General features: G+C 70.6%; 55 protein-coding genes, 3 tRNA genes and 1 pseudogene (2 of these 59 only partly in view). 23 read left to right on the top strand and 36 right to left on the bottom strand.

The window, feature by feature from the left end:
• Positions 1-716, top strand: the 3' portion of a protein-coding gene (gene asd / locus ACYVJJ_RS12325) for an archaetidylserine decarboxylase (protein WP_460833965.1). Its footprint begins 130 nt before the window's first position; 716 of the gene's 846 nt are visible here — the last part of the coding sequence; its start codon lies off the left edge, out of view; its stop codon occupies positions 714-716.
• Positions 717-827: 111 nt separating this feature from the next.
• On the opposite strand, the gene ACYVJJ_RS12330 is transcribed toward asd, so the two are convergent.
• Positions 828-2,372: a transglycosylase SLT domain-containing protein gene (locus ACYVJJ_RS12330; RefSeq protein WP_460833967.1), complete on the bottom strand. Its 1,545-nt coding sequence runs from the start codon at positions 2,370-2,372 to the stop codon at positions 828-830.
• A gap of 134 nt (positions 2,373-2,506) precedes the next feature.
• On the opposite strand from ACYVJJ_RS12330, the gene ACYVJJ_RS12335 reads away from it, so the two are divergent.
• Genes ACYVJJ_RS12335 through greB form a run of 3 tightly spaced genes read left to right on the top strand, consistent with a single transcriptional unit; the run spans position 2,507 to position 4,951 of the window.
• Positions 2,507-3,979, top strand: coding sequence for a helicase HerA-like domain-containing protein (locus ACYVJJ_RS12335; protein ID WP_460833968.1), 1,473 nt, complete (start codon positions 2,507-2,509; stop codon positions 3,977-3,979).
• Between the two features lie 18 nt (positions 3,980-3,997).
• Entirely contained in the window at positions 3,998-4,447 is a 450-nt protein-coding gene (locus ACYVJJ_RS12340; RefSeq protein WP_460833970.1) for a hypothetical protein, read from the top strand.
• Positions 4,448-4,450: 3 nt separating this feature from the next.
• Positions 4,451-4,951: a transcription elongation factor GreB gene (gene greB / locus ACYVJJ_RS12345; RefSeq protein WP_460833972.1), complete on the top strand. Its 501-nt coding sequence runs from the start codon at positions 4,451-4,453 to the stop codon at positions 4,949-4,951.
• On the opposite strand, the gene rimO is transcribed toward greB, so the two are convergent.
• The gene (gene rimO / locus ACYVJJ_RS12350) at positions 4,942-6,336 is read right to left on the bottom strand and encodes a 30S ribosomal protein S12 methylthiotransferase RimO (RefSeq protein WP_460833974.1); all 1,395 of its coding nucleotides are present in this window, start codon (positions 6,334-6,336) and stop codon (positions 4,942-4,944) included. The two genes, greB and rimO, sit on opposite strands and share 10 nt — an antisense overlap.
• A 148-nt stretch (positions 6,337-6,484) precedes the next feature.
• Here rimO and ACYVJJ_RS12355 point away from each other — a divergent pair, with 148 nt between their 5' ends.
• Both ACYVJJ_RS12355 and ACYVJJ_RS12360 read left to right on the top strand, forming a co-directional pair.
• Positions 6,485-7,147 (top strand): dienelactone hydrolase family protein, encoded by a 663-nt coding sequence (locus tag ACYVJJ_RS12355; protein WP_460833975.1) that lies wholly within the window; start codon positions 6,485-6,487, stop codon positions 7,145-7,147.
• On the top strand, positions 7,144-7,581 hold the full coding sequence (locus ACYVJJ_RS12360; protein ID WP_460833977.1) for an HIT domain-containing protein: 438 nt from the start codon (positions 7,144-7,146) through the stop codon (positions 7,579-7,581). Before ACYVJJ_RS12355 ends, ACYVJJ_RS12360 begins: the two co-directional genes overlap by 4 nt.
• Before the next feature lie 32 nt (positions 7,582-7,613).
• On the opposite strand, the gene ACYVJJ_RS12365 is transcribed toward ACYVJJ_RS12360, so the two are convergent.
• The 4 genes from ACYVJJ_RS12365 to apbC form a co-directional block, all read right to left on the bottom strand.
• On the bottom strand, positions 7,614-8,144 hold the full coding sequence (locus ACYVJJ_RS12365) for an RDD family protein (RefSeq protein ID WP_460833978.1): 531 nt from the start codon (positions 8,142-8,144) through the stop codon (positions 7,614-7,616).
• 14 nt (positions 8,145-8,158) lie between these two features.
• Positions 8,159-8,728 (bottom strand): dCTP deaminase, encoded by a 570-nt coding sequence (gene dcd / locus ACYVJJ_RS12370; protein WP_460833979.1) that lies wholly within the window; start codon positions 8,726-8,728, stop codon positions 8,159-8,161.
• Between the two features lie 103 nt (positions 8,729-8,831).
• Positions 8,832-10,205, bottom strand: coding sequence for a S8 family peptidase (locus ACYVJJ_RS12375; protein WP_460833981.1), 1,374 nt, complete (start codon positions 10,203-10,205; stop codon positions 8,832-8,834).
• A gap of 96 nt (positions 10,206-10,301) precedes the next feature.
• Positions 10,302-11,381, bottom strand: a complete 1,080-nt coding sequence (gene apbC / locus ACYVJJ_RS12380) for an iron-sulfur cluster carrier protein ApbC (protein ID WP_460833982.1) — start codon at positions 11,379-11,381, stop codon at positions 10,302-10,304.
• A 198-nt stretch (positions 11,382-11,579) separates the two neighbouring features.
• Between apbC and ACYVJJ_RS12385 the strand changes: the two genes are divergently transcribed.
• The 3 genes from ACYVJJ_RS12385 to rnfB all read left to right on the top strand — a co-directional run bounded on the left by ACYVJJ_RS12385 (position 11,580) and on the right by rnfB (position 14,708).
• Complete coding sequence (locus ACYVJJ_RS12385) at positions 11,580-11,999, top strand: DUF2147 domain-containing protein (protein ID WP_460833984.1); 420 nt, start codon at positions 11,580-11,582, stop codon at positions 11,997-11,999.
• A 113-nt stretch (positions 12,000-12,112) separates the two neighbouring features.
• Positions 12,113-14,185: a methionine--tRNA ligase gene (metG, locus tag ACYVJJ_RS12390; protein ID WP_460833985.1), complete on the top strand. Its 2,073-nt coding sequence runs from the start codon at positions 12,113-12,115 to the stop codon at positions 14,183-14,185.
• 106 nt (positions 14,186-14,291) lie between these two features.
• Positions 14,292-14,708 (top strand): Rnf electron transport complex subunit RnfB, encoded by a 417-nt coding sequence (gene rnfB, locus ACYVJJ_RS12395; RefSeq protein WP_460834680.1) that lies wholly within the window; start codon positions 14,292-14,294, stop codon positions 14,706-14,708.
• Positions 14,709-14,779: 71 nt separating this feature from the next.
• Here the strand turns inward: rnfB and ACYVJJ_RS12400 are convergent, their stop codons facing one another.
• The 6 genes from ACYVJJ_RS12400 to ACYVJJ_RS12425 form a co-directional block, all read right to left on the bottom strand.
• Entirely contained in the window at positions 14,780-15,721 is a 942-nt protein-coding gene (locus ACYVJJ_RS12400; protein WP_460833987.1) for a TraB/GumN family protein, read from the bottom strand.
• Positions 15,722-15,728: 7 nt separating this feature from the next.
• On the bottom strand, positions 15,729-16,664 hold the full coding sequence (locus ACYVJJ_RS12405; protein WP_460833989.1) for a DUF1684 domain-containing protein: 936 nt from the start codon (positions 16,662-16,664) through the stop codon (positions 15,729-15,731).
• Positions 16,643-18,448: a DNA mismatch repair endonuclease MutL gene (gene mutL / locus ACYVJJ_RS12410; RefSeq protein WP_460833991.1), complete on the bottom strand. Its 1,806-nt coding sequence runs from the start codon at positions 18,446-18,448 to the stop codon at positions 16,643-16,645. The genes ACYVJJ_RS12405 and mutL overlap by 22 nt, the downstream gene beginning before the upstream one ends.
• A 49-nt stretch (positions 18,449-18,497) precedes the next feature.
• Positions 18,498-20,078, bottom strand: a complete 1,581-nt coding sequence (locus tag ACYVJJ_RS12415) for an N-acetylmuramoyl-L-alanine amidase (RefSeq protein WP_460833992.1) — start codon at positions 20,076-20,078, stop codon at positions 18,498-18,500.
• 76 nt (positions 20,079-20,154) lie between these two features.
• A complete protein-coding gene (gene tsaE, locus ACYVJJ_RS12420) occupies positions 20,155-20,631 on the bottom strand; it encodes a tRNA (adenosine(37)-N6)-threonylcarbamoyltransferase complex ATPase subunit type 1 TsaE (protein WP_460833994.1) in 477 nt (158 codons plus the stop codon).
• The gene (locus tag ACYVJJ_RS12425; protein WP_460833996.1) at positions 20,628-22,073 is read right to left on the bottom strand and encodes an NAD(P)H-hydrate dehydratase; all 1,446 of its coding nucleotides are present in this window, start codon (positions 22,071-22,073) and stop codon (positions 20,628-20,630) included. The genes tsaE and ACYVJJ_RS12425 overlap by 4 nt, the downstream gene beginning before the upstream one ends.
• A gap of 22 nt (positions 22,074-22,095) precedes the next feature.
• Between ACYVJJ_RS12425 and queG the strand changes: the two genes are divergently transcribed.
• On the top strand, positions 22,096-23,181 hold the full coding sequence (gene queG / locus ACYVJJ_RS12430; RefSeq protein WP_460833997.1) for a tRNA epoxyqueuosine(34) reductase QueG: 1,086 nt from the start codon (positions 22,096-22,098) through the stop codon (positions 23,179-23,181).
• 7 nt (positions 23,182-23,188) lie between these two features.
• Positions 23,189-23,659 carry a TfoX/Sxy family protein gene (locus tag ACYVJJ_RS12435; RefSeq protein WP_460833999.1) on the top strand — a complete coding sequence of 157 codons (471 nt, stop codon included), beginning with the start codon at positions 23,189-23,191 and terminating at the stop codon, positions 23,657-23,659.
• A 48-nt stretch (positions 23,660-23,707) separates the two neighbouring features.
• Here the strand turns inward: ACYVJJ_RS12435 and pgi are convergent, their stop codons facing one another.
• From pgi to pcnB, 6 genes are all read right to left on the bottom strand, one after another.
• On the bottom strand, positions 23,708-25,222 hold the full coding sequence (gene pgi, locus ACYVJJ_RS12440) for a glucose-6-phosphate isomerase (protein ID WP_460834001.1): 1,515 nt from the start codon (positions 25,220-25,222) through the stop codon (positions 23,708-23,710).
• A 4-nt stretch (positions 25,223-25,226) separates the two neighbouring features.
• The gene (gene panD, locus ACYVJJ_RS12445) at positions 25,227-25,607 is read right to left on the bottom strand and encodes an aspartate 1-decarboxylase (RefSeq protein ID WP_460834002.1); all 381 of its coding nucleotides are present in this window, start codon (positions 25,605-25,607) and stop codon (positions 25,227-25,229) included.
• An 80-nt stretch (positions 25,608-25,687) separates the two neighbouring features.
• On the bottom strand, positions 25,688-26,542 hold the full coding sequence (panC, locus tag ACYVJJ_RS12450; protein ID WP_460834004.1) for a pantoate--beta-alanine ligase: 855 nt from the start codon (positions 26,540-26,542) through the stop codon (positions 25,688-25,690).
• A 7-nt stretch (positions 26,543-26,549) separates the two neighbouring features.
• Positions 26,550-27,374 carry a 3-methyl-2-oxobutanoate hydroxymethyltransferase gene (gene panB / locus ACYVJJ_RS12455; protein WP_460834006.1) on the bottom strand — a complete coding sequence of 275 codons (825 nt, stop codon included), beginning with the start codon at positions 27,372-27,374 and terminating at the stop codon, positions 26,550-26,552.
• A gap of 4 nt (positions 27,375-27,378) precedes the next feature.
• Positions 27,379-27,873, bottom strand: coding sequence for a 2-amino-4-hydroxy-6-hydroxymethyldihydropteridine diphosphokinase (gene folK, locus ACYVJJ_RS12460; RefSeq protein WP_460834008.1), 495 nt, complete (start codon positions 27,871-27,873; stop codon positions 27,379-27,381).
• Entirely contained in the window at positions 27,873-29,186 is a 1,314-nt protein-coding gene (gene pcnB, locus ACYVJJ_RS12465) for a polynucleotide adenylyltransferase PcnB (protein ID WP_460834010.1), read from the bottom strand. Before pcnB ends, folK begins: the two co-directional genes overlap by 1 nt.
• A gap of 103 nt (positions 29,187-29,289) precedes the next feature.
• On the opposite strand from pcnB, the gene ACYVJJ_RS12470 reads away from it, so the two are divergent.
• A tRNA-Glu gene (locus ACYVJJ_RS12470) sits at positions 29,290-29,365 on the top strand.
• Positions 29,366-29,481: 116 nt separating this feature from the next.
• Complete coding sequence (gene fdxA, locus ACYVJJ_RS12475; RefSeq protein ID WP_460834012.1) at positions 29,482-29,805, top strand: ferredoxin FdxA; 324 nt, start codon at positions 29,482-29,484, stop codon at positions 29,803-29,805.
• Positions 29,806-29,872: 67 nt separating this feature from the next.
• On the opposite strand, the gene ACYVJJ_RS12480 is transcribed toward fdxA, so the two are convergent.
• Positions 29,873-30,364, bottom strand: a complete 492-nt coding sequence (locus ACYVJJ_RS12480; protein ID WP_460834014.1) for a hypothetical protein — start codon at positions 30,362-30,364, stop codon at positions 29,873-29,875.
• A gap of 13 nt (positions 30,365-30,377) precedes the next feature.
• On the bottom strand, positions 30,378-31,280 hold the full coding sequence (gene dapA, locus ACYVJJ_RS12485; protein WP_460834016.1) for a 4-hydroxy-tetrahydrodipicolinate synthase: 903 nt from the start codon (positions 31,278-31,280) through the stop codon (positions 30,378-30,380).
• Positions 31,281-31,442: 162 nt separating this feature from the next.
• Between dapA and ACYVJJ_RS12490 the strand changes: the two genes are divergently transcribed.
• The 5 genes from ACYVJJ_RS12490 to ACYVJJ_RS12510 all read left to right on the top strand — a co-directional run bounded on the left by ACYVJJ_RS12490 (position 31,443) and on the right by ACYVJJ_RS12510 (position 35,614).
• Positions 31,443-32,003 carry a glycine cleavage system transcriptional repressor gene (locus ACYVJJ_RS12490; RefSeq protein WP_460834017.1) on the top strand — a complete coding sequence of 187 codons (561 nt, stop codon included), beginning with the start codon at positions 31,443-31,445 and terminating at the stop codon, positions 32,001-32,003.
• A 13-nt stretch (positions 32,004-32,016) separates the two neighbouring features.
• Positions 32,017-32,484, top strand: a complete 468-nt coding sequence (locus ACYVJJ_RS12495) for a peroxiredoxin (RefSeq protein ID WP_460834019.1) — start codon at positions 32,017-32,019, stop codon at positions 32,482-32,484.
• Between the two features lie 79 nt (positions 32,485-32,563).
• Entirely contained in the window at positions 32,564-33,961 is a 1,398-nt protein-coding gene (locus ACYVJJ_RS12500; protein ID WP_460834681.1) for a PhoH family protein, read from the top strand.
• 4 nt (positions 33,962-33,965) lie between these two features.
• Positions 33,966-34,760, top strand: coding sequence for a bifunctional hydroxymethylpyrimidine kinase/phosphomethylpyrimidine kinase (gene thiD, locus ACYVJJ_RS12505; protein ID WP_460834020.1), 795 nt, complete (start codon positions 33,966-33,968; stop codon positions 34,758-34,760).
• Positions 34,757-35,614, top strand: a complete 858-nt coding sequence (locus ACYVJJ_RS12510) for an alpha/beta hydrolase family protein (protein WP_460834022.1) — start codon at positions 34,757-34,759, stop codon at positions 35,612-35,614. Before thiD ends, ACYVJJ_RS12510 begins: the two co-directional genes overlap by 4 nt.
• A gap of 141 nt (positions 35,615-35,755) precedes the next feature.
• On the opposite strand, the gene ACYVJJ_RS12515 is transcribed toward ACYVJJ_RS12510, so the two are convergent.
• From ACYVJJ_RS12515 to ACYVJJ_RS12550, 8 genes are all read right to left on the bottom strand, one after another.
• Positions 35,756-35,832, bottom strand: a tRNA-Arg gene (locus ACYVJJ_RS12515).
• Positions 35,833-35,937: 105 nt separating this feature from the next.
• Positions 35,938-36,030 (bottom strand) — tRNA-Ser (locus ACYVJJ_RS12520).
• 51 nt (positions 36,031-36,081) lie between these two features.
• On the bottom strand, positions 36,082-36,285 hold the full coding sequence (gene csrA / locus ACYVJJ_RS12525; RefSeq protein WP_460834024.1) for a carbon storage regulator CsrA: 204 nt from the start codon (positions 36,283-36,285) through the stop codon (positions 36,082-36,084).
• Between the two features lie 120 nt (positions 36,286-36,405).
• Positions 36,406-39,069, bottom strand: a complete 2,664-nt coding sequence (gene alaS / locus ACYVJJ_RS12530; protein WP_460834025.1) for an alanine--tRNA ligase — start codon at positions 39,067-39,069, stop codon at positions 36,406-36,408.
• 116 nt (positions 39,070-39,185) lie between these two features.
• Positions 39,186-39,623: a regulatory protein RecX gene (locus ACYVJJ_RS12535; RefSeq protein WP_460834683.1), complete on the bottom strand. Its 438-nt coding sequence runs from the start codon at positions 39,621-39,623 to the stop codon at positions 39,186-39,188.
• A 438-nt stretch (positions 39,624-40,061) separates the two neighbouring features.
• A complete protein-coding gene (recA, locus tag ACYVJJ_RS12540) occupies positions 40,062-41,090 on the bottom strand; it encodes a recombinase RecA (protein WP_460834027.1) in 1,029 nt (342 codons plus the stop codon).
• Positions 41,091-41,250: 160 nt separating this feature from the next.
• Positions 41,251-41,874, bottom strand: a complete 624-nt coding sequence (gene lexA, locus ACYVJJ_RS12545) for a transcriptional repressor LexA (RefSeq protein WP_460834029.1) — start codon at positions 41,872-41,874, stop codon at positions 41,251-41,253.
• 46 nt (positions 41,875-41,920) lie between these two features.
• Positions 41,921-42,418 (bottom strand): CinA family protein, encoded by a 498-nt coding sequence (locus ACYVJJ_RS12550; RefSeq protein ID WP_460834031.1) that lies wholly within the window; start codon positions 42,416-42,418, stop codon positions 41,921-41,923.
• Positions 42,419-42,553: 135 nt separating this feature from the next.
• On the opposite strand from ACYVJJ_RS12550, the gene mutS reads away from it, so the two are divergent.
• From mutS to ACYVJJ_RS12565, 3 genes are all read left to right on the top strand, one after another.
• A complete protein-coding gene (gene mutS / locus ACYVJJ_RS12555) occupies positions 42,554-45,106 on the top strand; it encodes a DNA mismatch repair protein MutS (protein ID WP_460834684.1) in 2,553 nt (850 codons plus the stop codon).
• Positions 45,107-45,279: 173 nt separating this feature from the next.
• Positions 45,280-45,456 (top strand): DUF3606 domain-containing protein, encoded by a 177-nt coding sequence (locus tag ACYVJJ_RS12560; RefSeq protein ID WP_460834033.1) that lies wholly within the window; start codon positions 45,280-45,282, stop codon positions 45,454-45,456.
• A 58-nt stretch (positions 45,457-45,514) separates the two neighbouring features.
• Positions 45,515-46,156 (top strand): DUF937 domain-containing protein, encoded by a 642-nt coding sequence (locus tag ACYVJJ_RS12565; protein ID WP_460834034.1) that lies wholly within the window; start codon positions 45,515-45,517, stop codon positions 46,154-46,156.
• A gap of 3 nt (positions 46,157-46,159) precedes the next feature.
• Here the strand turns inward: ACYVJJ_RS12565 and ACYVJJ_RS12570 are convergent, their stop codons facing one another.
• The 6 genes and pseudogenes from ACYVJJ_RS12570 to ffh form a co-directional block, all read right to left on the bottom strand.
• On the bottom strand, positions 46,160-46,558 hold the full coding sequence (locus ACYVJJ_RS12570) for an RNA-binding S4 domain-containing protein (protein WP_460834036.1): 399 nt from the start codon (positions 46,556-46,558) through the stop codon (positions 46,160-46,162).
• A 589-nt stretch (positions 46,559-47,147) separates the two neighbouring features.
• A complete protein-coding gene (gene rplS, locus ACYVJJ_RS12575) occupies positions 47,148-47,558 on the bottom strand; it encodes a 50S ribosomal protein L19 (protein WP_460834038.1) in 411 nt (136 codons plus the stop codon).
• A 231-nt stretch (positions 47,559-47,789) separates the two neighbouring features.
• Positions 47,790-48,524 (bottom strand): annotated as a pseudogene (gene trmD / locus ACYVJJ_RS12580) (tRNA (guanosine(37)-N1)-methyltransferase TrmD); the annotation flags it as partial.
• A 113-nt stretch (positions 48,525-48,637) separates the two neighbouring features.
• On the bottom strand, positions 48,638-49,192 hold the full coding sequence (gene rimM, locus ACYVJJ_RS12585) for a ribosome maturation factor RimM (RefSeq protein WP_460834040.1): 555 nt from the start codon (positions 49,190-49,192) through the stop codon (positions 48,638-48,640).
• Positions 49,192-49,449 (bottom strand): 30S ribosomal protein S16, encoded by a 258-nt coding sequence (gene rpsP, locus ACYVJJ_RS12590; RefSeq protein ID WP_460834042.1) that lies wholly within the window; start codon positions 49,447-49,449, stop codon positions 49,192-49,194. The genes rimM and rpsP overlap by 1 nt, the downstream gene beginning before the upstream one ends.
• 198 nt (positions 49,450-49,647) lie before the next feature.
• Positions 49,648-51,015, bottom strand: coding sequence for a signal recognition particle protein (gene ffh / locus ACYVJJ_RS12595; protein ID WP_460834044.1), 1,368 nt, complete (start codon positions 51,013-51,015; stop codon positions 49,648-49,650).
• Between the two features lie 86 nt (positions 51,016-51,101).
• Here ffh and ACYVJJ_RS12600 point away from each other — a divergent pair, with 86 nt between their 5' ends.
• Positions 51,102-51,887 (top strand): cytochrome C assembly family protein, encoded by a 786-nt coding sequence (locus ACYVJJ_RS12600; protein WP_460834045.1) that lies wholly within the window; start codon positions 51,102-51,104, stop codon positions 51,885-51,887.
• Positions 51,888-51,978: 91 nt separating this feature from the next.
• Here ACYVJJ_RS12600 and radA read toward each other — a convergent pair whose 3' ends face one another.
• Positions 51,979-53,391, bottom strand: coding sequence for a DNA repair protein RadA (gene radA / locus ACYVJJ_RS12605; RefSeq protein ID WP_460834047.1), 1,413 nt, complete (start codon positions 53,389-53,391; stop codon positions 51,979-51,981).
• Between the two features lie 203 nt (positions 53,392-53,594).
• On the opposite strand from radA, the gene ACYVJJ_RS12610 reads away from it, so the two are divergent.
• Complete coding sequence (locus tag ACYVJJ_RS12610; protein WP_460834048.1) at positions 53,595-53,798, top strand: hypothetical protein; 204 nt, start codon at positions 53,595-53,597, stop codon at positions 53,796-53,798.
• Positions 53,799-53,822: 24 nt separating this feature from the next.
• Here the strand turns inward: ACYVJJ_RS12610 and ACYVJJ_RS12615 are convergent, their stop codons facing one another.
• A protein-coding gene (locus tag ACYVJJ_RS12615; protein ID WP_460834050.1) for an aldose epimerase family protein crosses the window boundary here: on the bottom strand, positions 53,823-54,210 show its end. It continues 581 nt past the right edge of the window; only the last 388 of its 969 coding nucleotides appear in the window; its start codon lies off the right edge, out of view; the stop codon is at positions 53,823-53,825.

Genomic DNA, 54,210 nt, shown 5'->3' on the forward strand with positions numbered 1-54,210 from the left:
GCGTCGACCTGCAGGAGGCCGCGCAGGCCGACCCGCGGTCGTATCCCACGTTCAATGCGTTCTTCACCCGATCGCTGAAGCCCGGCGCGCGCCAGGCGCATGCGGATGCGAACGCCCTGCTGATGCCGGCCGACGGACGCATCAGCCAGTGCGGGCCGATCCGCGCCGGCGAGATCTTCCAGGCGAAGGGCCGATCGTTCACGGCGGCAGAGCTGCTCGCCAGCGAGGCCGATGCCGCGCCCTACCGCGATGGCGTGTTCGCGACGGTCTACCTCTCGCCGCGCGACTACCACCGCGTGCACATGCCCTGGACCGGCACCCTCCGGCGCACGGTCCACGTGCCCGGGCGCCTCTTCAGCGTCGGGCCCAATGCGGTGAGGCTCGTGCCGCGCCTGTTCGCGCGCAACGAGCGGCTGGTCTGCCATTTCGACACCGACTTCGGGCCGATGGCCGTGGTCATGGTCGGCGCGCTGCTGGTGTCCGGCGTGGAGACGGTCTGGAGCGGCGTCGAGATCCCGCAGTACGGCGACCGCGTCAACGAGAAGACCTACGAACCGGGGATCACGCTCGAGCGCTTCGCCGAGATGGCGCGCTTCAACTACGGCTCGACGGTCATCGTGCTGCTCCCCGCGGGCGTCGCCGAGCTCGACCCGGCGCTCACCGCGGAGTCCGCCGTACGACTCGGCGAGCGGTTGGCGACGTTGCGGCGGGCCTGATCCGTCGCAACGCGAAGGTCATCCGACCGGTCGCGTCGCCACGGCCGTCCTCGTCGCCCTGCGGCCGCCGACACTCCAGCGGCGCCTCTGGCGCGGATCGCGCCGAGCGCGTCAGCCGCGGCAGCCTTCCAGCCGGAGCGCCTGCCCCGGACGGATGCGGTAGCCCGGGCCATCGATCGCATTCGCGCGCGCGAGCGCATCGATCCCGCATTCGAACTTGCGCGAGATCGAGAACAGCGTCTCGCCACTCTGCACGCGGTACTCGCGTGACGGCGTCCGTGACGAGACGGGCACGCCGCTGCCGGATGTCGTGTCGCTGCCCGTCGGCTCCTCGCTAGCGGCCGGCGGCGCCATCGGCACCTGCGCCGGGACCGGCGCCGTGCCGCGCACGATCGCGCGGTCCGGCTGGCTCGCCACCAGCGTGCGTGCGAGGTCGGCGCGCGCGCCATTCGTGCACCAGCGCCCGTACAGGCCGACGATCTTCGTGGTCGCCGCGAGGCTCGTGCCGGCCGGCAGGTACGTCGAGGCCTCGTAGCGCGGATTGAGGTTGCGCAGCGTGCGCATGTAGCCCTCGCGCGTGCCCTGGTTGCCGAGGCAGATCGTCAGCTCGTAGATCGAGCTCGGCTTCTCCAGGCGCAGCGAGGCGGGCTTCGCATCCACCTTCGGGAACGTCAGGCCGTACTCCTCGGGGTGCAGGTAGAGCCACGCGGCCGCGATCACCATCGGCACGTAGTCGCGCGTCTCCGCCGGGAACTCGTTGTAGACGGATTCGTCCCAGAAGCTGCGGCCGCCGTTCTCGCGATGCACGCGCCGCGCTCGGCCTTCGCCGCCGTTGTAGCCGGCGAGTGCGAGCTCGATGTTGCGGTTGAGCTCGCCCATGCGCTCGTTGAGGTACTCGGCGCTCGCCATCGCGGCGGCGCGCGGGTCGTAGCGCGTGTCGAAGCCCGAGCCGTCGTTGCCGAGGCCGAAGCGGCGGCCCGTATCGGGCATGAACTGCAGCGGGCCCGCGGCCCCGGCGCGCGAGGTCGCATGGACCTTGCCGTTCGACTCCTTCGCCATGATGCCGAACAGCAGCGCCTCGGGCAGGCCCGCCCGCTCGAACTGCGGTGCCATCAGGTGGCGCATGTACTGGTAGTTCTCGTGGCTCGCGATGAGCGAGCCGCGCATGTCGGTGAGCCAGCGACGGATCGCATGCTGCACGGCCGGATTGAACTCGACCATGCGGTCGAAGCGATGCTCCTCCGAAAGCAGGGCCGCCGCGCGCGCGGCCTCCGGCACCGCGGCGGTAAGCGTGCCATGCGCATGGACCGGCTCGCCGGCGACCTCGATCTCACCGCCCGCATCCACGCCCCGCTTGAGCAGGCGCTTGTAAGTCGCGAGCATCGAATTGACCGGGCAGTCGCGCAGCTTCATGCAGGCGTTGACGGCGTCCTCCATGTCCTCGAGCGCGGCATCGCCCTCGCGCTGCGCCGCCGGATCGCCGTTGCCTGCGGCGACCATCGCGTTCGAATAGCGCGTCTCGGCCGCCTGCATGCGCGATGCGAGCGCATCGACGGCCGCGGCCTCGCGCTTCGATGCGGCGACGGCCGTCGTGCACGTGCCCAGCAGCAGCATGATCGCGAGCGGCAGCCGGCGGCGGTCGAAGACATCGGTCATGTGAAGGCGCCCGGAGCGTGATGGGGACGTGAGCGTAGCCCCCGCCTCCGAGATGTCGCAAGGACGCGCACCGCGTTTCGAGCCTGCCAACGCCGCATGGTTAGAATCCGGTCATCTCCATGACGCATCGCCTGATGACCGCATCGATCCTGCTCGGCAAGACACCGTCGCCCGCGAGCCGACCGAGCGAGCTGCCGGCGCGCTCCGGTAATCGCCATGGCCTCGTCGCCGGCGCGACGGGAACCGGCAAGACGGTCAGCCTGATGACGCTCGCCGAAGGCTTTTCGAAGCTCGGCGTGCCGGTGTTCATGGCGGACGTGAAGGGCGATGTCTCCGGCCTCGCGATGCCCGGTACGCACTCCGAGCGGCTGCAGGCGCGCCTCGACGCGCTCGGTATCACCGACCATGTACCCGCCGCCAACCCCGTCGTGTTCTGGGACCTCTTCGGCGTGAACGGCCATCCGGTGCGCGCCACGGTGTCCGAGGTGGGCCCGCTGCTGCTTTCGCGCATGCTGCAGCTCAACGAGACGCAGGCCGGCGTGCTCGACATCGCCTTCCGCCTGGCCGACGACGACGGGCTTCTGCTGCTCGACCTCGAGGACCTGCGCGCGCTGCTCGCGCACGTCGCGGAGAACCGGAAGGAGATCTCGACGCGCTACGGGCTGGTGAGCGCGCCGTCGATCGCCGCGATCCAGCGCGCGCTGCTGCGGCTCGAATCGGACGGCGGCCGGCATTTCTTCGGCGAGCCCGCACTCGACCTGGCCGACCTGATGCGCGTCACGCCCGACGGCCGCGGCGTGATCGGCGTGCTCGCCGCTGACAGCCTGATCCTCAAGCCGCGCCTGTACTCGACGTTCCTGCTCTGGCTGCTGTCCGAATTGTTCGAACAGCTGCCGGAAGTCGGGGACGTCGACCGTCCGAAGCTCGTCTTCGTCTTCGACGAGGCGCACCTGCTGTTCGACGATGCCCCACCGCTGCTGCTGCAGCGCGTGGAGCAGGTCGTACGGCTGATCCGCTCCAAGGGCGTCGGCGTCTATTTCTGTTCGCAGTTCCCCGATGACGTGCCGGGCGAGATCCTCGGCCAGCTCGGCAACCGCATCCAGCACGCGCTGCGCGCATTCACGCCGCGCGACCAGAAGGCGGTGCGCGTCGCGGCCGAGACGTTCGTGCCGAATCCCGCGATCGATGTCGAGGCGACACTGACGCGCCTCGCGATCGGCGAGGCACTCGTGTCCACGCTCACCACCGAGGGCGTGCCCACCCCGGTGGAGCGCGTGTTGATCGCCCCGCCGCGCTGCCGGATCGGCCCGGTGACGCCTGCGGAGCGGCAGCAACTGCGTGCGACCAGCCCGGTCGGCACGCGTTACGACATGGCGGTCGACCGCGAGTCGGCCGCCGAGATGCTCGAGCGCCGCGCGGCCGCCATCGAAGCGGTACCGACGCCCGCACCGGCGCCCGCTGCTCCGCGCGCGGAACCGGCGCGACGCGCCTCCAACCGGCAGGGCATCGTCGAGACCATGGCCAAGCAGGCCGCGCGCACGGTGGGCAGCCAGATCGGCCGCCAGATCGTGCGCGGCCTGCTCGGCGGCCTGTTCGGACGTCGCTGAAATTCACAGGAGAACCCGATGAAGCAGATCCTCGTTCCCGCCCTGCTCGCCCTCGCGATCGCCCCCGGCTGCAGCCGTGAAGACGCGTCCGCGCCCACCGAGCGCGCCGCGGCCAGCCCGGCCGACGCGCCGTCGCCCGGCGTTTCCACCCCGGTCCCGGCGCCCGGCGCAGCGCCCGCGGATGCCGGCCAGGCACCGTTCGACATCGGCGCGTTCTCCGGAACGTTCGCGAACGGCCGCACGCGGCTCGAGCTCAGCGCGGACGGCACGTACCTGCTGGACGCCGAGGGCGAGTCCGGCCGCGGCACCTGGACGCACGAGGCCGCCACCGGGCTGATCCGGCTCGACCCGGGCACCAAGGACGCGCTCGACCGCGTCTTCCGCGTCCAGGGCAACGACACGCTCGCCCCGGTGTCCGACCCGGGCCAGGCACCGCTGCCGGTGCTCGCGCGCCTGGCGACGTCCTGACGGATGGGTCGCTGGCGTCCCCCGGCCGAGCGCAGCACCGCGCTCGTCACGCGCGCCGGCTTCGAGCGCCTGAAGGCAGAACTCGACGAGCTCTGGCGCGTGAAGCGCCCGGAGATCGTGCGCGCCCTCGCCGCCGCCGCGGCCGAGGGCGACCGCTCCGAGAACGCCGAGTACACGTACCGCAAGAAGCAGCTCGGCGAGCTCGACCGCCGCGTGCGATACCTCAGCAAGCGCGTGCCCGCGCTGCGCGTGGTCGAGGACATGCCGGCCGACCGGGAGGCCGTGTTCTTCGGCGCGCGCGTCGAGGTCGAGGACACCGGCACGGGCGAGACGCTCGCTTACCGGTTGGTCGGCCCGGACGAGGCCGATCCGTCGTCGGGCGACATCTCGATCGACTCGCCGCTCGCCCGCGCGCTGCTGAAGAAGCGCGTCGACGACGAGGTCGAAGTGCAGCTGCCCGCCGGCCCGCGGCGGGTCGCGATCATCGGCGTCGACTACGCCTGATCGAGCAGCGGCAGCGCGCCGATGCGCTGCGCGTCCTCACCGGGAAGGAGCGCCTCCCCATAGAGGTCGTGCTCGTCGCTGCCCATGATCTCGACGTCGCAGAACTCGCCGACGCGCAACTCGGCCTCGACGGCGTTCTGGATCTGCACGAGGCCGTCGATCTCGGGCGCATCGGCCTTTGAGCGCGCGTAGGCGAGGTCGCCGTCGATGCTGTCGACGAGGCAACGCTGCACGCTGCCGATCTTCGCCTCGAGGCGCAGCGCTGAAATCTCTGCCTGCCGCTCCATGAAGCGCGCGAGCCGCTCCTGCTTCACTTCGTCCGGCACCGGATCCGGCAATGCGTTCGCCGCGGCCCCTTCCACCGGCGAGTACGCGAACGCGCCGACGCGGTCGAGCTGCGCCTCGTCGAGAAAATCGAGCAATTCCTGGAATTCTGCCTCGGTCTCGCCGGGGAAGCCGACGATGAACGTGCTGCGCAGCGTGAGGTCCGGGCAAATGCGGCGCCAGTTCTGCACGCGCTCCAGCGTCTTCTCGACCGCACCGGGGCGCTTCATCAGCCGCAGCACGCGCGGGCTCGCATGCTGGAACGGAATGTCGAGGTACGGCAGCACCTTGCCCTCGGCCATCAGCGGGATGACGTCGTCGACGTGCGGATACGGATAGACGTAGTGCATGCGCGCCCAGACGCCCAGTTGCGAAAGTCCCTCGCAGAGCGACTTCATCCGCGTCTGGTAGCTGCGGCCGCGCCATTCGCGCTCGGCATAGCGCAGGTCGACGCCGTAGGCGCTGGTGTCCTGCGAGACCACGAGCAGCTCGCGCACCCCACCCATCACGAGCTTCTCGGCCTCGCGCAGCACCTGGTCGACCGGGCGCGAGACGAGATCGCCGCGCATCGACGGGATGATGCAGAAGCTGCAGCGGTGGTTGCAGCCTTCGGAGATCTTCAGGTAGGCGTAGTGCTTCGGCGTCAGCTTGATGCCGACGTCGTCGTCCGCGGCGCGGCGCGGCAGCAGGTCGGTGAACGGATCGTGCTGCGGCGGCAATGCGGCATGCACCGCCGACATCACGCTCGAATAGTCCGCCGGGCCGCTGATCGCGAGCACGTCGGGGTGCGCCTCGCGAATCACGTCCGCGCGCTTGCCGAGGCAGCCGGTGACGATCACCTTGCCGTTCTCGGCCATCGCCTCACCGATGGCGTCGAGCGATTCCTCCACCGCCGAGTCGATGAAGCCGCAGGTGTTGACCACCACGACGTCGGCATCGTCGTAGGTCTGCACGATGTCGTAGCCCTCCACCCGCAGCTGGGTGAGGATCCGCTCGGAATCGACGAGGGCTTTCGGGCAGCCGAGGCTGACGAAACCCACCTTGGGGTTGGAGAGGGACATGGCGTGGTCGTCTGGGGGCGGTCGATCGACGGCCCGGGAGCGGCGCGAGCGCGCGGCGGGCGGCCAGTATAACGGCGGCCCGCCGGGCCGCTGGAGCCGGCGCATCGCCACGGCCGCTAGACTGCCCTGCCCTGCACAGAGCCGCGCCATGCACGACTGGACCCTGCTCGAGACCCCGCACGGCGCCGTGCGCGCCTGGCGCGCCGATCCGGTGGCGCCGCCACGGGGTGCGGTCGTGCTGGTGCAGGAGATCTTCGGCGTCAACGCGCACATCCGCGACGTCGCGGCGCGCTTCGCGGGCGCGGGCTGGGCCGTCCTCGCGCCATCGGTCTGCGATCCCGTGGAAGCGGCCGTGGAACTCGACTACGACGACGCCGGCGTGGCCCGGGGGCGCGAGCTGGTCGCGGCGCTGGGCTTCGACCGCGCGGTCGATATCGTGGGCGCGGCGGCGGGGGCACTGGGCGCGGAGGGCCAGCGCGTGGCGGTCGTGGGGTTCTGCTGGGGTGGCAGCGTGGCCTATCTCGCGAACGCACGCCTCGGGCTGCCGGCGGTGAGCTACTACGGCGGACGCACGGTGCCCTACCTCGACGAGCCGCCGCGCGCACCACTGCTGCTTCACTTCGGCGAGCGCGATCCGATCATCCCGCCCGAGCACGTCGCCCTGCATCGCGCGCGCCTTCCCGGCGCCGAAATCCACGTCTACCCCGCGGGCCACGGCTTCAACTGCGACCGCCGCGCCGACTACGACGCCGATTCGGCCGCGATCGCCTGGGCGCGCACGCTCGCCTTCCTCGACGAGGTGAGCGCATGACCGCGTGGTCGCTCCACCCGCGCCTGCGCGACGACACGCACCACGTCGTATCGCTCGCGCTCGCGGACGTCCTGCTGATGGACGATGCGAACTACCCGTGGCTGATCCTCGTGCCGCGCGTCGCGGGTGCCGTGGAATGGGTGGGCCTTGATCCCGCCGATGCGCATCGCCTGCTTGACGAGATCACGCTCGCGAGCGCGGTGCTGCGTGAGCTGGTCACGCCCGACAAACTCAACGTGGCCGCGCTCGGCAACGTGGTCGCGCAACTCCACGTCCACGTGGTTGCGCGATTCGAGGGCGATGCGGCATGGCCGCGTCCGGTCTGGGGCGCGGTGCCCGCGCGTGCGTACGACGCTCGAGGGCTCGGCGAGCGGCTGGACCGCCTGCGGGCCGCGTTCGCCCGCCACGCCGTCGCCGGCGTTTCGTCAGGCTAGCCCGCGCGCGCGGTCGACACGTGCCGCTTCGCTCAGGCGTACGCGGGCCGCACGTTGACCACCCGGGTGCCGGCGATCAGGTCGTGTCCGCAACGGCGGTCGTCGCGGAAGATCAGCAGGCTGTCGACGAAGCTCAAGAGCGTGCCCAGGAACGGAATCAGGCCGACGGCCTGCATCGGCACGTACCGGCGGAGCAGCAGATACGGCAGCGACGGCTGCGCGCCGTCGAGGCGGACGATCCGGATGCGAAGCACGCGCTTGCCCCAGGTCTGCGCGCTCGTGTGCAGCGGATAGCCCTGGATCGCCACGAAGACCGCGAAGCCGAGCACCCCGGCGAGCATCTTCGTCCCCAGTCCGGCCAGCGGGCCCTGCGTCGCGTTGGCCATCATCTCGGACCACAGCCCCGTCGCGAACATCAGCGGGAGCATCACCATGCCCATCAGCAGCGTGTCGAGCAGCACGGCGGCGAGGCGTTCCCCGCGGCCAGCGAGCACCTCGTCGCCGGTTGCGGGGATCCCGGCGACGTCAGCCGCGGGGCGGGTATACGGATTCGCGCTATCCATCGGGTCCCTCCGGATCAGGTCTTGGGCAGCGTGACGCCGGTCTGGCCCTGGTACTTGCCGCCGCGGTCGCGGTAGGACGTCTCGCAGACCTCGTCCGACTGGAAGAACAGCATCTGCGCGACGCCCTCGTTCGCGTAGATCCGCGCGGGCAGCGGCGTGGTATTGCTGAATTCGAGGGTCACGTGGCCTTCCCACTCCGGCTCGAGCGGCGTCACGTTGACGATGATCCCGCAGCGCGCATACGTGCTCTTGCCCAGGCACACCACGAGCACGTCGCGCGGGATGCGGAAGTACTCCACGGTGCGCGCGAGCGCGAACGAGTTCGGCGGGATGATGCAGACGTCGGATTCCACGTCGACGAAGCTGCCCTCGTCGAAGTGCTTCGGGTCGACGATCGTCGAATTGATGTTGGTGAAGATCTTGAACTCGCGCGAGCAGCGCACGTCGTAGCCGTAGCTCGACGTGCCGTAGCTGACGATGCGCCCGCCGTCGGCGGCGGTCTTGACCTGCCCCGGCGCGAACGGCTCGATCATGCCGTGCTGCTCGGACATGCGGCGGATCCAGCGGTCGGACTTGATGCTCATGGGACGGCCTGTGGGCGAAAGAGGCCATTCTAGCCGCGCGACACCGCGGCCCCAACGAAAAAGCCCGGCCGGAGCCGGGCTTTTCGATGCAACTGCGCGTGGATCAGAAGCCGCTGGCGTTCAGGCGACCGCCGGTGACCACCTTGCCCTGCAGCGACGGCGTGGGCACCGTGGCATCGAGGATGCCGGCCTTGACCTGCGCCGCCGTCGCCGACGGGAACTTCGACTTGTACAGCGCCGCGGCGCCCGTCACGTGCGGGGTCGCCATCGACGTGCCGCTGTAGCTCGCGTAGCCGGACGCGAGTGCGCCCTTCACCGACTTCGGCACCGTCGAGTAGATCGCCGAGCCCGGCGCGCCGAGGTCGACCGTGGTGGCGCCCCACTGCGAGAAGCTCGAGAGGCCGCCGGTGTTCGTGGTCGAGGCGACCGCGATGATGTTGGCCTGCGGATAGTTGGACGGATAGCTCGCCGTCGCGTCGTTGTCGTAGGCGTCGTTGCCGGCCGCGGCGATGAAGAGGATGCCCGCGGCGTCGGCGCGGCCGATCGCATCGCTCAGCGCCTGCGAGAACCCGCCGCCGCCCCACGAGTTGTTCGTGGCGACGATGTTCAGGCCATGGCGCGTCTTGAGGTCGTTGAAGTAGTCGACCGCCTTGACCGCGTTCGCCGTGGTGCCGCCGCGACGGCCGAGGAAGCGCGCGCTGATCAGCTTGACGCCGGACCAGCACATGCCCGCGACGCCCTTGCCGTTGCCGCCCACGCCGGCGATCGTGCCCGAGACGTGCGTGCCGTGGTCGTCGTTCGCGCCGCCGGAATTGACGTTGTTCGAGTTGCCGTCGAAGTCCCAGCCGTTCTTGTCGTCGATGTAGCCGTTGCCGTCATTGTCGCGGCCGTCGACCGGGTCGTACGGATTGGTCCAGATGTTCGCCGCGAGGTCTTCGTGCGCGGTGTAGATGCCTTCGTCGATCACGCCGACCAGCACGCCGCTGCAGTCGGTGTGGCCCGCGGCCCACGCCTCGGCGGCCTGCGAGCCGTACTGGTTCGCCGGCGACGTCGCATCCCCGTACATGCCCCAGAGCGAGCCATTGGTGTAGTAGGTGTCGTTCGACGTGGCGGTATGGGTGTAGACCCAGTTCGGCTCGGCGTAGTCGACCGACGGATCGTTGCGCAGCGCCTCGATGGCGGAGGCCACGCCGACGCCGGCCGGCAGGCGCAGCAGCGCGGTCTCGGCACGGCCGGCGCGCGCGCCGCGCAGGGTGTCGGCCTTGGCCGCGCCGAGGCCGTTGCGCACGGCGGCTTGCTGGGCCGCGGTGGTGCCGTCCTTGAACTTCACGATCAGCTCGCCCGACTGGTGCGGACGACCGGCCTTCAGGCCGGCGAGGACGAGGTCCGGACGCCCGCCGGCAACGGCGGTCGAAGCGAAACCGAGGGCGACGAGGACGGCGGTCGCGAGGCCGGCGGAGCGCAGCGAATGCTTCATCTGGGAATCCTGTGGAGATGCGGGGGAACGCGCGTCCGCATCTATGTCACAGAACTGAAACGTCCGATGCTGCGTTGCACCACCCACACGAGCCCGTCAGTCGCCTGAAAGCGTGACGTGAAGCGGTTTCGCCACACTCGGCCGCTTCGCGAGTTCGATCACGAGATGACGAGCGGTCGAAATCAGCGCACGAGCGGTGGCCGTTTCCGGCGCCGACACGACGGCCGGGGCACCGGCGTCCCCGGCTTCGCGAACCCGGCGCTCGAGCGGCAGGCTCCCGAGCACCGGCAGGCCGTAGTCCGTTTCGAGCCGCGCAGCGCCCCCCTGACCGAACACGTGCTCGACATGCCCGCAGTTCTCGCAGGTGTGCATCGCCATGTTCTCGACCAGCCCCACGATCGGGACCTGCACCTTCTCGAACATGCGGACCGCCTTGCGGGCATCGAGCGTCGCGACGTCCTGCGGAGTGGTCACCACGACCGCGCCCGCCACCGGGATCTTCTGGGCGAGGGTCAGCTGGATGTCACCGGTGCCCGGCGGCAGGTCGACGATCAGGTAGTCGAGATCGCCCCAGCGCGTCTCGCCAAGTAATTGCGTGAGCGCCGAGGTGGCCATCGGCCCCCGCCAGATCATCGGCGTATCCGCCTCCACCAGCAGGCCGATCGACATCGCCTCGATGCCGTGCGCATGCATGGGCTCGATCGACTTGCCGTCCGGACTGTCCGGCCGACCGGTCAGGCCGAGCATCATCGGCACGCTCGGCCCGTAGATGTCGGCGTCCAGCACGCCGACGCGCGCGCCGTCGCGCGCGAGCGCCAGCGCCAGCCCGACCGCGACCGTCGACTTGCCCACGCCGCCCTTGCCCGAGCCGACCGCGATGAGATTGCGCACGTTCGTCAGCGGCGTCGTGCCCGGCTGAGGGGCATGCACCGCGATGCGCGAGCGCAGGTCGAGTGCGCGGATTTCGACGCCGGCGCCGCGACCGGCTTCGCGGATCGCGGCCTCCAGGCCCGGGCCGAGGTCGCCGCCGACGGGGAAGCCCGCGATCACCTCGACCGCCCAGCCCCCGCCGGACTCGACGGCGCGCAGCCGCGCCCCCGTCGCGCCGAGGGCGATCGACGTACCGGGAACCACGACGGCGGCGAGCCAGTTGGGGACGACGTTCGGGCTGGACATGGCGGTTCCGGTGCGACGGGGCTGCATTGTCGGGCGCGGCGCCCGGGGCCGCCAGCGGCGTTGCCACGGCCGCCGTCACATCTGCTTTTCGTGGCTGAATACGGCCCCGGCCCGTCGCTCCCTACGGGGGCGAATCCGGTATAAAGATCGTCACCCGCGCAAGGGGCGACGGGGCCAATCGTTCTTAGGGGAACCCAAATGCGCATGAAGATCACCGCACTGCTGATGCTCGCCCTGCCGCTCGCGGCGCCGGCGCAGAACTCGCCCGCCGGCCGCTGGAAGACCATCGACGACGAGACCGGCAAGGTGATGACGATCACCGAGGTCTACCAGGCGAAGAACGGCACCTATGCCGCGAAGATCGTCGAGGCCGTGAACCCGGCCGCGGCCAAGTGCACCAAGTGCAGCGGGAAGCAGAAGAACGCGTCCACCATCGGCATGAACGTGCTGTGGAACCTCAAGCCCATGGATGGCGGCTGGGGCGGCGGCGAGGGCTTCAAGCCGTCCACCGGCGACAGCTTCAAGGTCAAGAGCGTCAAGCTCGTCGGCAACACGCTCGAGATCACGGGCTGCAAGTTCATGTTCTGCAAGACGGCCAAGTGGCAGCGCGCGAACTGATCCGCGCGCATCGCTGACCGAGACGGCCCGGGCGACCGGGCCGTTTCCTTTTGTGCGCCCGGGGCGCGCCGGACCGCATGCGATACTTGCCGACCCTCGTCGATCCGCCTGCCATGCCACGCGACATCCTCGTCACCTGCGCCCTGCCCTATGCCAACGGCCCGCTGCATCTCGGGCATCTCGTCGGCTACATCCAGGGCGATATCTGGACGCGCGCGCAGCGCATGGCCGGCCGCACCGTGCACTTCGTCTGCGCCGACGACACGCACGGCACGCCGATCATGCTCGCCGCGGAAAAGGCCGGGATGACGCCGGAGGCCTACATCCAGGGCATCCAGCGCAGCCACGAGCGCGACTTTGCGGACTTCGGCGTGGCCTTCGACCACTACGACTCGACGAATTCCGAAACCAACCGCGAGCTCACCACCGCGATCTACACCGCGCTGGACGCCGCCGGCCACATCGGCCGCCGTGCCGTCGCGCAGCTGTTCGATCCCGAGAAGGGCATGTTCCTGCCCGACCGCTACGTCAAGGGCACCTGCCCCAACTGCGGCACGGCCGACCAGTACGGCGACAACTGCGAGAACTGCGGCGCCACCTATGCGCCCACCGAACTGAAGGACGCGCGCTCCGTGCTGAGCGGCGCCGCGCCCGTGGTGCGCGAGTCCGAGCACTTCTTCTTCGAGGTCGGCCGCTTCGAGGCGTTCCTTCGCGACTGGCTCGCAGGCGACGTCGCGATCGGCGGCGTCAAGGCGAAGCTGCAGGAATGGCTCGACGCCGAGGGCGGCCTGCGCGCCTGGGACATCTCCCGCGACGCGCCCTACTTCGGCTTCGAGATCCCGGGCCAGCCGGGCAAGTACCTCTACGTCTGGCTCGACGCGCCGATCGGCTACCTCTCCAGCTTCAAGGCGCTATGCGCTGAGCGCGGCATCGACTTCGACCGCTTCCTGCGCGACGCCGATGCGACGGAGATGCACCACTTCATCGGCAAGGACATCGTCAACTTCCATGGCCTGTTCTGGCCGGCGGTGCTGCACGGCGCCGGCTTGCGCGCGCCGACGCGCCTGCACGTCAACGGCTACCTGATGGTGAACGGCGACAAGATGTCGAAGTCGCGCGGCACGTTCGTCATGGCGCGCACCTACCTCGACAGCGGGCTCGAGCCGGAAGCGCTGCGCTACTACTTCGCCACGAAGACGTCGGGCGGCGTCGACGACGTCGACCTGAACCTCGCCGACTTCGTACAGCGGGTGAATGCCGACATCGTCGGCAAGTTCGTGAACCTCGCAAGCCGCTGCGCGGGCTTCATCGAGAAGCGCTTTTCGGGTCGCCTGGCCGACACGTTGCCGGACGCCGCGATGTACGCGCGGTTCGTCGACCAGCTCGGTCCGATCCGGGACGCGTACGCGCGCAACGAGGCCGCGGGCGCCCTGCGCCTGGCGATGGCCCTGGCCGACGAGGCGAACCGCTACATCGACGAGACCAAGCCCTGGGTGCTCGCCAAGCAGGACGGCGCCGACGCCGAGCTGCAGGCGGTGTGCACGCAGGGGCTCAACCTGTTCCGCGTGCTCGCTGCCGCGCTGCGGCCGGTGCTGCCGCGCGTCGCCGCGCAGGCCGAGGCGTTCCTGCAGGCGCCCGTCGCGCACTGGGATGACCTGGCGCAGCCGTTGCTCGGCCGCGGGATCGCCCCCTACACCCCGCTCTTCACCCGAATCGACCCCAAGCAGATCGACGCCATGACCGACGCCAGCAAGGAGACCCTGCAGCCCACCGCCGTGGCGACGAAGCCGACACCCGCGACGCCGCCGGCCGGCCCCGCGACACCTGCAGCGAAGCCCGAGGCGGCCGCGGGCTCGACGATCTCGATCGACGATTTCGCCAGGCTCGATCTGCGCGTCGGCCGCGTGCTCGAGTGCGGCTTCGTCGAGGGCTCGGACAAGCTGCTGCGCTTCCTGCTCGATGCCGGCGACCTCGGCCAGCGCCAGATCTTTTCGGGCATCCGCGCCTCATACGGCGAACCCGAGTCGCTCGTCGGGCGCAGCGTCGTCTTCATCGCGAACCTCGCGCCGCGCAAGATGCGCTTCGGCGTCAGCGAGGGAATGATCCTGTCGGCCGGCTTCGATGGCGGCGGCCTGTTCCTGCTCGATGCCGACGACGGCGCCGCGCCGGGCATGCCGGTCCGCTGAGCACCCAGCCGGCGCCGAGACGACGATGATCCGGCCGTTCCGGGGAGATCCCGCGACTGCGACCGACACGGCCTCGCAACGGGTGCCCGCGGAGGGCACCGGCGCGATGCGGTCGGACCCGATCGACCTCGTCGAACGCCTCGACCGCCTCCTGCCCCAGACGCAATGCGGCCAGTGCGGCTTCGCCGGCTGCCGGCCCTATGCCGAGGCGATGGCCCGCGGCGAGGCCGATGTCGACCATTGCCCGCCAGGCGGGGATGACGGCGCGCGGCGCCTGGCGCGCCTGCTCGGCGCCCCCGCGCGCCCCTACGACCGTAGGCGCGGGGCGCAGAAGCCGCCGCAGGTGGCGCTGATCGTCGAGGCCGACTGCATCGGCTGCACCAAATGCATCCAGGCGTGCCCGGTGGACGCCATCATCGGCGGCAGCAAGCACATGCACACGGTCGTCGATCCGCTGTGCACCGGCTGCGAGCTGTGCGTGCCGGCCTGCCCGGTGGACTGCATCGTGCTCGTCGCTGCCTGAGGCGGTGCGCGTACTCGGCCGTCGTTTCCCTGTCGCGACGCCCGCGGGCGACCCGCGCCCGGTCACCGGCGTCAGCGCGTTCGCTTACCCGGCGCCGCCGGCGCGCACGCCCGGCAGATGCGCTCCACCCGGTAGCCGCGCGCGCGCAGCAGTTCGACCACGCCATCGTCGCCGAGCAGGTGCAGCGCACCGACCACGACCAGCGCGTCGTGGCCACGTCCCTTGGCGAGCATCGATTCGAGCTTCGGCAGCCAGGCGCGATTGCGCGCGACGTTGAGGCGCTGGTAGCTCACCGGCGTACGGTCGCGCATCTCGCGCTGCGCGAGGCGCTCGAGCATTGCGACGTCGCCACGGCGCCACGCGCCGTGCAGCTGCTCGAGCTGCGCGCGTGCGTCCTCCTTCTCGTCGACGAAATCCTCGAGCGAGGCGAGCTGCTCCGCGACGGGCGTCGACTCCATCGCGTCGAGCTGCGCGTCGATCGTCTCGAGCCCGGTGACGGGCTTGCGGAGCGTCTCGGCGCGCGCCATCAGGTGGCGGTCGAGGCCATCCTCGGGCGAGAAGCCCATCTGCATGCCCAGCACGCTCACCGCGGTCACGCTCGCGAACCAGGGCTCGAAGCGGTCGAGCGAGCCGGCCGGCAGGCCGAGCCGCTGCAGGCGTGCGTCGAAGGCCCTGCGCAGCGCGGGCGATGCGACCTCGGCGAGCGTGCCCTTCGGTCCGCTCGCCCGCTCGAGCATGCGTGCGCCGAGCTGCGGATCGTTGAGCTCGCGCGGCGTGATCTCGAACGCCACCGATTCGGCGTCGGCGAGCGCCGCGTCGACGTCGGGCGACAGGGGATAGTCCGTCTTGCGCAGCAGGTGGAACGAGCCGAGCAGGTAGACGTGGTTGTCGCGATCCGAGACCTTCCACAGCAGCGGCGTGGGCGCGGCATTGCCCGCCGCCTTCACCGGGGCGGAACCCGCCATGGGAATCGCGGCGAGCAGGCCGGCGAGCGCGAGGACGATGCGGCGCATACAGATCTCAGTGGGCTACGGTGTAGGCCTTCTCGCCGGCCTCGATCGCGAGGTCCAGGCGGTTCGCGGCCGGCGGGAGCGGACACGTCGCGAACGACGTAAACGCGCAGGGCGGATTGTAGGCCCTGTTGAAATCGAGGCGGACGCGACCGCCCGCCGGCGGCGGTGCATCGAGGAAACGTCCGGCGCTGTAGCTGCCGTGCCCGCTGGTGCGATCGGCGAAGACGAGGAACAGGCCGCCGGCCTCGCCCTCCAGCGCTTCGAGCGCGAACGTGCGGCCGTCGCGCACGAACTCGACGCGGCCGGGATTGGGCTTGGCCGACAGCGTGCCGACGATGTCGCCGATCTCGATCGTGCGGCCGGGCGGATGCGGTCGCCAGCGGCCCTCGACGACCCAGTCCGGCCCGCCGCGCCAGTACGTCAGCCCGCCGAACCCGGTGCGGGTCGGTGCATCGGCATGACGCACGCGCAGGGCGAACCGCTCGCCGCGGCGGATGACGTTCACGACGCCCTTGCCGCCGTCGAACGTGATGCGGCTCGGGCCTTCCGGCGCTTCGTCGGTGCGCAGCCGCCCGGCGCGGGCCGGGCCGTCATCGATGCGCAGCGCGCTGCCGGGATGCGGGCGGAACATCACGTCGTCACCGCGCACGTCGAACATGCCGAACTGGTCGGGGCCGACCGCGAGGCGGATGCCGTTGTCGCGCGCGCGGCCGGCGTAATGCGGGCCGGGATCGAGCCAGTGCAGGCCGACGAGCGTCGTCCAGCCGTCGGGCGCGACGAGGTCCGCGGCGCGCGCCTCGCGCCAGCCGCGCTCGCCCTGCTCGAACGCCGCGCGTACCGCGGGATCCTCGCGCTCGGGCGCCGGGCGCGCGGGCTCACGCGAGCAGGCCGCGACGAGGACCAGCGACGATACGAGCAGCATCAGCGTCCGCGCAGGAACCATCGATCGATCTCCGCCAGGTCGAAGCGCGCCCAGGTGGGGCGGCCGTGGTTGCACTGCCCGGAGCGCTCGGTGGCTTCCATTTCGCGCAGCAGGGCATTCATCTCGGGCAGGCTGAGGCGCCGGTTGGCGCGCACGGCGCCGTGGCAGGCCATGGTCGCGAGCAGCTCGTCGCGCGCCTCGGCGATGCGTCGCGACGCGCCATGCTCGCGCAGGTCGGCGAGCACGTCGCGCAGCAGGCGCTCGGTGTCGCCATTCGCGAGCAGCGCGGGCACGCCGCGCAGAACGAGCGACTGCGGCCCGGCGCGATCCACCTCGAAGCCGAGCGCGCGCAGCGTGTCCTGCTCGCGCTCGGCCACGTCGGCCTCGCGATCGGCCACCGCGACGACCTGCGGCACCAGCAACGGCTGCGTTGCGAGCCCCGCGCCGTCATGCGCGTTCTTGAGCTTCTCGTAGCCGATGCGCTCGTGCGCGGCATGCATGTCGACGACGATGAGACCGTCCTCGCACTCGGCGAGGATGTAGATGCCGTGCAGCTGTGCGATCGCATAGCCCAGCGGCGGCATGGACGGCGCGGACGACTCCGGCAGGCGCGCAGTCGGCGCCGTCGCGCTGCCCTCGCCGTAGAGCATCCCGTAAGCCGCGCGCGTCTCTGCGATTTCCAGTGCGAGCGGCGACTGCGGCGCGCCGTCATAGCGCCATGCCGGCGCAGGCGCATGTGCCGCGGCGGCACCGCTGGCTGCGCCGACGGTCGCGGGCACCGGGACCGCACCGGCGCGTGTCTCGGCGAGCACGCGTTGCAGGGCGCGGTAGACGAAGTCGTGGATCAGCCGCCCGTCGCGGAAGCGCACCTCGTGCTTGGCCGGGTGCACGTTGACGTCGACGCGTCGCGGATCGAGCTGCAGGAAGAGCACGTAGGCCGGATGACGGCCGTGGAACAGCACGTCGGAATACGCCTGACGCACCGCATGCGCGATGCTGCGGTCGCGCACCGCGCGCCCGTTGACGAAAACAAACTGCTGGTCGGTGCTCGCGCGGTTGTACGCCGGCTCGGCGATCCAGCCATGCAGCCGGAGGGCGCGCCCTTCATCGTCCGCGCGGCCTTCCTCGACGCGCAGTGACTGGCGCACGAAGTCCGGCCCGAGCGCCTCGTGCAGGCGCCCGCCAGCGAGCAGGTCGCGCTCGCCCTTCCAGCGCCGCGAGGGCTTGCCATTGTGCGAGACGCGCAGCTCCACGTCCGGCCGTGCGAGCGCGAGCTGGCGCAACCAGTCCTCGATGTGCGAGAGCTCGGTGCGCTCCGCGCGCAGGAACTTGCGGCGCGCGGGCACGTTGTAGAACAGGTCGCGCACCTCGACGGTGGTGCCGTGTGGATGCGCGCGCGGTGTCGTCTCGCCGACGCGCCCGCCATCGACGTCGATCGCGGTCGCATGCGCGGCCTCGCGCGTGCGCGACACCAGCGAGAACCGGCTCACGGACGCGATGGACGGCAGCGCCTCGCCGCGGAAGCCGAGCGTCTCGACGCCCTCGAGATCGTCGAGGCTGGCGATCTTGCTGGTCGCATGGCGACGCACGGCGAGCGGCACGTCCTCCGGCGCCATGCCCAGGCCGTCGTCGCGAATGCGGATCAGGCGGATGCCGCCTTCCTCGAGGTCGATGTCGACGCGTCCCGCCCCGGCGTCCAGCGCGTTCTCGACGAGTTCCTTGACCACCGACGCGGGCCGCTCCACCACCTCGCCCGCGGCGATCTGGTTGACGAGCACATCGGGGAGCTGGCGGATGCTGGTCACGGCGGTCGCGATCGCGGACGGCCGCCGATGATACGGCCGCGCGGCGCGCTTACGGGCTGCCGCCGGTTCCGCTGCCGGCCGCCGCGTACTGGCGCGCCTGCGCCTCCACCTGCGCGGCGACGAGCGTGCCCGGCGGCGGTTGCCGGGTGAAGTAGCCGCTCACGCCCTCCAGCACGGCGCGGGCAATCGCGCGCTGCTGCGCGGGATCGGCCAGACGCTGCTCTTCCTCGGGATTCGAGATGAACGCGGTCTCGACCAGCATGGCCGGCGTGTCCGACGTGCGCAGCACCGCGAAGTTCGCGCGCTCGACGGTGCGCTTGTGATTCGGGCCCAGCCGCGCGAGGCCCGCGAGAACCTGCCCTGCGGCGTCCTCGGACGCGCGCATGTTGCCGCTCTGCGTGAGGTCCAGCAGTACCGAGGCGAGCGTGTTGCCCGGCTCGACCTTCACCCCGCCGATCAGGTCGGCCGCGTTCTCCTTGTCGGCCAGCCAGCGCGCGCGCTGCGACGACGCGCCCTTGAGCGAGAGCACGTATACCGACGAGCCACGCGCAGCCCGGTTCTCGGCGGCGTCGGCATGGATCGAGACGAACATGTCGGCGCCGTGCTGCTTCGCGAGGCGCGCGCGCTGGTTGAGCGGGAGGAAGAAGTCCGCATCGCGCGTCAGCACCGCGCGGTAACCGGGCGTCGCGTTGAGCTGGCGGGCGAGCTCGCGCGCGATGGCGAGGGTGATGTCCTTCTCGCGACGGCCGCTGGGGCCGAGCGCGCCGGGGTCCTGCCCGCCGTGGCCGGCATCGATCGCAATCACGAGCGGGCGCAGCGGCTTTCCGGATGCGTCGCGGAACGACTTCACCGGCGGCGGCAACGGTGCGGCCCGTTCGGCCGACGGCGCGGGAGCGGATCGGGTCGGCGCGGAGGGCGTCGCGACAATGGCAGCCGGGGGTGCGGCGCGGACCGGCGACGGCGCGGACGGCTGGGGGATCGCGTTGCCCGAGCCGCTCGAAACGGCGACGGGCGGCGGTGCGGTGCCCGCCAAAAGGATCGTCGCAGGGTTGGACATCGACGCGCCGGCTGATGCGGGTGCCGGGACCACGGTCGCAGGCGGCGCTGCACGCGTAGCGACCGGAGCCTCCGCAGTCGCACCGGAGCCCACGACGGCGGTCACGGACCCGGCGGCCGCCGACACGGGAAGCGTGGGCACCGCAGCGGCAGTACCGGCCGCGGCTTCGCCGTCACCCGGCCACTCGATCACCAGGCGACGGCCGTTCGCCGTCGGCTCGAGCCGCGGCTGGAGCGCGGCGACCGGCTGCGCGAGGTCGAAGACGACACGCGCAACGCCCGGCGACGGTTGACCGTAGCGCACGGCCCGCACGATGCCCGACGGGGCCGGGGTCGCAGCACCGCGACGCACGGACGAGGCCGGGAGGTCAATGACCAGGCGGTCGGGGCCGGCGAGGGAGATCAGCTGGTAGTCGGCGGCCGCGTCGAGCTCGATTTCCGCACGGGTGCCGGTGGCGCCCTGCGCGAGCCCGACGCTGCGGACCTCGGCGGCCTGCGCGAGATTCCAGATCAGCGCCGCGACGAGGGCGCTGCCCATCAGGAGCTTCTGGACGGTGTCGGCCTTCACGCGCATGGCATTAGTCAACCATCGGCGAGGGACTAATGCAAGCAAGTTTTTCCTTGATAATCCGTGACCTGCGGCCGCTTTCTCATTCGGTACTGTCGGTTTGCGCCGTGAAGGCGGCTGCGAAGCGCTTTACCCAGTCTTCTCCGGATGCTGACCGGGCGGTAACGCATGCGCTACGGCCCGCGCCGTCGAGCGCAAGGGCGATTTCGACGTCGGGCGGCGGCAGTGCCGAGGCGCCCCGCTCCGGCCACTCGATCAGCCAGAGGGTGGCCTCGGCGGGATCGAGGCCGAGGTACTCGAGCTCCCCGACGTCGCCGATGCGGTAGAGGTCGAGGTGCCAGGCTTCGCCGTCCGGCAGCGGATAGCGCTCCACCAGCGTGTAGGTGGGGCTGCGGATCGCGCCCTGCACCCCGAGCGTCCTCAGCAATGCGCGGGCGAGCGTGGACTTCCCGGCCCCGAGGTCGCCGCGCAGGTGCGCGACGGCGACACCGGGCCGGGTTCTGGCGAGGGCATGCCCGAGCGCTTCGGTCGCTTCGACATCGGAAAGATGGAGTTTCATCGCGGGTTCGCCATGCGCCGCAGCGCGGGAAGGAGGTCCGCCGCGCGCAGGCCACGCTCGCCCTCGACGGCAGCGGCGTCGCCGGCCGCGGCGTGGAGCAGCGCCCCTGCGACGGCGGCATCGGCCGGCGCGAGGCCCTGCGCGAGCAGCGACGCGATCGTACCGGTCAGGACGTCGCCCGTCCCGCCGGTTGCGAGCCCCGGATTGCCGGCGGAAACGACATGAGGCACCCGGCCTGGTGCACCCACCAGCGTGCCGGCGCCCTTGAGCACGACCGGCGCACCGTACCGCTCGACCAGCGCCGCGAGCGCACCGAAGCGGTCGCCCTGCACGTCGGCAGTGGAGCGGCCGAGCAGCCGGCCGGCTTCCGCGGGATGCGGAGTGAGGATCGCCTGCGGAACCGGGCGCGGCGCCTCGGCGAGAAGGTTCAGCGCGTCGGCGTCGAGGACCGTCGGGCGGCCGCTCGCAAGCGTGCCGGCGAGCAGTGCACGGCCCCACGCGCCCCGGCCGAGGCCCGGCCCGAGCGCGACCGCGTCGGGCCAATGCCAGTCCGGCGTCGCGTCCGGATCGGAATGAAGCGCCTCGGGCAGCCGAACCAGCAGGGCGGTGGCATGCGCGGCACGGGTATGCGCCCGAACCAGTCCGGCGCCCGCGCGGACGGCCGCCTCGGCGCAGAGCAGCAGCGCGCCCCCGATGCCGGCATCGCCACCGACGCAGAGCACGCGCCCTGACTCGCCCTTGTGCGTGTCGGCACGTCGCGGCCGCAGCCAGCGCAGGAGGTCGCGCTCGACGAGCCGGAAGGCCCTGGGCACGGGATCGAGCGCAGCGCGATCGACAGCCGTGTCGAGCGTATCGAGAACCAGTCTGCCGCAGGCCTCGAGTGCGCGCCCGGTACGCAGGCCGTGCTTGGGCAGCAGGAACTCGATCGTGCGGTCCGCATGCACCACGGCATCGACCGGCCCGGCCTCGCGCAGGCCACTGGGCACGTCGAGCGCGAGCACGGGCGCGGGGTGGCGCGCGATCGCCTCGATCGCGGCACGCGCCCCGTCGCGCAGCGGTCCGTCGAGCCCGATGCCGAGGACGGCATCCACGACGACATCGGCATCGCCCGGCAGGCCGGCGTCGATCCGGCCGCCCGCGGCGCGGTAGCGGGCCTCCGCGCGCACCGACGCAGCATGCGCCGGCGAACGAATCGCCCAGACGCCGACGTCGCGCCCCGCCGCGAGCGCATGGCGCGCGAGCACATAGCCATCGCCGCCATTCCCGCCCGCGCCGCAGACCACCGCGATGCGCTGCGCCGCCGGCCAGCCCTCGAGCAGCGCCCGCCAGGCCGCCTGCCCGGCCCGCTCCATCAGCACGTCATCGTCGCCGAGGCGGCGCCTGGCCTCGATCTCGAGGCGTCGCACTGAATCGGCATCGAACAGCGCGGAATCGGCATGCATCGCCGGATTTTATACTTGCATCATGCAGACGACCGTCCTCGCCCCGTCCGTCGACCCGGCCGCTCTCGCCGCGCGGGTGAAGGCGCTCGCGCGCGAGGCCGGGTTCCAGCGCTGCGGGATCAGCGGGATCGACCTGCGGGAGGACGAAGCGCACCTCGCGGACTGGCTCGCGCAGGGCCTGTACGGCTCGATGGACTGGATGTCGCGCCACGGCCTGATGCGCGCACGCCCGGGCGAGCTGCTGCCCGGCACGGTGCGCGTGATCAGCGTGGGGCTCGACTACGGCCGGCGCGACGACGACGAGGCCTGGGAAACGCTCGCCGACGGCACGCGCGCCTACGTGGCGCGCTATGCCCTCGGCCGCGACTACCACAAGCTCATGCGCGGTCGCCTGCAGAAGCTCGCCGACCGCATCGGCGAAGCGATCGGCCCCTTCGGCTACCGCGTCTTCGTCGACTCCGCACCGGTGCTGGAGCGCGCACTCGCGCGTAATGCCGGGCTCGGCTGGATCGGCAAGCACACCTGCCTGATCGATCGCGACGGCGGCTCGTGGTTCTTCCTCGGCGAGATCTACGTCGACGTCCCACTACCCGTGGATGCGCCGGCAACCGCGCATTGCGGCAGCTGCACCCGCTGCATCGACATCTGCCCGACCGGCGCGATCACGGCCCCGCACCGGCTCGACGCACGCCGCTGCATCTCCTACCTCACCATCGAGCACGAAGGCCCGATCGACGCCGAGCTGCGCCCGCTGATCGGCAACCGCATCTTCGGGTGCGACGACTGCCAACTCGTCTGCCCCTGGAACAAATTCGCGCGGCGCACCGACGAGCCCGATTTTCGTGCACGCAATGCGCTCGACACCGCGACGCTGCCGGCGCTCTTCGCCTGGAGCGAAGACGAGTTCCTGCAGCGCACGGAAGGCAGTGCGATCCGGCGCAGCGGGCATGCGCGCTGGCTGCGCAACATCGCGATCGCATTGGGCAATGCGCCGACGACGCCGGAGGTCGTGGCCGCGCTCGAATCGCGCGCGGGAATCGACGACGCCGTGGTTCGCGAAAGCATCGACTGGGCGCTCGCGCGCCACCGCATTCCTACACCGACCTGAGCGACCCATGGCCACCGACGCCGGCACGATCGATTTCCTGCTCGACCAACTCGGCGGCGCCGGGTCGCGTTACAGCACCAAGCGCATGTTCGGCGAGCACTGCCTCTACCGCGATGGATCGCCGATCGCGCTTGTCTGCGACGACGTGCTCTTCGTCAAGGACACGATGCCGGGTCGCGAGCAGATCGCCTGCTTCGCGACGCTCGGGTTCGGGCCGCCGTATCCGGGCGCGAAGCCGCACCTGCGCCTTCCGCCCGACACATGGGACGACGCGGACGCACTGCGGCGTGTGCTGGAAGCGACCGCGGCTGCACTACCGCCGGCGAAGCCGCGGAAGGCGGCCCCCAAGACGCGCACGGGCGACGGCCCGGCGTCCGCGGCCAGAGCGCGTAAGCGCGCCGGGAATGGCGACGAGGCGATCGTCGCGAAGCCCTCGAGCGCTCCCGCGGGACGTCGGAAGCCATCCCCCGTGAAGTAAGTCGATGCCTCCGTGCCGCCCCGTGCGTCGAGCCCGCTCGTGCCGCGATCAACGCGCCGGGGCGATGTCCGCAAGCAGGGCCCGCGTAACCGGATCATCGGCCTCCACCTCGCCACGCACCGCAGGCAGCAGCCGGTCCGCGATCTGCTTGCCGAGCTCGACGCCGAACTGGTCGAAGGCATTGATGCCCCACACCACGGACTGAAGGTAGACGCTGTGCTCGTACATCGCGATCAGGCCGCCGAGCGCCTGCGGCGTGAGTGCGTCGAGCAGGATCATCGTGCTCGGTCGACCGCCGGGATAGCGGCGATGCGGATCCTCGCTGTCCTGCCCGTTCGCAAAGGCCTCGCTCTGCGCGAGGAGGTTCGACAGGAGGGCATCGTGGTTCTCGCGATGCGGCGCGTCGGGACGCAGCACGCCGATGAAGTCGCACGGCACGACCGTCGTGCCCTGGTGCAGGGCCTGGAAGAAGCTGTGCTGCGTGTCGGTGCCGGCGCCGCCCCACCAGACCGGCACCGTATCGAGCCCGACCGGTGTTCCGTCGGCGCGTACCGACTTGCCGAGGCTCTCCATCACCAGTTGCTGCAGGTAGTTCGGCAGCAGGCGGAGACGCTCGTCATACGGCAGCACCGCATGCGCCGCGAGCCCCAGCGCGTTCCGGTTCCACACCGCGGTGAGCGCATGCCACGCCGCTAGGTTGCCGCGTGCCGGCGTCCCGACCACATGCGCGTCCATCTCCGCCGCGCCCTCGAGCAGTGCGTCGAAGCCCTGCATGCCGATGGCGATCGCGATCGGCAGGCCGACGGCCGACCACAGCGAATAGCGCCCACCCACCCAGTCCCACATCGGCAGCACGCGCTCGGCCGGGATGCCGAATGCTTCGGCGCGCGCGCCGTTCGCCGTGATCGCGAACAGGCGCGCGTCGTCGCCGAGCCAGGCGCGGAGGATCCTGCCGTTGAGCAGCGTCTCCTGCGTGCCGAAGCTCTTCGAGATCAGCAGCGCGGCGGTGCTCGAGGGATCGAGGCCCGCAAGCACGCGCTGGGCGGCATGCCCGTCCACGTTCGAAAGGAAGTGCACGCGAACCGCGCCGGCACCGGGCGCGGCAAGCGCATCGACCACGAGCCGAGGGCCAAGATCCGAGCCGCCGATGCCGACGCTGACGACATCCGTGACGCCTAGCGCCTGCAGCCGGCCGATCGTCTCCTCCATGCGCATACGTGCTTCGCATGCGACGCGGTGCGCGTCCCGGGCGAGCGGCGACTGCCCGACGTCGCCGCGCAGCGCGGTGTGCAGCGCCGGGCGGCGTTCGGTGGGATTGACCTGCTCGCCGTCGACGAGCGCACGCAGGCGGCCCGCGAAATCACAGGCGTCCGCGATGCGGAACAGGGCGTCGAGGGCGTCGCGGTCGTAGCGCTGGCGCGCGAAGTTCGCGCGGATCGCGCCGACGCGGAGGCTGAGCCCGGTGGCACGACCGGGATCGTCGGCCAGAAGCTGCCGGATGGTGCGGGACATGCTGCGCGCCGCCTCGGCGCGCAGTCGGCTGAGGCGGTCGGCGGTCTGCATTCCGTTACGCGGCCTGTGCGGGGATCGACTGGTTGGTGTGCGTCAGGCGGTTGTCGCGGTCGACGTAGACGCACGTCGGCTTGAACTTCGCGGCTTCCGCCTCGTCGCATTGTCCGTAGGCGGCGATGATGACGAGGTCACCGGGCTGCGCGAGGTGCGCCGCGGCGCCGTTGACCGAGATGACGCCGCTGCCTTCGTCGGCGCGGATCGCGTACGTCACGAAACGCGTGCCCTGGTTGACGTTCCAGATGTGGATCTGCTCGTACTCGCGGATGCCCGAGATGTCGAGCAGGCGCCCGTCGATCGCGCACGAGCCTTCGTAATGCAGCTCGGCATGGGTGACCGTGGCACGGTGGATCTTGGCCTTGAGCATGTTCAGGAGCATGGCGGCGCACTCGACCCGCGGGCGGCGGGCATGGACGCGCGAAGTCTAGCAGCGCATGGCGCGGTGCAACATCGCGGCGTTCAGCCGGCCGCGGGCCCTGCGTCGAACTCGAGGTTGTCGATCAGGCGGGTACGGCCGAGCCGGGCGGCGACGAGTGCCACGGCCGGTCGTTCGCCGGCGGCGGGCAGCGCGAGGTCCGGGCGCCGGACGACGGCGTAGTCCACCTCGAACCCGGCGGCGGCCAAGGCCCTCGACGCGTCCCGCTCGACGGCTTCGGGCGTCGCCCCAGCCTCCCAGGCCTCGCGCATGCGCTGCAGCGTCCGGTGGATCACCGGCGCGACGTCGCGCTCCGCCGGCGACAGGTACTGGTTGCGCGAGCTCATCGCCAGCCCGTCGGCCTCGCGCACCGTGGGGGCGGCGACGATCCCGATAGGAAACGACAACTCGCGCACGAGGTAACGGATCACCGCGAGCTGCTGGAAGTCCTTGCGCCCGAAGACGGCGACGTCCGGCTGCACCTGCAGGAACAGGCGGGCCACGACGGTTGCCACGCCATCGAAATGCCCGGGCCGGTGCGCGCCTTCGAGAACTCCGGTGACGCCCGGCACCTGGACGCGCACGACGCCGGCGAGGCCCTCGGGGTACATGGTCTCCACCGAGGGCATCCACAGCAGGTCGCAGCCGGCCGCATGCAGGCCTTCGGCATCGGCTTCGGGCGTACGCGGATAGCGCGAGAAGTCCTCGCTCGGCCCGAACTGCGTCGGGTTGACGAACACGCTCGCGACGACGCGGTCGGCGTGGCGACGCGCGAGCTCCACGAGTGCGAAATGCCCCGCATGCAGGTTGCCCATCGTGGGCACGAACGCGATGCGCTGGCCCTCGCGCTTCCAGCCGGCAATGCGCGCACGCAGCGCGTCGAGCGAGGTCTCGATCATGCGGGGCTCAGGCGTAGCCGTGCTCGGGCGCGGGGAACCGACGCTCGTGCACTTCGGCGACGAACGCCTCGAACGCGCCCTGCACGCTCCCGCCGGTCGCCAGGAAGTCCTTGACGAAGCGCGGCTGCCGGCCGTGGCGCAGGCCGAGCATGTCATGGAGCACGAGCACCTGGCCGTCGCACTCCGGACCCGCGCCGATGCCGATCGTCGGGATCCCGATTTCCGCGGTGATGCGGGCCGCGAGTTCCATCGGCACGCATTCCAGCACGAGCAGCGTGGCGCCCGCCGCGGCGACCGCGCGGGCGTCCTCGAGCAGCCGGGCGCCGGCTTCGTCACCCCGGCCCTGCACCTTGTAGCCGCCGAGCCGATGCACCGATTGGGGCGTCAGCCCGAGGTGTGCGCAGACGGGGATCTCGCGTGCGACCAGGTGGCGGATGACGTCGAGCTTGAAGCCGGCGCCCTCGAGCTTGACCATCGCCGCGCCCGCCCGGAGGAAGCGCGTGGACGCATCGAGCGCGTGGGCGGCGTCCGCATCGGCCTGGAACGGCAGGTCGGCGATGAGCAGCGCGCGCTGCAGCCCACGGGCCACGCAGGCCGTGTGGTACGCGATGTCGTCGACCGTGACCGGCAGCGTGCTCGAATGCCCCTGCACCACCATGCCGAGCGAATCGCCGACGAGCACCATGTCGACGCCCGAGGCGTCGATCGCCCGCGCGAAGCCGGCGTCGTAGCAGGTGAGCATCGTCAGCGGACGACCGTCGCGCTTGGCCTGCGCGAGCATCGGCACCGTGACCGGCACGGGGCGGGACGCGCGGGAGGAGTCGGAGTACATCCCGCTAGCGTATCGCTTCGATGCGCGCGGTTTCCACGCCGCGGAGCAGCGCGTCGACCCGGCCGCGCCCGGGGACGACGGTTTCCGGTGCCAGGGCATGCAGCGGCACCAGCACGAAGGCGCGCTCGTGCATGCGGGGATGGGGCACGTGCAGCCCGGGCTCGTCGACCACCGAATCCCCGTACAGCAGCAGGTCGAGGTCCAGCACCCGCGGACCCCAGGGCATCGCCGAGGCGCGGTCGCGGCCGGCCGCGCGCTCCAGGTCCAGGAGCACATCGAGCAGCGCGCGGGGCGTGAACACCGTGCGCAGCAGGGCCACCGCATTGACGAAGTCGGGCTGGTCGGTCACGCCCCAGGCCGGCGTGCGGTACAGCGGCGACAGGCGAACGTCGACGATGCCATCGACATCGCCCAGCGCCACGGCGGCGTCCCGCACCGCCCGCGCCGCATCACCCAGGTTCGCGCCCAGGCCGATGCAGGCCTGCACCGCGTCGGGCATCACTCCGGGCCGCCACCCGCGCGACGACGGCGACGGCGACGACGCGGGCCGGCTGGTCCGTCCTCCGCCACCGCCTCGAGGCCCTCGACCTGGGCGACGGCGGCGTCCGGATGCTGCTGGGCCTCGCGCCAGAACTCGACGTCGGGCAGATGCTCGTCCGAGGCGGCGAGCCGGAGCACGAGGAAGTCGAACGCGGCGCGGAAGCGCGGATGCGACAGCAAACGGAACACGCGGCGACGCTGGCGCTGCGAGAAGCGCGGCTGCAGCAGCCATATCTCCTGCATCGGCAGCGAGAACCGACGGGGCAGCGCGATCATGTCCATCTGGTGCAGCGTGACTCGGTCCGCGGCGCGCTGCTGCGCATCGGCGAGCTGCACGCCGTCGGCCTGAAGCCGCGCGAGCGCGCGGCAGTACGCCGGCCACAGCAGGAGCGCGAACAGGAATGCAGGGGACGCAGGCTCGTCGGCCGCGATGCGGGCGTCGGTCTCGGCCAGACCCTTCAGCACCATGCTCCGCAGCGCACCGGAGCGGTTCGAGCGCAATGCGGCGGCCGATTCGGGGAACAGCACTTCGAGCAGCCCATGGCGCTCCAGGCCCAGGAAGCTGTCGACCGCATGCCCCGACAGGAACAGCTTGAGGCATTCCTCGAACAGACGCGCCGGCGCGGCATCGCGCAGCAGCGCAGCGAGCCTCGGGATCGGTGCCGCGGTCTCGGCTTCGATCGAGAACCCGAGCTTGGCGGCCAGGCGCACCGCGCGCAGCATGCGCACCGGATCCTCGCGATAGCGGCGCTCGGGATCCCCGATGAGCCGCATCACACGATCCTGCACGTCCCGGAAGCCGCCGACGTAGTCGCGGATCGAGAAGTCCTCGATCGAGTAGTACAGCGCGTTCGCGGTGAAGTCGCGGCGCACCGCATCGTCCTCGATCGAACCGAAGACGTTGTCGCGCACGACAGCCTCGACCTCGTGTGCCTCGACGTCCGACTCCTCGACATTCGCGCGGAACGTCGCGACCTCGACGATCTCGCGGCCGAAGACGACGTGTGCGAGCCGGAAGCGCCGTCCGATGAGCCGGCAATTGCGGAACAGGCCGCGGATCTGCTCCGGCGTGGCGTCGGTGGCGACGTCGAAGTCCTTCGGGTGGCCCCCGATCAGGAGGTCGCGCACGGCGCCGCCGACGAGGTAGGCACCGAAGCCGGCCTCCCGCAGTCGGTAGAGCACGCGGAGCGCGTTGGGGCTGATGTCGCGGCGCGAGACGACGTGCGAATCGCGGGGAATGACCTGGAGGGCGGCAGTGGGATCGGCTGGCATCAGCGGGCATTACGCCGCAATTGGAGAGGATTGCCCATTGCCGTCAGGCGCCGAGCCCGCCTATACTAGCAGCGTGCCGGACGGAGCTTCCGGCACCTCCCCTGCTCCCTTCGTCTAGAGGCCTAGGACGTGGCCCTCTCAAGGCTAAAACACGGGTTCGAATCCCGTAGGGAGCGCCATACACGGCCCGGCGCATCGATGCGACAGGCGACACCGGCAACCCGTGCAGCGATGCGCGGGTTGTTTCGTTTCAGCCCCCGGACGATCTCCGGGCGACCCTCACCGGAAGACCCGCATGCCCTTCGTCGTCACCGAGAACTGCATCAAGTGCAAGTACACCGACTGCGTCGAGGTCTGTCCGGTCGACTGCTTCCGTGAGGGCCCGAACTTCCTCGTGATCGATCCGGACGAATGCATCGACTGCACGCTCTGCGAGCCGGAGTGCCCGATCAACGCGATCTATCCGGAGGACGACGTACCCGCCGGGCAGGAGCAGTTCATCGCGCTCAATGCCGAGCTCTCGAAGGCCTGGCCGGCGATCACCGCGCGCAAGGACGGTCTGCCCGATGCGAAGGACTGGGAAGGCAAGCCGGGCAAGCTCGATCTGCTCGAACGCTGAGGCCGGCCTCGCAGCTCCAAGAAAAAGGGCGCCTTTCGGCGCCCTTTTTTCATCTGCAGCGCGAACCTCAGCGCACGATGCTGGCGCGCAGGCTCTCGATGACCTTGCGCGGTGCGTCGCCCGTGACGGGAAGACCACGCGGATCGACCGCCGAGACGAACGTGCCGTTCTCACCCGTGGTCACGCGCACGAGGAAGCTCGCGCCCTGGTAGGTCACGTCGAAGGCACCCAGCAGCTGCGCGCGGCTGGTGATGGTGAGCCCCTCGATACGCGACAGTGCCTCGCCGACGCGGCCGAAGACCTCGTCGCGCGAACCCGTCGCGGCGAAGCCGAGCTGCGACTGTGCCGCCGCCTGCTGCGTGCCGGACGCCGTCACGGCGCTCGCCGTAGCGGCGGCGCTGGGCGTCGTGTCGAGGTCGGGCGGGACTTCCAGCGCCTGCGCCTGCCCGGTCGAGCTGTAGAGCTTGCCGCCCTTGCGAAAGCGGCTGCAGCCGGCAGCGACGGTGACGGTCAGGAGGACGAGCAGCGAGGCACGGGCGACGACGGACAGCTTCGACATGGAGACTCCGGTTTCAGGCCGCGACGCGGTCGCGGCAGGTGGATTCGATCTGCTGCGCGAGGCCGGCGAACCGGGTCGCGGCCTCCGCATGCGTCGCGGAGAGCGCGGTGAGTGGCAGGCGCAGGCCTTCGCCGATGCCCAGTCGCGTGAGCAGCGCCTTGACCGGGATCGGATTCGGCTCGACGCCGAGGAAGTCGTAGAGCTCGTGCATGCGGGCGTCGTGCGCTTCCGCCGCAGCGTCACGCGCGCGCGCGAGGTCGCACAGGCGACGGAAGGCGGCCGGCACCACGTTCGACGCGACCGAGATCACGCCGTCGGCGCCCTGCAGCATCGCGCGACAGGCGGTCGGGTCGTCGCCGCTGAGCACGGCGAAGCCCTCGTCGCGCAGGGCGAGGAGCGCGGTCATGCGCTCGGGCTCGTTGCGCGCTTCCTTGATGCCGACGATGCGCGGATGCCCGCACAGCTCCGCCACGGTTTCCGGAATCAGGTCGCAGCCGGTGCGTCCAGGTACGTTGTAGAGCAGCACCGGCAATGCCGCATCGCTCGCCACTGCGCGGTAGTGGGCGATGAGGCCGGCCTGCGTCGGGCGCACGTAGGGCGGGGTCACCACGAGCGCCGCGTCCGCGCCGAGCGCCTTCGCGCGGCGGGTCGACTCCACCGTCTTGAGCGTGTTCGACAGGCCCGTCCCGGCGATGACCGGGATGCGGCCGCCGACGATCTGCACGGCGGTACGCAGCAGCAGGTCGTATTCGGGATCGAGGAGCGCAGCGGCCTCCCCCGTCGAGCCGGCCACGACCACGCCCTGCGTGCCCGCGTCGAGCTGCGCGTTGAGCAGCCGGGTCCAGGCGTCGAGGTCGAGTTCGCCCGACGCGTCGAACGGCGTCGCGAGCGCGGTGATGCTGCCGGTGAGTCGCAAGGAAGGCCTCCGCGAACGCGGATCGGGGGAGAGGGCGCCAGTATGCGCGCGGGGATGTTACTTGCGGCGCAAAAGCACCGGCAAGTATCCTGATCGACCGCGGAAGCGGCCTCTCCCGGCGTTTCCGCCGGAAACTCCCTTCGAATCCCTGCAGGCGCCGCCTTGTCCGACACCGCTGCCCGGCCGTCGCCGAACGAAAACTACCTGCTGATCAACGCCTACACCACGCATCCGGAATCCCCGCTGCTGATGGTGACGCGCCGGATCGCCGACAGCGGGTGCAACATGGTCGATGCGCGCCTGTCGACGGTGGGCCGTGATGTGTCGGTGACCGCGCTCGCCATCGGCTCGTGGGACGCCGTGGCCAAGCTCGAGGCGATGCTCACGCGTCTGGAGCGCGAAGAAGGCCTGAAGCTCGTCTGGTACCGCACGGGCCCCAAGCCGGTGCAGTCCAACCTGCTGCCCTACGTTGTGGAGGTCGTCGCCGCCGACAAGCCAGGGATCCTGTTCCAGCTCGCCGATTTCTTCGACCGCCAGGGCATCACCATCGAGACCCTGCACTGCTCGCGCTACCGCGCCATGCAGACGGGCGCGGACATGTTCAGCGCGCAGCTCACCATCGGCGTGCCGTCGAGCATGCACATCGCCGCGCTTCGCGATGACTTCCTCGAGTTCTGCGATCACCTGAACCTCGACGCGATCATGGATCCGATGAAGTTCTGAGGCGGCTGCGACGATGATCGACCGCGCCCCTGCCCTGTCGCTCCCGCTGTCGAACGACGCATCGCTCGAGCTGCCGCCGCGCGAGCGCTGGCTCGCGCTCTACTTCTATCCCAAGAGCAACACGCCGGGCTGCACGACCGAGGGGCACGATTTCGATGCCCTCCTCGCCCGGTTCAACGCGCTCGGCTGCGATGTCGTGGGCGTCTCGCGCGACTCGCTGCGCGTCCAGCAGGGCTTCTGTAACCGGCAGGGCTATGGCTTTCCTGTCGCGAGCGATGCCGACGGGCGCGCCTGCGAGGCCTTCGACGTCATCCGCGAGAAGACGATGTACGGCCGCAAGGTCGTCGGCATCGAGCGCAGCACGTTCCTGATCGCGCCGGGTGGTGACATCGTCGAGAGCTGGCGCAAGGTCCGCGTGCCGGGCCATGCCGCGGCCGTCCTCGACGCCCTGCGCCGGCACGTGGCGGGCGACGCGAGCTGATCTACAACGGGCCTTCACCCCCCGGCGACCGGGCGCTATGGTGGGCTGTCGACGCGCAGACGGCGCGGTCATGGAGCGGCTGATGGCAGGCAAGCGGATCTACGTGCTGGACACCAACGTCCTGATGCACGACCCGACCGCGCTTTTCCGGTTCGAGGAGCACGACGTCTACCTGCCGATGCAGGTGATCGAGGAACTCGACCGCGGCAAGAAGGGCACGTCGGAGGCGAGCCGCAATGCGCGCCAGGCGAGCCGCTACCTCAACGAGCTGATCCAGTCGCGCGGCCACGAGGCGCTGTCGACCGGCGTTCCGCTCGTCCAGCCCGATGGGCTGAACCTGCGCGGCCCCGAGAGCATCGGGCGCCTGCGCTTCCAGACCGAACCTGACGACGTCCAGCGCAAGTTCGGCGCGGTCGTGCCCGACAACGCGATCCTCGGCGCGGTCGAGTCGCTGCGCAACCGCGAGCCGGACGCCGACGTCGTGCTCGTCTCGAAGGACATCAACCTGCGCATCAAGGCCGCGATTGCCGGCCTCGACTCGGAGGACTACGAGAACGACCGCGCGCTCACCGACCTCGACCTGCTCTATACGGGCGTCACCGAGCTGCCCGAGGACTTCTGGGCACGGCACGGCAAGGGCCTGCGCTCGTGGACCGAGCGCGGCCGCACGTACTACGAGATCGCACGACAGGACGGCGACGACTGGTACGCCAACCAGTTCCTGCACCTGCCCGGCGACGAGGAAGCCGAACTGCGCGTGGTGGAGGCCGACGAGCAGCGCGTGCGCCTGCAGATCGTCGATGACTTCCGGCCCCAGCAGCACGCGGTCTGGGGCATCACCGCGCGCAACCGCGAGCAGAACTTCGCGCTCAATGCGCTGATGAACCCGGAGGTCGACTTCGTCTCGCTGCTGGGCACCGCCGGCACGGGCAAGACGCTGCTCGCGCTCGCCGCGGGCCTCGCGCAGACGATGGACCAGCAGATCTACCGCGAGATCATCATGACCCGCGCCACGGTGAGTGTCGGCGAGGACATCGGCTTCCTGCCCGGCACCGAAGAGGAAAAGATGACGCCCTGGATGGGCGCGCTCACCGACAACCTCGAGGTGCTCACCAGCAACCAGGAGGGCGGCAGCTGGGGCCGCGCGGCGACGAACGACCTGCTCGCGAGCCGCATCAAGATCCGCTCGATGAACTTCATGCGCGGCCGCACGTTCCTGTCGCGCTACCTGATCCTGGACGAGGCGCAGAACCTCACGCCCAAGCAGATGAAGACGCTGATCACGCGTGCGGGGCCGGGTACGAAGATCGTCTGCCTCGGCAACCTCGAGCAGATCGACACGCCCTACCTCACCGAGACCACGTCGGGCCTCACCTACGTCGTCGACCGCTTCAAGTCGTGGCCCCACAGCGCGCACATCACGCTGCGCCGCGGTGAGCGCTCGCGCCTGGCCGACTTCGCGTCCGAGGTGCTCTGAGCCGATGCGCTGCTCGGTCCTCACCATCGCCGGCTCCGATTCCGGCGGCGGCGCCGGCATCCAGGCGGACCTGCGCACGTTCGCCGCGCATCGCGTGCACGGGCTCAGCGCGATCGCGGCACTGACGGCGCAGAACACGCGCGGCGTCACTGCGGTGCACGTGCCCGACACGGGCTTCCTGGCCGAGCAGATCGACGCCTGCTTCGACGACTTCGACATCCGCGCGGTCAAGCTCGGCATGCTCGCGAATGCGGCGGTGATCATGGCGGTGGCCGATGCGCTCGAACGCCACCATCCGGTGCCGCTCGTGCTCGATCCGGTGATGGTCGCGACATCGGGCGCGCGCCTGCTCGAACCCGATGCGCTGTTCGCGATGCGTGATCGCCTCTTCCCGATGGCGGCGGTGGTTACGCCGAACCTGCCCGAAGCGTCGCTTCTGCTCGGGCGCGACGTGCGTGATGCGCGGGACGCGGGGCCTGCCGCGTTCGACCTCCTCGCCCTCGGCGCGCGCAGCGCGCTCGTCAAGGGCGGTCACGGACCCGAGCCGACGCAGGTGGTCGACCTGCTCGCGCTGCCGGGCGGGCGCGTCGAGCAGTTCGTGCACCCGCGCCTCCCGGTCGAAGGCCACGGCACGGGCTGCACCCTCGCCTCCGCGATCGCCGCGAACCTGGCGCTCGGCCACTCGCTCGCCGCGGCGTGCGCACGCGCGACGGACTACGTGCATCGCGCGCTCCTGACCGGCTATCGACCGGGGCGTGGGCGCGTGGTCGTGCTCGACCATTTCGGCGCCGCGCCGTGAGCGAGGTCGGCTGGTGCGACGTCGCCGCGCGCGACGGGCATCGCTGGGCGGTGCTCTGCGCGCGCCCGGCCGAGCCGCGCGCGCATGTCGTCTGGCTGCCGGCGCTGGGTGTCGCGGCCCGGCATTACGAACCCTTCGCCCAGGCGCTCGCGGCGCACGGCGTCGCCGTGACGGTGCACGAGTGGCGCGGGCTCGGCAGCAGCAACCTGCGCGCGTCGCGTCGCGAGGACTGGGGCTACCGGGAGCTCCTGCTGGACGACATTCCGGCGACACGCGGGCTCGCGGCGCGCGATTACCCGGCACCGCCCCGCATCGGCGGGCACAGTCTGGGTGGACAGCTGGCGGCGTGCGCCGCGGCGCTGGACCCGCAGGGCGTCGAGGCGCTCTGGCTCGTTGCCAGCGGCTCGCCGTGGCCCGGCGCCTTTCCGCGCCGCACGGCGTGGTGGCTGCCGGTGGCTTACCAGACGCTGCGATCGCTCGCGCGGCTCAACGGCTCGCTGCCCGGTCGACGACTGGGCTTCGGCGGGAACGAGGCCCGAAGCGTGATCCATGACTGGAGCGGGACCGCGCTCACGGGGCGCTACGCGGCACCGGGCGTCGGTGATCTCGAGCCGCGCCTCGCGACCCTTGACCTTCCCGTGCGCGCGGCGGTACTCGACGCGGACTGGCTCGCGCCGGCGTCGTCGCTGCGCTACCTCGTCGGCAAGACGGCGAGCCACGACGTGCGCGTCGAGACGTTCGACACCGCGCGCCTCGGCGTCGCGGCCGATCATTTCGCATGGATGCGCTCGCCAGCGCCGATCGCGGCCTTCCTGACGGGACTGCCCGACACGCGGGTGACGCCGAGCATGTAGCTCGTCGTGCAATTCGACGCACGTCCCGTCGGCGTTGCATGCGACCAGGAGCGTCGCGAGATGCCCACACCGGACGCACCGTCGGGACACAGACGCGCAAATACAAACAGGCCGATGGTTTCCCATCGGCCTGTCGGTATTTGGCGCGCCCGGAAGGATTCGAACCTCCGACCCCCAAGTTCGTAGCCTGGTGCTCTATCCAACTGAGCTACGGGCGCGTAGTCGAAAAATTATGACGTCAGATGAATCGGTCGTCAAACATTTTTCTGTTTTCGGAAGCCTTTATCGCAGGTTTCCGATGTGCCGCAACGCGGCGGTACAACTGGCGGAGACGGAGGGATTCGAACCCTCGATGGAGCTTTTGACCCCATACTCCCTTAGCAGGGGAGCCCCTTCGGCCTCTCGGGCACGTCTCCGGGATAACGCGAGCCGGAGATGTTAACGCCCCGCGCCGGCCGCGGCAATCGTCAGCCCTCGGCTCCTTGCGCGGCCTCGTCGCGACCTTCGCCGCCACGCTGGATGCGCTGGTAGATCTCTTCGCGATGGACTGCGACGTCCTTCGGTGCGGTGATACCGATCCGCACCTGGTTGCCCTTCACGCCGAGCACGGTCACGGAGACCGAATCGCCGATCATCAGGGTTTCGCCGACGCGACGCGTCAGGATAAGCATTACGACCTCCTAGGCCGGCACTCCGCCGGGCGGGTGCGATCATGCGTCGATCGCACCGGAATATGGACACAAACGCCCGCCATAGTAGCGAGCGGCCATTTCATGCCGCAAGGAATGCAGTCACACTCCAGCGGCATTAGTACGTTCCATCACGACCTGCGCCACACCCGCGAGGGCCTCGCGCAATGCGGGGACGTCGTCGCCACCGCCCTGCGCCATGTCCGGCCGGCCACCGCCCTTGCCGCCGATCTGCCGGGCGACGTGCCCAAGGAGATCGCCCGCCTTGACCGGGCCGAGCGCCGTGCCGCTGACGCCGGCCACGAGCGCCGCCTTTCCGTCCTGCACGCCCGCAAGGACAACAACGGCATCGACCAGCTGTTGCTTTAGCCGGTCGACCGCATCGCGCAGCGCCTTGGCGTCGAATCCTTCCAGCCGGGCGGCGACCACTTTGATCCCGCCGACGTCGACCGCGGATGACGCCAGGTCGGCCGTGGCGCCCGAAGCGGCCTTCGACTTGAGCGATTCGAGCTCGCGCTCGAGGCGACGCTGGCGGTCCATGAGGCCACGCAGCTTGTCGGCGACTTCCGCGCGCGGCGCGCCCACCAGCCGCGCCGCCTCGTCGAGCCGCTGCAGCTCGGCCGCGATGTGGTCCAGCGCGCCCTGGCCGGTGACGGCCTCGATGCGCCGCACGCCGGCCGACACGCCGCCTTCGGAGAGGATCTTGAACACGCCGATGTCGCCCGTGCGGGCGACGTGCGTGCCGCCGCACAGCTCGGTCGAGGCCTCGCCCATGCGCAGCACGCGCACGCGGTCGCCGTACTTCTCGCCGAACAGCGCCAGCGCGCCGAAGTCGAGCGCTTCCTGCATCTCCATCTGGTGGATGTCCACGCCGTGGTTGGCGCGGATCTCCGCATTGACCTGGCGCTCGATCTCCGCGAGCTCCGCCGCGGAAACCGGCTGGAAGTGCGCGAAGTCGAAGCGGAGGCGATCGGGCGCGACGAGCGAGCCCTTCTGGGTCACGTGTTCGCCGAGCACGCGGCGAAGCGCGGCATGCAGCAGGTGCGTCGCCGAATGGTTGAGCACCGTCGCGCCGCGACGCTGTGCGTCGACCGCGCCCAGCACGTTGTCGCCGCGCGTGATGCGGCCGCTCTCGAGTCGGCCGACGTGTCCATGGAACTGGCCGGCGAACTTCAGCGTGTCGCGCACGACGAAGCGTGAGCCCTGCAGGTCGAGCTCACCCGCATCGCCCACCTGGCCGCCGCTCTCGGCGTAGAACGGCGTGCGGTCGAGGATGACCACGCCCTCGTCGCCGGTTTCGAGCGCGTCGACCGGGCGGCCGTCCTTCAGCAGCGCGACGACCTGCAGGCCGCCATCGACCAGCTTCTCGTAGCCGAGGAACTCCGTCGCGGGCAGCTGCGCGGCCAGCTCGGCGGGCATGCTCGTGGCATTGCCGAACTTGCCTGCGGCGCGTGCACGGTCGCGCTGCTCGGCCATCAGGCGCTCGTAGTCTTCCATCGCCGACGGCGCGAGCTCCGCGCCTTCGCGCTCGCGAACGATGTCGGCGATCAGGTCCGGCGGGCAGCCGTAGGTGTCGTGCAGCTGGAAGAGCTGCTCACCGTCGATGCGGCCCGCGCTGCGCTGCAGGTAGCTTTCGAGGCGCTGCATGCCGGCGTCGAGCGTCTGCGCGAACGCCGCCTCTTCGGCCTTGAGCGAGCGCTCGACGAAGTCGCGCTTCGCCGCGAGCTCCGGGTACGCGTCGCCCATCACCTCGACGAGCGGCGCGACCATCTTCCAGAACGTGCCGTCGGCCGCGAGGCCGTTGAGCTTCCAGATGTGGCGGATCGCGCGGCGGATGATGCGGCGCAGGACGTAGCCGCGGCCCTCGTTGGACGGCAGCACGCCGTCGACGATGAGGAACGAGCAGGCGCGGATGTGGTCGGCGATGACGCGCAGCGACTTGTTGTCGAGATCCTCGCGCTGGGTCAAGCGCGCGGCGGCGCGCACCAGGTGCGCGAAGATGTCGATCTCGTAGTTGCCGTGCACGCCCTGCAGCACGGCGGCCATGCGCTCCAGCCCCATGCCCGTGTCGACGCACGGCGCCGGGAGCGGCACCAGCGTGCCGTCCGGCTGGCGGTCGAACTGCATGAAGACGTTGTTCCAGATCTCGATGTAACGGTCACCGTCCTCATCGGGCGAGCCCGGGGGGCCGCCGGCGATGTGCGCGCCGTGGTCGTAGAAGATCTCGGTGCACGGGCCGCACGGGCCGGTGTCGGCCATCTGCCAGAAGTTGTCGGAGGCGAACGGTGCGCCCTTGTTGTCGCCGATCCGGATGATGCGGTCGACAGGCAGGCCGATCTCGCGATGCCAGATGTCGAAGGCTTCGTCGTCGGTATGGTAAATCGTGACGAGCAGGCGCTCGGGCGGCAGCTTCCAGACCTGCGTGAGCAGCTCCCAGGCCCAGGCGATCGCCTCCTTCTTGAAGTAGTCGCCGAACGACCAGTTGCCGAGCATCTCGAAGAACGTGTGGTGGCGCGCCGTGTAGCCGACCTGGTCGAGGTCGTTGTGCTTGCCGCCCGCGCGCAGGCAGCGCTGCACGTCGGCCGCGCGCACGTAGCCCGGCTTCTCGCTGCCGAGGAAGACGTTCTTGAACTGCACCATGCCCGAATTGGTGAACAGCAGCGTCGGATCGTTCGCCGGCACGAGCGGGGCCGACGGGACGATGGTGTGCCCCTTGCTGCGGAAGAATTCGAGGAAATCGCTGCGGATTTCGGACGTGGTTTTCATGCCGGGACGCGGTCTCAGGAGATGGCAGGCAGCGCGACGGCCGCCAGGAGGGCGGCCGGGCGTCGCGGGCGGACCGTGAAGAGTAGCAGGCAGGCTGCCCCGAGCGGGGCCGCGCCTCAGTCGTCGGCGTCGGGGCGACTCGCCGCGCGGACGATGTCCCCGGGGAAACCACGGCGAACGAGGTAATCGCCGGCCTTGCGGGCACGCAGGCGGGCATCCTCGATCCGTGCGAAGCGGCGGGCGACCTGATCGCGCGCGATCTCGAGCCAGTCGCCGTCGAAGCTTTCGAGCACGTCCTGGCGGATTTCCGCCGGGAGATCGTGCGTGGCGAGCTCGGCCCGGATGTGGAGGGGGCCATACCCGCTCGAAGCCCGCGCGCGCACCAGGCTTTCCGCGAAGCGCCGCTCGTCCTGCCAGCCGGCGTCAGCGAGCTTGCCTACGGCCGCCATCACCTCGTCCGTCTCGATGCCCTTGGCCGAGAGCTTGCGCGTGAGCTCCTTGCGCGAATGCTCACGACGGCTGAGCAACCCGATCGCACGCTGCACGGGCGTCAACGGCGGGCGAGCGCGGCGCTTGCGGGTCCGTGTGTCCCCGTCCTCGCCGAAAAGACTTTCGTGCGCCGGCCCGGACGCCGGTGCGAGGTCGGCATCTGGATCGGACGGCAGGCCTGTTGCGGCCGCATCCGCGACGGGCGCGTCTGCCCTTGCCTCGTGCGGCCGCGTCGCGCCCCGCTGATCGCGAGTCGAACGACTGGCGACATCGGCCGACGACGTCGAGCCGCCGCTCGGTGCCGCCGGCGGAGGCAGGCGCGCGCTGCCCGGGCTAACCAGGTCCGCCAGTCGCACGATGCCGGTCGGCTCGGGGCCGGCGCTCGACCCCGCATGCGCCCGCTGCCGCGGCCCGCCGCCGGATGCAAACGACGCGGCCCCGGGCTCATCGCCCGGGGCCGGTCCACGATCACGCCTGGAGCGGTCTCCAGCCATCGGTGCCCATCACGCCTCGGTTTCGGCTTCCGCCGGGCTGATCTCCTGCGGGACGAACTTCTCGCGCAGGGCCGCCTCGAGCTTGGCCGCCATCGCCGGGTTCTCCTTGAGGAACTGGCGGGCGTTCTCCTTGCCCTGCCCGATACGCTCACCGTCGCAGCTGTACCAGGCGCCCGACTTCTCGACGAGCTTGGCATCCACGCCCATATCGATCAGCTCGCCCTCGCGGGAGATGCCTTCGCCGTACAGGATCTCGGTGACGACCTGCTTGAACGGGGGCGCCAGCTTGTTCTTGACGACCTTGATGCGGGTCTGGTTGCCAATGATCTCGTCGCCCTTCTTGATCGAGCCGATGCGACGGATGTCGAGGCGCACCGATGCATAGAACTTGAGCGCGTTGCCGCCGGTGGTGGTCTCGGGGCTCTGGCCCGGCATCATGATGCCGATCTTCATGCGCAGCTGGTTGATGAAGATGACCAGCGTGTTGCTGCGCTTGATGTTGCCGGTGAGCTTGCGCAGGGCCTGCGACATCAGGCGGGCCTGCAGGCCCGGGAGCTGGTCACCCATCTCGCCCTCGATCTCGGCCTTCGGCGTGAGCGCGGCGACCGAGTCGATGACGACCATGTCGACCGCGTTCGAGCGCACCAGCATGTCGGCGATCTCGAGCGCCTGCTCGCCGGTGTCCGGCTGCGAGAGCAGCAGGTCCTCGACGTTGACGCCCAGCTTGGCGGCGTAGATCGGGTCGAGCGCGTGCTCGGCGTCGATGAAGGCCGCGGTGCCGCCCTTCTTCTGGCACTCGGCGATCGCCTGCAGCGTCAGCGTGGTCTTGCCCGACGACTCGGGACCGTAGATCTCGACCACGCGGCCACGCGGCAGGCCGCCGATACCGAGTGCGATGTCGAGCATCAGCGAACCGGTGCCGACGATCTCCACGGCCTCGACCGCACGGTCACCCATGCGCATGACCGAGCCCTTGCCGAACTGCTTCTCGATCTGGCCAAGGGCCGCCGAGAGCGCTCGCTTCTTGTTCTCATCCATCGTCGGTTCTTCCTGTTGGTTCGTTGTGAGCGGAGACTTTAATGACGGGGCATCGCATGCACTGAGACGATGGCATCCGTGGCTGAACTGTGGCCTGAGCGGCGCGTTCGCGGCATCGGAAGCGACGGGAAACAACCGTCGGAAAGCCCCGCGCGGAGCGTCAGCGATTGGGCCGCACGAGCCCGCAGTACAGGCCCTCGATCGCGAACTCGTGATCGGGCGTGACCTCGATCGGCTCGAAGTCGGGATTGCGCGGGAGGAGGCGGATGCGGTCCTTCGCGATCTTCAGCAGCTTGACGGTGATCGCGTCATCGATGCGCGCAACGACGATCTGCCCCGAGCGCGCCTCGTTCGTGCGATGCACGCCGATCAGGTCGCCGTCGAAGATGCCCTCGTCGCGCATCGAGTCTCCCTTCACGCGGAGCAGGTAATCGGGGGCCGGCGCGAACAGGTTCTTGTCGAGAAGGACCATGTCGTCGGAGCCGATGTCCGCCCCGATCGGCAGGCCGGCCGCGACCTGGCCGAGGACCGGCAGGTGGAGCATGTCGCCGGCATTCGCTGCCGGGCGGGCGGGGTTGGCGACCAGTCGGATGCCGCGGGCCTGCCCGGGCACACGCCGGATCGCGCCGGCCTGCTCCAGGGCCTGCAGGTGGTACTGCGCCGCCCGAACGCTGCTGAAACCGAAGACCTGGGCGATCTCCGTCTGCGACGGCGGTACGCCGTCGGCCTCGATGCGCTCGGCGATCATTTCGAGGATCGCCTGCTGGGTGTCGGTAAGGTTCATTAGTAGCAATGCTACTAACCCACCACCCCGCGCGGAAGACCGTCCGTCAGACGGCGTGCGCCAGAAGCCCCTCGAGCGCCGCGGCCACAGTCTGGCGCCGGACCGCCTCGCGGTCACCCTCGAAATGATGGACGGCCGCATGCGGATAGCCGCCGCGGCGCTTCCAGGCGATCCAGACCGTGCCGACCGGCTTCTCGACGGTGCCGCCGCCTGGCCCGGCGATTCCCGTCACGGCGACGGCCAGGCTGGCCGCCGAATGCACCAATGCACCGGAAACCATCTCGACCACCGTCTCGCGGCTCACCGCCCCGTGCTCTTCGAGCGTGTGCGGGTTCACGCCCAGCAGCCCCTGCTTGGCCTCGTAGCTGTAGACCACCATGCCGCAGTCGAACCAGCCCGACGAGCCCGGAAGGTCGGTCAGTACCTTGGCGATCCAGCCGCCGGTGCAGCTCTCGGCCGTCACGACCGAGAGGTGGTGCGCGCGCGCGGCGTCGGCCAGGCGGTGGGCCATCGTCGTGAGCTGGGCGTCGGTGGGCAGGTCCATGCGCGCACTATAGACGCCGGCCGTGGGCGCCCTGCCGCTGGCATACTCCGCGGCCCGGTGGCCGCACCGCCGAGCCCGATCGCCCTCGTGAGTCCGAACCCGAGCGCCGCCAGCGCCGACGCGCACACCCCGCTCATGCGCCAGTTCTTCGCCTGCAAGGCGGAGCATCCCGACGTGCTGCTGTTCTTCCGGATGGGCGACTTCTACGAGCTGTTCTACGACGACGCCCGCAAGGCCGCGAAGCTCCTCGACATCACCCTGACCCAGCGCGGGAACTCCGCGGGACAGCCGATCCCGATGGCGGGCGTGCCGCATCATGCCGCCGAGAGCTATCTCGCCCGGCTGGTCGCCCTCGGCGAGTCCGTCGCCATCTGCGAGCAGATCGGCGACCCGGCGACGACGAAGGGCATCGTCGAGCGCAAGGTCGTCCGCCTGGTGACGCCGGGTACCGTCACCGACGAAGCCCTGCTCGACCAGCGCCGCGACACGCTGCTGCTCGCCATCGCGCGCGGGCGCGGCGGCTACGGCCTGGCCTGGGCCGACCTCGCGGCGGGCCGCTTCCTCTGCAACGAGGTCGCCAGCGAGGACGCCCTCGAAGCCGAGGTTGCGCGCCTGGACCCGGCGGAGGTGCTCTGCCCCGACGAGGATCCCCTGCCCGCCTGCCTCGCAAGCCGCGTGGGCCTGCGCCGGCGCGCCCCCTGGCTGTTCGACGTCGACAGCGGTCGCCGCCAGCTGCTGCGCTTCTTCGACGTCCACGACCTGACGGCCTTCGGCATCGACGACCGCCCGCTCGCGGTCGCGTCGGCGGCGGCGCTGCTCGGCTATGTCGAGGAGACCCAGAAGCAGCGGTTGCCCCACCTGACGTCGATCGCACTCGAGTCGGGCGACGGCGCGATCGCCATGAATGCGGCCACGCGCCGGCACCTTGAACTCGATGCACGCATCGACGGCGACCACCGCCACACCCTCCTCGGCGTGCTCGATTCGACCGTCACGCCGATGGGCGGCCGCCTGCTGCGCCGCTGGCTGCACCGCCCGCTGCGCGATCGCGGCGTCCTGCGCCACCGGCACCAGGCCGTGGCAACGCTCCTCGATGCCCGCGCCGACGAGGACCTGCGCGACGACCTGCGTGCCGTCGGCGATGTCGAGCGCATCCTCGCGCGTATCGCGTTGCGCAGTGCGCGACCGCGCGACCTCTCCACGCTGCGTGACACCCTCGCCCGTCTTCCCGCGCTGCGGAGCCGGCTGGCACCGCTCGATGCTCCGCGCCTGCAGGCGCTTCGTGACGCGCTCGGCGAGCACGACGCCACCGCGGCGCATCTCGCCGAGGCGATCGTCGAGCAGCCGCCCGTGCTCGCGCGCGACGGCGGCGTTTTCGCGGACGGCTACGACCACGAGCTCGACGAGCTGCGGCGGCTCTCGACGCATGCCGACCAGTTCCTGATCGATCTCGAGGCGCGCGAGCGCGAGGCCACCGGCATCGCGACGCTCAAGGTCGGCTACAACCGCGTGCACGGCTACTTCATCGAGATCAGCAAGGGGCAGTCCGCGCGTGCGCCGGCGCATTACGCGCGCCGGCAGACGCTGACGGGCGCCGAGCGCTACATCACCGACGAGCTCAAGCAGTTCGAGGACAAGGTGCTGTCGGCACGCGAGCGCGCACTGTCGCGCGAGCGACTGCTCTACGAACAGCTGCTCGACGCGCTCAACGCCCGGCTGGAACCGCTCAAGCACTGCGCAGCCGCGCTCGCGGAGATCGACGTGCTCGCCGCCTTCGCGGAGCGGGCGCAGGCCCTCGACTGGGCACGCCCGGAACTCGCCGAGCATCCCGGCATCCGGATCGAGCGTGGCCGCCATCCCGTCGTCGAGGCGGTGCGCGATACACCGTTCGAGCCGAACGACCTCATCCTCGACTGCGCGCCCGACCATACGGGGCGCCGCATGCTCGTCATCACCGGCCCGAACATGGGCGGCAAGTCGACCTACATGCGGCAGAACGCGCTGATCGTGCTGCTTGCGCACATCGGCAGTTTCGTTCCGGCGTCGACGGCGGTGATCGGGCCGATCGACCGCATCCTCACGCGTATCGGCGCCGGCGACGACCTCGCGCGCGGCCAGTCGACCTTCATGGTCGAGATGGCGGAAACGAGCTACATCCTCCACCACGCCACCGATCGCTCGCTCGTGCTGATGGACGAGATCGGCCGCGGCACGTCGACCTACGACGGCCTCGCGCTGGCGGAGGCGTGCGCCCGGCACCTCGCGCAGGTCAACCGCGCCTACACGCTGTTCGCGACGCACTACTTCGAGCTCACGCGGCTCGCCGACCCGGGTAGCGGCATCGCCAACGTGCATCTCGACGCGGTCGAGCACGGCGACCGGCTGGTCTTCATGCATGCGGTCAAGGACGGCCCCGCCGACCGCAGCTTCGGCCTGCAGGTGGCGGCGCTCGCCGGCCTGCCGCGGAGCGTCGTCCAGCAGGCACGTGCGCGACTGGGCGAGCTCGAGGCGCAGCGCCCTGCCGATGCGCGCGCCCCGCTCACGCCCGCGACGCTCGACGCTCCGCAGCAGTTCGGCCTGTTCCCTGCGACCTCCGCCGCATTGGACGCACTCGCGGGCATCGAGCCCGACGAACTCACGCCACGCCAGGCACTCGAGGCGCTGTACCGGCTCAAGTCATTGGCCTGATCGCCGGAATCCGGCCGGCCACGGCAGACGGCATCGCGACGCCACTACGCCCCGCGTCGAAGCCGTGCGCAGGATCGAAGATCAATTGCGGTAATCGACACCTCGATCCGGGCGCGATCGGCATCCGCCGTTGACGACCCGGGTGCTGGAATCGCCGGCAACGAGGAGATGACATGTCCGGCCATCGCATTCCCAACGACACGCAACGCGTCAACGTCAACGACGAGGCGGAGCTCGCCTACTGGTCGCGCGAGCTGGGCGCCGCGCCCGACACGCTGCGGGAGGCGGTGAGCGCCGTCGGCGTCGAGGTCGAGAACGTGCGCCTGCACCTCGGCCAGGTATCCGGCTGAGCCCTCACGGGGCGTCGATGGGCGACGGCTAGGATCGGGGCGACTCCCGGAGAACGCCATGAACGCGCCCCTGATCGACGACCTCCTCGACCAGCTCCGCGGTGCGCCGCTGCGGCAGCTCGGCGAGCGCCTCGGCCTCGGTCCCGACGATGCCTATGCCGCGACGCAGACCGCACTGCCCCTGCTCCTCGGGGCGCTCAACCGCAACGCGCGGACTCCGGGCGGCGCGTCCGCGCTCTACGAGGCGCTCGACGTCGACCATCGCGGCGCCGATCCGGGCAACGTACTCGGCACGGCCCTCGCCGGCGGCACCCAGGGCGCGGGGATCCTGCGTCATGTGCTCGGCGGGCGCGAGCCGGTCGCGGCCGAGACGGTCGGCGCGGTCGCCGGGATCGGTCAGGAGCGGGCGCAGATGCTGATGCGCGTCCTCGCGCCCGTAGTGATGGCCTACCTCGCGCGGCGCGTGTTTACGCCTCGCGACACCGACGGCGCCGGCACGCCCCAGGCGAGCCCCGAAGGCCTCGCCGTCGCGCTCGAGGACGAAGAGCGCGCGATGACGCAGCGCGAAGGCTTCGGCAGTGGCCTGCTGTCGATGCTCGACCGTGATGCCGACGGCGACGTCGACCTCGCCGACTTCACCGGCCAGCCGCAGCTCGGCACGGTGACGCCGGAGATGCGCAGCCCGCGCTCGCGGCTGTGATCGCTACAACGCGTCGAGGTCACCCAGCGCGCGGATGAGGCGCCTCGCCCGCTTGTCGGGGCGCTGCTCCGGCGCGCGGAAGCCGTCACGCATCGCCTGTCGCTCCGCGCGTGCAGCCTCGCGACGCGTCTTCGACGCCTCGCTCTCGGCATAGAGCGCCTGTGCGACGGGTGCGGGGCCCCTCTCGACGCTCAGTGCCAGCACGGCGACCTCGAAGCGCTCCTCGCCACGCACGACGTCGAGCACGTCGCCGATTCTGACGCTGCGGGACGGCTTCGGCCGCTGACCGCCGACGTCGACCTTGCCGGTCTCGATCGCCTGCCGCGCAAGCGAGCGCGTCCTGAAGAAGCGTGCCGCCCAGAGCCATTGGTCGAGGCGGACGGAGCCGAGCTCATCGGTCATTCGGTAGGTCCGGAAGCAGGAACGTCACGATCGCGACTGGAGGTCCAACGCCGTTGGCGAGGGTCGGAGCGTCGCCCATTCGAGGCCACATTCGGTATTTACACGCGCAGCGGCAACATCGACTGAAGCGTAGTCACAACGCGTGATGCACCGCGGACCGAGGTTCGCGGGAGGCGTTCGAAGCGGCCCTACGTTGCGTACGCGGCGGTGGCCGACGCCCCGCAAAGGCACTGCACGACCGGCCGTCGCAGATTCCCTCGATGGCGTCGCGCCTCGGTTGCGATGCAAGCGCGACTGGAGAGAACTACCGGTGCCGCTCTAAGGCCGCTACACACCGTGCGCGAGCCGTGGAGCCGCGACCAAAGTGTTTGCCGCCTCGGCCGTTTCGTCCGTAGCCGTACAACCTCATCGACGAGACCCGCAACGGTTACGCCGGCCGGGGCGTGTGGGCAGCAATTGGAGGCTTATGCATCGTCATGGCATGCATTCAGTTCGCGCTGCGCCCGATACGCCATCCATCCACTATGGCGTTACGTCCCAAATGCAAACGGCCGCCCGAAGGCGGCCGTCGGCGGTACCACGCGGCGGATTACTCGGCCGCGGCAGCAGCGGCGGCTGCAGCCTTCGCCTTCGCGTACGCCGCCAGATCTTCCTTGATGCGTGCCTTCTTGCCCTCGAGGCCACGCAGGTAGTACAGCTTGCCCGCGCGGACCTTGCCGCGACGCTTCACTTCAACCGAATCGATCGTGGCGGAGTGCGTCTGGAAGACGCGCTCGACGCCGAAGCCGTGCGAGATCTTGCGCACAGTGAACGACGAGTTCAGGCCGGCGTTCTTGGTGCCGATGACCACGCCCTCGTAGGCCTGGACGCGCTCGCGATTGCCTTCCTTGACCTTCACGTTCACGACGACGGTGTCGCCCTGGTTGAAGTCGGGAAGCTTGCGGGTGATCTGCTCGGCTTCGAAGTTCTGGAGCAGCGTATTGAGCGACGGCTTGTTCATGGGTGTTGGCCTGTAGGTGTCGTTGTAGAGCCGCGAGTGCGCGTGGACCCGCGTGCCGGCATCGGTGGAGCAAGGAAGCCGCGCATTGTAACGGGAAATTCCCTTGCGGGGCTAGGAGTTAGGCGGTCGCGCCGAGTCGCCGCCGGGTTCCGTGACGGCAGCTGGATTCCCAGAGGGGGCCTCATGGGGGTCAGCGCCTCCGGCCGCCCCACCCGCGAGGCCTCCCGCCAGCGCCGTCTCCTGCCGGTAAGCCTCGAGCAGCCGGGCATCCTGCTTGGACAGAACACGCCCCGCCAAAAGGTCCGGCCGCCGGTCCTCGGTCCGTCCGAGCGACTGCATCCGCCGCCAGCGGGCAATGCGGGCGTGGTCGCCCGAGAGCAGCACGTCCGGCACCGTCCCGAGTGCATGCTCGACCGGGCGGGTGTAGTGCGGGCAGTCGAGCAGCCCGTCCTCGAAGCTGTCCTGTGCGGCGGACTCGGCGTCGTTCAGGGCGCCGTCCTGCAGCCGCGCGATCGCGTCGATGACCACCGCGGCGGCCAGCTCGCCACCGGACAGCACGTAGTCGCCGATCGACAGCTCCTCGTCGACCTCCGCGCGGATCAGGCGCTCGTCGACCCCCTCGTAGCGCCCGCAAAGCAGGATCAGGCGCGGCTCCGCGGCCAGCCGGCGAACGGCCGCCTGGTCCAGCCGACGCCCCTGCGGGCTCATGTAGACGACCCGCGCCGGGCCCTCGCCCGCGGCGCGTGCCGCTTCGATCGCACGCCGAAGCGGATCGATCAGCATGACCATCCCGGGGCCGCCCCCGAACGGGCGATCGTCCACCCGGCGGTAGTTGCCCTCCGCGAAGTCGCGCGGGTTCACGCCCCCGACCGCCAGCAGCCGGCGCTCGATGGCACGGCCGACCACGCCGAAGCCCGCGCACTGCGCGACGAACTCGGGGAACAGGCTGACGACGTCGATGCGCATGGGTGATGTGGCCTCTGGCGCGGATGCGGTGGACGGAGGGCCGCCCGCGCCGTCCGCGCGGCGACGCGCGGGCACGCCAGCGCGGGGCCGGGGCGCAGGCGACTGGCCGATCCTTAGAAGTCGGGATCCCAGTCGACCGTGATGCGGCCGGCGACCAAATCGATATCGGTGACGTACTGGGGCCGGACGAAGGGGATCATCCACTCGCGGTCACCCTCGCGCGCCACAAGGACGTCGTTCGCCCCGGTGGCGAACAGGTGGGAGACGCGCCCCATCGGGCGGCCGTCGACGTTCACGACCGCGAGGCCCTCGAGGTCGATCCAGTAGAACTCGCCCTCGGCGGGCTTCGGCAGCGCCGACCGCGGCACCCAGACCTCGGTCCCGCGCATCGCCTCGGCGGCGTCGCGGTCCTCCACCCCCGGGATCTCGGCCGACAGGCCCTTCCCGACCTGCCGTCCGCGCACGCCCATCAGCTCGCGCTCGTTGCCGCGCGCGTCGCGGAGGATCCAGGGCCGGTAGCCGAAGATGGCCGAGCGGGGCTCGGTCCAGCTCTCGAGTTTCACTTCCCCACGAACGCCAAAGGCGCCGACCACCCTGCCTACGAGGATGCGGCGCCCCGGGTTTTCGCTGGAATCGCCACCGCCCGCGCCTTGCACGGGCGAGGCCATCAGGCCGCGGCCTGCGCCTTCTGCGCCTGCTTGTACAGGTCGGCGACCTTGTCGGTCATCTGCGCGCCATTGCCGATCCAGTGCTGCACGCGCTCGACGTTGAGTTCGACGCGCTTCTCGTTACCCGCAGCCACCGGGTTGTAGAAGCCGACGCGCTCGATGTTGCGGCCGTCGCGGGCGCTGCGGCTGTCGGTGACGATGATGTGGTAGAAGGGGCGCTTCTTGGCGCCGCCACGCGTAAGGCGGATCTTGACCATGGTCTTCTCGGTGTTGCCCAGCTGCCGGAATGGCAGGGTAAGCCGGCGATTTTAACGGGATTTTCTCTCCCCGGGAACCCGGCGGGGCGGATGACCCTGCCGTAGGGCCGGGCTTGGCCGCGTCCGGCCCATCAATGACCGGAAGTCTGCCGCGGCTGCATGCGACGCCTGCCGGTTCCCGCGCGCAGCCCGCGCAACTCAGCGGAACGGCATCCCGCCGCGGCCGCCCATCATCCCCTTCATCCCGCGCATGAGCCCCTTCATGCCGCCGCCGGCCAGCTTGGACATCATCTTTTCCATCTGCTGGTACTGCTTCATCAGCTTGTTGACGTCGCTCGGCGCCAGGCCCGCGCCCTTGGCGATGCGGGCACGGCGCGAGCCGTTGAGCAGCGCGGGGTTGCGGCGCTCCTTTTTCGTCATCGAATTGATGATGGCGATCATCCGCGGCACTTCCTTGCCGGTGACCTGGTTCTTGACTTCGTCCGGCAGCTTCCCGATGCCCGGCAGCTTGTCCATGAGCCCGCTCAGGCCGCCCATGTTCTGCATCTGCTCGAGCTGGTCCTTCATGTCGTTGAGGTCGAACTTCTTGCCCTTGACGACCTTCTCGGCGAGCTTGGCCGCCTTGTCCTTGTCGACCTGCTGCTCGACCTGCTCGACGAGCGACAGCACGTCGCCCATGTCGAGGATGCGGCTGGCGATGCGGTCCGGGTGAAAGACGTCGAGCCCGTCGGGCTTCTCGCTTGTGCCGATGAACTTGATCGGCTTGCCGGTGATGTAACGCACCGAGAGCGCAGCACCACCGCGCGCATCACCGTCGGTCTTGGTCAGCACGACACCGGTCAGCGGCAGAGCCTCGGCAAAGGCCTTGGCCGTGACGGCCGCGTCCTGGCCGGTCATCGAGTCGACGACGAACAGGGTCTCCGTCGGCGACACCGCGCCGTGCAGGACCTTGATCTCCGCCATCATCGCCTCGTCGATCGCGAGGCGGCCGGCGGTGTCGACGATCAGCACGTCAACGTACGAGCGGCGCGCATCGTCGATGGCGGCGCGGACGATCGCCTCGGGCTTCTGCGAGGCATCCGACGGGAAGAAGATCACGTCGATCTGCTGCGCGAGCTGGCGCAGCTGCTCGATCGCGGCCGGACGGTAGACGTCGGCCGAAACCACCATCACCTTCTTCTTGCGGCGTTCCTTCAGGTGCTTGGCGAGCTTGCCGACCGTGGTCGTCTTGCCCGCGCCCTGCAGGCCGGCCATCAGGATCACCGCCGGGGCCGGCACGTTGAGGTTCAGGTCGATGGCCTGCGCGCCCATGACCGCGGTCATCTCGTCGCGCACGACCTTGATCAGCGCCTGGCCCGGCGTCAGCGACTTGAGCACCTCCTGGCCGACCGCGCGCACCTTGATGCGCTCGATCAGGGCCTGCACCACCGGCAGCGCGACATCGGCCTCGAGCAGCGCGATGCGGACCTCGCGCAGCGACTCGCGGATGTTCTCCTCGGTCAGCCGGCCGCGGCCGCGCAGGCGCTCGATGGTGCCGGAAAGGCGCTGGGAGAGGGACTCGAACATGGCGCGAGGACCGCGAAAAACAGGGCCGCGAAGTATACCGGCCCGGGCCCGTGCGACGGCCGTGCAGCCTATGCGACACTGCGGTGATGACACTCGTTCTCATCTCCGCCGCGCTCTACGTGGTCGCGGCCGGCCTGCTCGCCGCGGCGCTGCGCGAGAACCCGGCGCACCCCGGCGGCCAGTGGCGGTGGCCGGCCGCGGGTGCACTCCTGTTGCACGCGGCCGCGCATCTCTCGACGTGGCGCGCGGTCGGCGGTCCGGACCTGCACTTCTTCTCCGCGCTGTCGCTGGTCGGGCTGGGCATGGCCACGCTCACCACCGCCGTGGCGGGGCGCGAGCGGATGTCGGCCCTCGGCATGTTCGCGCTGCCCGTCGCCGGCGGCCTGCTCGTCGCGTACGGGATGCGGGGGCCGGTCGCCGCGCCCGAACTCGACTGGCGCCTCAAACTGCATGCCGCACTCGCCCTGCTCGCCTATGCGACGCTCGCGCTCGCCGCCCTGCTCGCCGTGGTGCTGGCGCTGCAGGAACGCACGCTCCGCCGCCGTGAGTTCCACGGGTGGACGCGCGCACTGCCCCCGCTGGTGCAGCTCGAAGCGCTCCTGTTCCGCACCATCACCGTCGGCTTCGCTCTGCTCACGGCCGCCCTGCTGACCGGGTTGCTGTTCGTGCAGGACCTGCTCGAGCAGCACCTCGTGCACAAGACGGTGCTGAGCCTGCTGTCGTGGATCGTCTTCGGCGCGCTGCTCTACGGACGCCGCCGCCACGGATGGCGCGGTTCGACGGCGGTGCGCTGGACCCTCGTGGCGATGACGCTGCTCGTGCTCGCCTACTTCGGCAGCAAGTTCGCGATCGAGCTGGTGTTCAAGCGCTGAGTCGCCTGCGGGTCGCGCCCGCACGTGCGCTGCCCGGACGATCGCAGTCGTGGGATCCCACGCCGCGCTAACGGCGCGCCGCCGCGACGCCTCAGGCGTACTCCAGCGCCTCGGCCAGCCGTTCCACCGCGATCACCTCCAGCCCCTGAATGCGCCCGCCCTTCGGCGCATTGCCCTTCGGCACGATCGCGCGCTTGAAGCCGTGGTGGGCCGCCTCCTTCAGGCGCTCCTCGCCGTTCGGCACCGGACGGATCTCCCCCGACAGGCCGACCTCGCCGAAGGCGACCGTCTGGTCCGCGAGCGGCCGGTCGCGGAGCGACGACAGCACCGCCAGCAGCAGCGGCAGGTCGACCGCCGTCTCCTGCACACGGATGCCGCCGACCACGTTGACGAAGACGTCCTGGTCGCCGACCGAGACGCCGCCGTGCCGGTGCAGCACGGCGAGCAGCATCGCGAGGCGATTGCCTTCCATGCCGACCGCGACACGGCGCGGGTTCGACAGCGGCGATGCGTCGACGAGGGCCTGCACCTCGACCATCAGCGGCCGCGTGCCTTCGCGGGTGACCATCACGCAGCTGCCGGGCTGCGGTTCGCGGCTGCCGGACAGGAAGATCGCCGACGGGTTCGGGACCTCGCGCAGGCCCTTGTCGCCCATCGCGAAGACGCCGAGCTCGTTGACCGCGCCGAAGCGGTTCTTGAAGGCGCGCAGCACGCGGAAGCGGCTGCCGGACTCGCCTTCGAAATAGAGCACCGCATCGACCATGTGCTCGAGCACGCGCGGGCCCGCGATGCCACCTTCCTTCGTCACATGGCCGACGAGGAACACGGCGGTCCCGGTCTCCTTGGCGTAGCGCACCAGCCGCGCCGCGCTCTCGCGCACTTGGCTCACCGAGCCCGGCGCGGCACTGAGCGTCTCGGTCCACAGTGTCTGGATCGAGTCGGCCACGATCAGGCGCGGACCCATCGGCGCAGCCTGCTCGAGGATGCGCTCGATGCAGGTTTCGGCCAGCGCATGCACGCCCTCGAGCGGTAGCCCGAGCCGCGAGGCGCGCCCCGCGACCTGTGACAGCGATTCCTCGCCGGTGACGTACAGCCCCGGCATGCGCGCGGCCATGAGCGCCGTGGACTGCAGCAGCAGCGTCGACTTGCCGATGCCCGGGTCGCCGCCGACCAGCACGACCGAGCCGTGCACCAGGCCGCCGCCGAGCACCCGGTCGAACTCGCCGATGCCGGTCGTCTCGCGCGATTCCTCGGAGTGGGTGACGTCCTTGAGCGCGGTGATCGACGGCGTGTCGACCTTGCCCGCCCAGCCGCTGCGGCGCGTCGAGGCGATGCTCGGCGTGGCCGCGCGTTCCGGCGCGGCCTCGAGGACGATCTCGCTCAGCGTGTTCCACTGCCCGCAGTCCGTGCACTGGCCCTGCCACTTGGAATGCTCCGAGCCGCATTCGCCGCAGACGTAGGCGGTGTTGCGGCGGGTGCTGGCTTTGCCCGGCTTTCCGATCATCGAGGCCTCCCTGGGCCGGACAGGGTAGCGGCGGGAGGTCGCAGGGGGTAAGACCACGTAGACCCGCGCCCAAAGCAAGCGCTGCGCCGCTACGACCGAAGGGCGGACATGACCCGCCGCTTTGCGATGACACGCCGCCCTGTCCCCACCAACGCATAACACGCACCGCCCTAGCCTCGACACCTCCCGCCCGAGAACGCGCCATGACCGATCCCAACCGGAACGACCGCGGCACCGAACCCGCCCCGCACGCCCCGCGCGCGGGCGACGCCGAGCGTCGCGACTCGCGTGGCGGTAGCCAGAGCACGCAGGAACCGCAGCGCGCCGAGTCCGCATCCGAGCGCACCGACGAATCCGGACTCGCCAAGGACGACATCAGCCGCGCGCCGGAGTCCGGTACGCCCTGACGGGGTCGATTACCCGGGCTCGCCTCAGTGCAGTGCGTTCTCGGTGGCCTCGACGCGGATCCGGAATGTTGCCGAGAAACGGCCGCCGGGCTCGACCGAGCGCAGGTGCTGGTGGCTGCGCAGTGCATCCGCCGGCGCGGTCATGGGCTCCAGCGAAATGTAGTCGTGCGTCGGCGGGCCGTAGATCTGTGCGAACGGGAATCCGTCGAGGAAGTCGATGCTCACGCGCCGCCCGCCGCCCTCGATCGACATCGTGGGCGACGGCGCAGTGAATGCGAAGCCATGATCGAAATCGAGATCGGCGAGCAGATCGTCGTAGGGCGGCAGGTCGGTGAGCTCGCCGACCGGCAGCAGGCGTTCGTCGAGCACGATGCCATGCATCGCGGGCAGCGACAGGCGCCAATCGCGGCGG

It is taken from the genome of Lysobacter humi (ex Lee et al. 2017) (assembly GCF_054781815.1).

Bases quoted from the DNA above. Each gene is read 5' to 3' on its own strand.
- panC (WP_460834004.1), bottom strand. From the start codon at position 26,542: ATGATCGAGACCTCGCTCGACGCGCTGCGTGCGCGCATTGCCGGCTGG.
- ACYVJJ_RS12435 (WP_460833999.1), top strand. From the start codon at position 23,189: ATGGCCACCGACGCCGGCACGATCGATTTCCTGCTCGACCAACTCGGC.
- ffh (WP_460834044.1), bottom strand. From the start codon at position 51,015: ATGTTCGAGTCCCTCTCCCAGCGCCTTTCCGGCACCATCGAGCGCCTG.
- ACYVJJ_RS12565 (WP_460834034.1), top strand. From the start codon at position 45,515: ATGAACGCGCCCCTGATCGACGACCTCCTCGACCAGCTCCGCGGTGCG.
- ACYVJJ_RS12405 (WP_460833989.1), bottom strand. From the start codon at position 16,664: ATGGTTCCTGCGCGGACGCTGATGCTGCTCGTATCGTCGCTGGTCCTC.
- thiD (WP_460834020.1), top strand. From the start codon at position 33,966: ATGCGCTGCTCGGTCCTCACCATCGCCGGCTCCGATTCCGGCGGCGGC.
- rimO (WP_460833974.1), bottom strand. From the start codon at position 6,336: ATGTCCCTCTCCAACCCCAAGGTGGGTTTCGTCAGCCTCGGCTGCCCG.
- rpsP (WP_460834042.1), bottom strand. From the start codon at position 49,449: ATGGTCAAGATCCGCCTTACGCGTGGCGGCGCCAAGAAGCGCCCCTTC.
- mutS (WP_460834684.1), top strand. From the start codon at position 42,554: ATGCGCCAGTTCTTCGCCTGCAAGGCGGAGCATCCCGACGTGCTGCTG.
- ACYVJJ_RS12365 (WP_460833978.1), bottom strand. From the start codon at position 8,144: ATGGATAGCGCGAATCCGTATACCCGCCCCGCGGCTGACGTCGCCGGG.
- metG (WP_460833985.1), top strand. From the start codon at position 12,113: ATGCCACGCGACATCCTCGTCACCTGCGCCCTGCCCTATGCCAACGGC.
- ACYVJJ_RS12375 (WP_460833981.1), bottom strand. From the start codon at position 10,205: ATGAAGCATTCGCTGCGCTCCGCCGGCCTCGCGACCGCCGTCCTCGTC.
- panB (WP_460834006.1), bottom strand. From the start codon at position 27,374: ATGTACTCCGACTCCTCCCGCGCGTCCCGCCCCGTGCCGGTCACGGTG.
- ACYVJJ_RS12335 (WP_460833968.1), top strand. From the start codon at position 2,507: ATGACCGCATCGATCCTGCTCGGCAAGACACCGTCGCCCGCGAGCCGA.
- ACYVJJ_RS12600 (WP_460834045.1), top strand. From the start codon at position 51,102: ATGACACTCGTTCTCATCTCCGCCGCGCTCTACGTGGTCGCGGCCGGC.
- pcnB (WP_460834010.1), bottom strand. From the start codon at position 29,186: ATGCCAGCCGATCCCACTGCCGCCCTCCAGGTCATTCCCCGCGATTCG.
- ACYVJJ_RS12360 (WP_460833977.1), top strand. From the start codon at position 7,144: ATGACCGCGTGGTCGCTCCACCCGCGCCTGCGCGACGACACGCACCAC.
- apbC (WP_460833982.1), bottom strand. From the start codon at position 11,381: ATGTCCAGCCCGAACGTCGTCCCCAACTGGCTCGCCGCCGTCGTGGTT.
- ACYVJJ_RS12330 (WP_460833967.1), bottom strand. From the start codon at position 2,372: ATGACCGATGTCTTCGACCGCCGCCGGCTGCCGCTCGCGATCATGCTG.
- panD (WP_460834002.1), bottom strand. From the start codon at position 25,607: ATGCTCCTGAACATGCTCAAGGCCAAGATCCACCGTGCCACGGTCACC.
- lexA (WP_460834029.1), bottom strand. From the start codon at position 41,874: ATGAACCTTACCGACACCCAGCAGGCGATCCTCGAAATGATCGCCGAG.
- rplS (WP_460834038.1), bottom strand. From the start codon at position 47,558: ATGAACAAGCCGTCGCTCAATACGCTGCTCCAGAACTTCGAAGCCGAG.
- rimM (WP_460834040.1), bottom strand. From the start codon at position 49,192: ATGGCCTCGCCCGTGCAAGGCGCGGGCGGTGGCGATTCCAGCGAAAAC.
- ACYVJJ_RS12385 (WP_460833984.1), top strand. From the start codon at position 11,580: ATGCGCATGAAGATCACCGCACTGCTGATGCTCGCCCTGCCGCTCGCG.
- recA (WP_460834027.1), bottom strand. From the start codon at position 41,090: ATGGATGAGAACAAGAAGCGAGCGCTCTCGGCGGCCCTTGGCCAGATC.
- csrA (WP_460834024.1), bottom strand. From the start codon at position 36,285: ATGCTTATCCTGACGCGTCGCGTCGGCGAAACCCTGATGATCGGCGAT.
- ACYVJJ_RS12415 (WP_460833992.1), bottom strand. From the start codon at position 20,078: ATGCGCGTGAAGGCCGACACCGTCCAGAAGCTCCTGATGGGCAGCGCC.
- ACYVJJ_RS12400 (WP_460833987.1), bottom strand. From the start codon at position 15,721: ATGCGCCGCATCGTCCTCGCGCTCGCCGGCCTGCTCGCCGCGATTCCC.
- ACYVJJ_RS12495 (WP_460834019.1), top strand. From the start codon at position 32,017: ATGATCGACCGCGCCCCTGCCCTGTCGCTCCCGCTGTCGAACGACGCA.
- radA (WP_460834047.1), bottom strand. From the start codon at position 53,391: ATGATCGGAAAGCCGGGCAAAGCCAGCACCCGCCGCAACACCGCCTAC.
- ACYVJJ_RS12570 (WP_460834036.1), bottom strand. From the start codon at position 46,558: ATGACCGATGAGCTCGGCTCCGTCCGCCTCGACCAATGGCTCTGGGCG.
- ACYVJJ_RS12550 (WP_460834031.1), bottom strand. From the start codon at position 42,418: ATGGACCTGCCCACCGACGCCCAGCTCACGACGATGGCCCACCGCCTG.
- queG (WP_460833997.1), top strand. From the start codon at position 22,096: ATGCAGACGACCGTCCTCGCCCCGTCCGTCGACCCGGCCGCTCTCGCC.
- dcd (WP_460833979.1), bottom strand. From the start codon at position 8,728: ATGAGCATCAAGTCCGACCGCTGGATCCGCCGCATGTCCGAGCAGCAC.
- folK (WP_460834008.1), bottom strand. From the start codon at position 27,873: ATGCCCGACGCGGTGCAGGCCTGCATCGGCCTGGGCGCGAACCTGGGT.
- ACYVJJ_RS12560 (WP_460834033.1), top strand. From the start codon at position 45,280: ATGTCCGGCCATCGCATTCCCAACGACACGCAACGCGTCAACGTCAAC.
- tsaE (WP_460833994.1), bottom strand. From the start codon at position 20,631: ATGAAACTCCATCTTTCCGATGTCGAAGCGACCGAAGCGCTCGGGCAT.
- ACYVJJ_RS12340 (WP_460833970.1), top strand. From the start codon at position 3,998: ATGAAGCAGATCCTCGTTCCCGCCCTGCTCGCCCTCGCGATCGCCCCC.
- alaS (WP_460834025.1), bottom strand. From the start codon at position 39,069: ATGAAAACCACGTCCGAAATCCGCAGCGATTTCCTCGAATTCTTCCGC.
- ACYVJJ_RS12610 (WP_460834048.1), top strand. From the start codon at position 53,595: ATGACCGATCCCAACCGGAACGACCGCGGCACCGAACCCGCCCCGCAC.
- rnfB (WP_460834680.1), top strand. From the start codon at position 14,292: ATGCGGTCGGACCCGATCGACCTCGTCGAACGCCTCGACCGCCTCCTG.
- ACYVJJ_RS12480 (WP_460834014.1), bottom strand. From the start codon at position 30,364: ATGTCGAAGCTGTCCGTCGTCGCCCGTGCCTCGCTGCTCGTCCTCCTG.
- ACYVJJ_RS12425 (WP_460833996.1), bottom strand. From the start codon at position 22,073: ATGCATGCCGATTCCGCGCTGTTCGATGCCGATTCAGTGCGACGCCTC.
- ACYVJJ_RS12355 (WP_460833975.1), top strand. From the start codon at position 6,485: ATGCACGACTGGACCCTGCTCGAGACCCCGCACGGCGCCGTGCGCGCC.
- fdxA (WP_460834012.1), top strand. From the start codon at position 29,482: ATGCCCTTCGTCGTCACCGAGAACTGCATCAAGTGCAAGTACACCGAC.
- pgi (WP_460834001.1), bottom strand. From the start codon at position 25,222: ATGCAGACCGCCGACCGCCTCAGCCGACTGCGCGCCGAGGCGGCGCGC.
- greB (WP_460833972.1), top strand. From the start codon at position 4,451: ATGGGTCGCTGGCGTCCCCCGGCCGAGCGCAGCACCGCGCTCGTCACG.